The 57,671-nt window shown below is 58.0% G+C and carries 48 protein-coding genes, 1 tRNA gene and 1 other annotated feature (1 of these 50 running past the window's edge); of the genes, 27 read left to right on the top strand and 22 right to left on the bottom strand.

Annotated features, from left to right (window positions below; genetic code table 11):
• Positions 1 to 611, bottom strand: partial view of an RND family transporter gene (locus J3350_RS10450; protein WP_207686564.1) — the 5' portion only. Its footprint begins 1,483 nt before the window's first position; 611 of the gene's 2,094 nt are visible here — the first part of the coding sequence; it begins with the start codon at positions 609 to 611; the stop codon falls past the left edge of the window.
• A 253-nt stretch (positions 612 to 864) separates the two neighbouring features.
• Between J3350_RS10450 and J3350_RS10445 the strand changes: the two genes are divergently transcribed.
• From J3350_RS10445 to J3350_RS10435, 3 genes are all read left to right on the top strand, one after another.
• On the top strand, positions 865 to 1,458 hold the full coding sequence (locus J3350_RS10445) for a TetR/AcrR family transcriptional regulator (protein ID WP_207686563.1): 594 nt from the start codon (positions 865 to 867) through the stop codon (positions 1,456 to 1,458).
• A 76-nt stretch (positions 1,459 to 1,534) separates the two neighbouring features.
• Positions 1,535 to 1,610 (top strand) — tRNA-Val (locus tag J3350_RS10440).
• A 340-nt stretch (positions 1,611 to 1,950) separates the two neighbouring features.
• The gene (locus tag J3350_RS10435; RefSeq protein ID WP_207686562.1) at positions 1,951 to 4,119 is read left to right on the top strand and encodes a TaqI-like C-terminal specificity domain-containing protein; all 2,169 of its coding nucleotides are present in this window, start codon (positions 1,951 to 1,953) and stop codon (positions 4,117 to 4,119) included.
• On the opposite strand, the gene J3350_RS10430 is transcribed toward J3350_RS10435, so the two are convergent.
• Together J3350_RS10430 and J3350_RS10425 are read right to left on the bottom strand one after the other, a co-directional pair.
• A complete protein-coding gene (locus J3350_RS10430) occupies positions 4,106 to 4,846 on the bottom strand; it encodes a restriction endonuclease subunit M (protein ID WP_207686561.1) in 741 nt (246 codons plus the stop codon). The genes J3350_RS10435 and J3350_RS10430 overlap by 14 nt on opposite strands.
• Positions 4,843 to 5,064, bottom strand: a complete 222-nt coding sequence (locus J3350_RS10425) for a helix-turn-helix domain-containing protein (RefSeq protein WP_207686560.1) — start codon at positions 5,062 to 5,064, stop codon at positions 4,843 to 4,845. The genes J3350_RS10430 and J3350_RS10425 overlap by 4 nt, the downstream gene beginning before the upstream one ends.
• An 87-nt stretch (positions 5,065 to 5,151) precedes the next feature.
• Between J3350_RS10425 and J3350_RS10420 the strand changes: the two genes are divergently transcribed.
• From J3350_RS10420 to J3350_RS10390, 6 genes are all read left to right on the top strand, one after another.
• Positions 5,152 to 5,940 (top strand): DUF6414 family protein, encoded by a 789-nt coding sequence (locus J3350_RS10420; protein ID WP_207686559.1) that lies wholly within the window; start codon positions 5,152 to 5,154, stop codon positions 5,938 to 5,940.
• Complete coding sequence (locus tag J3350_RS10415; protein ID WP_207686558.1) at positions 5,930 to 7,066, top strand: AAA family ATPase; 1,137 nt, start codon at positions 5,930 to 5,932, stop codon at positions 7,064 to 7,066. The genes J3350_RS10420 and J3350_RS10415 overlap by 11 nt, the downstream gene beginning before the upstream one ends.
• A 364-nt stretch (positions 7,067 to 7,430) precedes the next feature.
• Positions 7,431 to 8,912, top strand: coding sequence for a recombinase family protein (locus tag J3350_RS10410; RefSeq protein WP_207686557.1), 1,482 nt, complete (start codon positions 7,431 to 7,433; stop codon positions 8,910 to 8,912).
• A gap of 469 nt (positions 8,913 to 9,381) precedes the next feature.
• Positions 9,382 to 9,585 (top strand): hypothetical protein, encoded by a 204-nt coding sequence (locus tag J3350_RS10405; protein WP_207686556.1) that lies wholly within the window; start codon positions 9,382 to 9,384, stop codon positions 9,583 to 9,585.
• Between the two features lie 120 nt (positions 9,586 to 9,705).
• Entirely contained in the window at positions 9,706 to 9,987 is a 282-nt protein-coding gene (locus J3350_RS10400; protein WP_207686555.1) for a type II toxin-antitoxin system prevent-host-death family antitoxin, read from the top strand.
• Entirely contained in the window at positions 9,977 to 10,633 is a 657-nt protein-coding gene (locus J3350_RS10390; RefSeq protein WP_242700252.1) for a cytidine deaminase, read from the top strand. The genes J3350_RS10400 and J3350_RS10390 overlap by 11 nt, the downstream gene beginning before the upstream one ends.
• A gap of 155 nt (positions 10,634 to 10,788) precedes the next feature.
• On the opposite strand, the gene J3350_RS10385 is transcribed toward J3350_RS10390, so the two are convergent.
• Together J3350_RS10385 and J3350_RS10380 are read right to left on the bottom strand one after the other, a co-directional pair.
• Entirely contained in the window at positions 10,789 to 13,224 is a 2,436-nt protein-coding gene (locus J3350_RS10385; protein ID WP_207686554.1) for a homocysteine S-methyltransferase family protein, read from the bottom strand.
• The gene (locus tag J3350_RS10380; protein ID WP_097791408.1) at positions 13,211 to 13,900 is read right to left on the bottom strand and encodes a vitamin B12 dependent-methionine synthase activation domain-containing protein; all 690 of its coding nucleotides are present in this window, start codon (positions 13,898 to 13,900) and stop codon (positions 13,211 to 13,213) included. Before J3350_RS10380 ends, J3350_RS10385 begins: the two co-directional genes overlap by 14 nt.
• A gap of 451 nt (positions 13,901 to 14,351) precedes the next feature.
• On the opposite strand from J3350_RS10380, the gene J3350_RS10375 reads away from it, so the two are divergent.
• The 8 genes from J3350_RS10375 to ilvA all read left to right on the top strand — a co-directional run bounded on the left by J3350_RS10375 (position 14,352) and on the right by ilvA (position 25,261).
• Positions 14,352 to 15,641: an O-acetylhomoserine aminocarboxypropyltransferase/cysteine synthase family protein gene (locus tag J3350_RS10375; protein ID WP_097791409.1), complete on the top strand. Its 1,290-nt coding sequence runs from the start codon at positions 14,352 to 14,354 to the stop codon at positions 15,639 to 15,641.
• A gap of 241 nt (positions 15,642 to 15,882) precedes the next feature.
• Positions 15,883 to 17,703: an ATP-dependent zinc metalloprotease FtsH gene (gene ftsH / locus J3350_RS10370; RefSeq protein WP_207686553.1), complete on the top strand. Its 1,821-nt coding sequence runs from the start codon at positions 15,883 to 15,885 to the stop codon at positions 17,701 to 17,703.
• Positions 17,704 to 17,798: 95 nt separating this feature from the next.
• Positions 17,799 to 18,566, top strand: a complete 768-nt coding sequence (locus J3350_RS10365) for a transcriptional regulator, IclR family protein (protein WP_242700251.1) — start codon at positions 17,799 to 17,801, stop codon at positions 18,564 to 18,566.
• Between the two features lie 137 nt (positions 18,567 to 18,703).
• Positions 18,704 to 18,962, top strand: a binding site (T-box leader).
• Between the two features lie 210 nt (positions 18,963 to 19,172).
• Positions 19,173 to 20,825, top strand: coding sequence for a 2-isopropylmalate synthase (locus tag J3350_RS10360; RefSeq protein ID WP_207686552.1), 1,653 nt, complete (start codon positions 19,173 to 19,175; stop codon positions 20,823 to 20,825).
• Positions 20,826 to 20,901: 76 nt separating this feature from the next.
• A complete protein-coding gene (gene leuC, locus J3350_RS10355; RefSeq protein WP_207686551.1) occupies positions 20,902 to 22,161 on the top strand; it encodes a 3-isopropylmalate dehydratase large subunit in 1,260 nt (419 codons plus the stop codon).
• 15 nt (positions 22,162 to 22,176) lie between these two features.
• Entirely contained in the window at positions 22,177 to 22,662 is a 486-nt protein-coding gene (leuD, locus tag J3350_RS10350; protein ID WP_097791413.1) for a 3-isopropylmalate dehydratase small subunit, read from the top strand.
• A 157-nt stretch (positions 22,663 to 22,819) separates the two neighbouring features.
• Entirely contained in the window at positions 22,820 to 23,893 is a 1,074-nt protein-coding gene (gene leuB / locus J3350_RS10345) for a 3-isopropylmalate dehydrogenase (RefSeq protein ID WP_097791414.1), read from the top strand.
• A 162-nt stretch (positions 23,894 to 24,055) separates the two neighbouring features.
• Positions 24,056 to 25,261 carry a threonine ammonia-lyase gene (gene ilvA / locus J3350_RS10340; RefSeq protein WP_097791415.1) on the top strand — a complete coding sequence of 402 codons (1,206 nt, stop codon included), beginning with the start codon at positions 24,056 to 24,058 and terminating at the stop codon, positions 25,259 to 25,261.
• A 53-nt stretch (positions 25,262 to 25,314) separates the two neighbouring features.
• On the opposite strand, the gene J3350_RS10335 is transcribed toward ilvA, so the two are convergent.
• Complete coding sequence (locus J3350_RS10335; protein WP_097791416.1) at positions 25,315 to 26,532, bottom strand: ATP-binding protein; 1,218 nt, start codon at positions 26,530 to 26,532, stop codon at positions 25,315 to 25,317.
• A 251-nt stretch (positions 26,533 to 26,783) separates the two neighbouring features.
• On the opposite strand from J3350_RS10335, the gene ilvB reads away from it, so the two are divergent.
• From ilvB to ilvD, 4 genes are all read left to right on the top strand, one after another.
• Positions 26,784 to 28,448, top strand: a complete 1,665-nt coding sequence (gene ilvB / locus J3350_RS10330) for a biosynthetic-type acetolactate synthase large subunit (RefSeq protein WP_207686550.1) — start codon at positions 26,784 to 26,786, stop codon at positions 28,446 to 28,448.
• 13 nt (positions 28,449 to 28,461) lie between these two features.
• On the top strand, positions 28,462 to 29,022 hold the full coding sequence (ilvN, locus tag J3350_RS10325) for an acetolactate synthase small subunit (protein ID WP_207686549.1): 561 nt from the start codon (positions 28,462 to 28,464) through the stop codon (positions 29,020 to 29,022).
• 203 nt (positions 29,023 to 29,225) lie between these two features.
• Positions 29,226 to 30,245 (top strand): ketol-acid reductoisomerase, encoded by a 1,020-nt coding sequence (gene ilvC, locus J3350_RS10320; RefSeq protein ID WP_097791419.1) that lies wholly within the window; start codon positions 29,226 to 29,228, stop codon positions 30,243 to 30,245.
• A 282-nt stretch (positions 30,246 to 30,527) separates the two neighbouring features.
• Entirely contained in the window at positions 30,528 to 32,186 is a 1,659-nt protein-coding gene (gene ilvD / locus J3350_RS10315) for a dihydroxy-acid dehydratase (RefSeq protein WP_207686548.1), read from the top strand.
• Positions 32,187 to 32,301: 115 nt separating this feature from the next.
• Here the strand turns inward: ilvD and J3350_RS10310 are convergent, their stop codons facing one another.
• Positions 32,302 to 33,444 carry a glycoside hydrolase family 105 protein gene (locus J3350_RS10310; protein ID WP_207686547.1) on the bottom strand — a complete coding sequence of 381 codons (1,143 nt, stop codon included), beginning with the start codon at positions 33,442 to 33,444 and terminating at the stop codon, positions 32,302 to 32,304.
• 3 nt (positions 33,445 to 33,447) lie between these two features.
• Positions 33,448 to 35,004 carry a glycoside hydrolase family 28 protein gene (locus J3350_RS10305; protein ID WP_207686546.1) on the bottom strand — a complete coding sequence of 519 codons (1,557 nt, stop codon included), beginning with the start codon at positions 35,002 to 35,004 and terminating at the stop codon, positions 33,448 to 33,450.
• Between the two features lie 92 nt (positions 35,005 to 35,096).
• On the opposite strand from J3350_RS10305, the gene J3350_RS10300 reads away from it, so the two are divergent.
• On the top strand, positions 35,097 to 35,912 hold the full coding sequence (locus tag J3350_RS10300; RefSeq protein WP_242700250.1) for an AraC family transcriptional regulator: 816 nt from the start codon (positions 35,097 to 35,099) through the stop codon (positions 35,910 to 35,912).
• Positions 35,913 to 36,013: 101 nt separating this feature from the next.
• Here J3350_RS10300 and J3350_RS10295 read toward each other — a convergent pair whose 3' ends face one another.
• From J3350_RS10295 to J3350_RS10275, 5 genes are all read right to left on the bottom strand, one after another.
• The gene (locus tag J3350_RS10295; RefSeq protein ID WP_097791424.1) at positions 36,014 to 36,871 is read right to left on the bottom strand and encodes a carbohydrate ABC transporter permease; all 858 of its coding nucleotides are present in this window, start codon (positions 36,869 to 36,871) and stop codon (positions 36,014 to 36,016) included.
• Between the two features lie 11 nt (positions 36,872 to 36,882).
• A complete protein-coding gene (locus tag J3350_RS10290) occupies positions 36,883 to 37,809 on the bottom strand; it encodes a carbohydrate ABC transporter permease (RefSeq protein WP_097791425.1) in 927 nt (308 codons plus the stop codon).
• 167 nt (positions 37,810 to 37,976) lie between these two features.
• A complete protein-coding gene (locus tag J3350_RS10285; protein ID WP_207686544.1) occupies positions 37,977 to 39,353 on the bottom strand; it encodes an ABC transporter substrate-binding protein in 1,377 nt (458 codons plus the stop codon).
• A gap of 569 nt (positions 39,354 to 39,922) precedes the next feature.
• On the bottom strand, positions 39,923 to 40,528 hold the full coding sequence (locus J3350_RS10280; RefSeq protein WP_097791428.1) for a thymidine kinase: 606 nt from the start codon (positions 40,526 to 40,528) through the stop codon (positions 39,923 to 39,925).
• 198 nt (positions 40,529 to 40,726) lie between these two features.
• On the bottom strand, positions 40,727 to 41,368 hold the full coding sequence (locus J3350_RS10275) for a redox-sensing transcriptional repressor Rex (RefSeq protein ID WP_097791429.1): 642 nt from the start codon (positions 41,366 to 41,368) through the stop codon (positions 40,727 to 40,729).
• A 246-nt stretch (positions 41,369 to 41,614) separates the two neighbouring features.
• Between J3350_RS10275 and J3350_RS10270 the strand changes: the two genes are divergently transcribed.
• The 4 genes from J3350_RS10270 (at position 41,615) to J3350_RS10255 (ending at position 48,576) form a co-directional block, all read left to right on the top strand.
• Entirely contained in the window at positions 41,615 to 42,301 is a 687-nt protein-coding gene (locus tag J3350_RS10270) for a ClpP family protease (RefSeq protein WP_097791430.1), read from the top strand.
• 87 nt (positions 42,302 to 42,388) lie between these two features.
• Positions 42,389 to 45,313 carry a DNA translocase FtsK gene (locus J3350_RS10265; protein ID WP_207686543.1) on the top strand — a complete coding sequence of 975 codons (2,925 nt, stop codon included), beginning with the start codon at positions 42,389 to 42,391 and terminating at the stop codon, positions 45,311 to 45,313.
• Positions 45,314 to 45,406: 93 nt separating this feature from the next.
• The gene (locus J3350_RS10260; RefSeq protein ID WP_118553367.1) at positions 45,407 to 47,470 is read left to right on the top strand and encodes a YgiQ family radical SAM protein; all 2,064 of its coding nucleotides are present in this window, start codon (positions 45,407 to 45,409) and stop codon (positions 47,468 to 47,470) included.
• The gene (locus tag J3350_RS10255; RefSeq protein WP_207686542.1) at positions 47,443 to 48,576 is read left to right on the top strand and encodes an MBL fold metallo-hydrolase; all 1,134 of its coding nucleotides are present in this window, start codon (positions 47,443 to 47,445) and stop codon (positions 48,574 to 48,576) included. Before J3350_RS10260 ends, J3350_RS10255 begins: the two co-directional genes overlap by 28 nt.
• Before the next feature lie 66 nt (positions 48,577 to 48,642).
• Here J3350_RS10255 and J3350_RS10250 read toward each other — a convergent pair whose 3' ends face one another.
• From J3350_RS10250 to J3350_RS10230, 5 genes are all read right to left on the bottom strand, one after another.
• A complete protein-coding gene (locus tag J3350_RS10250; protein WP_097791436.1) occupies positions 48,643 to 49,356 on the bottom strand; it encodes an ABC transporter ATP-binding protein in 714 nt (237 codons plus the stop codon).
• Positions 49,357 to 49,359: 3 nt separating this feature from the next.
• The gene (locus J3350_RS10245) at positions 49,360 to 50,199 is read right to left on the bottom strand and encodes an ABC transporter ATP-binding protein (RefSeq protein WP_207686541.1); all 840 of its coding nucleotides are present in this window, start codon (positions 50,197 to 50,199) and stop codon (positions 49,360 to 49,362) included.
• Entirely contained in the window at positions 50,192 to 51,217 is a 1,026-nt protein-coding gene (locus J3350_RS10240; RefSeq protein ID WP_207686540.1) for a branched-chain amino acid ABC transporter permease, read from the bottom strand. The genes J3350_RS10245 and J3350_RS10240 overlap by 8 nt, the downstream gene beginning before the upstream one ends.
• A gap of 13 nt (positions 51,218 to 51,230) precedes the next feature.
• Positions 51,231 to 52,109 carry a branched-chain amino acid ABC transporter permease gene (locus J3350_RS10235; RefSeq protein WP_097791439.1) on the bottom strand — a complete coding sequence of 293 codons (879 nt, stop codon included), beginning with the start codon at positions 52,107 to 52,109 and terminating at the stop codon, positions 51,231 to 51,233.
• Between the two features lie 118 nt (positions 52,110 to 52,227).
• Positions 52,228 to 53,451, bottom strand: coding sequence for an ABC transporter substrate-binding protein (locus J3350_RS10230; protein WP_118553373.1), 1,224 nt, complete (start codon positions 53,449 to 53,451; stop codon positions 52,228 to 52,230).
• A 475-nt stretch (positions 53,452 to 53,926) separates the two neighbouring features.
• On the opposite strand from J3350_RS10230, the gene eno reads away from it, so the two are divergent.
• Positions 53,927 to 55,225 carry a phosphopyruvate hydratase gene (gene eno, locus J3350_RS10225; protein WP_097791441.1) on the top strand — a complete coding sequence of 433 codons (1,299 nt, stop codon included), beginning with the start codon at positions 53,927 to 53,929 and terminating at the stop codon, positions 55,223 to 55,225.
• 239 nt (positions 55,226 to 55,464) lie between these two features.
• Here eno and J3350_RS10220 read toward each other — a convergent pair whose 3' ends face one another.
• From J3350_RS10220 to J3350_RS10205, 4 genes are all read right to left on the bottom strand, one after another.
• Positions 55,465 to 55,965 carry a hypothetical protein gene (locus tag J3350_RS10220; RefSeq protein WP_207686539.1) on the bottom strand — a complete coding sequence of 167 codons (501 nt, stop codon included), beginning with the start codon at positions 55,963 to 55,965 and terminating at the stop codon, positions 55,465 to 55,467.
• A gap of 7 nt (positions 55,966 to 55,972) precedes the next feature.
• Positions 55,973 to 56,443: a DUF4430 domain-containing protein gene (locus tag J3350_RS10215; protein ID WP_207686538.1), complete on the bottom strand. Its 471-nt coding sequence runs from the start codon at positions 56,441 to 56,443 to the stop codon at positions 55,973 to 55,975.
• Positions 56,444 to 56,581: 138 nt separating this feature from the next.
• The gene (locus J3350_RS10210) at positions 56,582 to 56,890 is read right to left on the bottom strand and encodes a hypothetical protein (RefSeq protein ID WP_097791444.1); all 309 of its coding nucleotides are present in this window, start codon (positions 56,888 to 56,890) and stop codon (positions 56,582 to 56,584) included.
• A 94-nt stretch (positions 56,891 to 56,984) separates the two neighbouring features.
• On the bottom strand, positions 56,985 to 57,671 hold a 687-nt coding region (locus tag J3350_RS10205), incomplete at its 5' end, for a beta-methylgalactoside transporter (RefSeq protein WP_207686537.1).

Below are 57,671 nucleotides of genomic sequence, written 5' to 3'. Positions count from 1 at the left end.
ATGAACAGCACCGGGGTGATGGTGCTCTCCAGCGATAGGAACAGCACCAGCATACTAGCGCCCACAGCGCACAGGATATACAGCGGCATCTCCTCATTGATCAGGGCCTTGGTGTCCTGCAGGATGACGCTCATGCCGCCAAAGAAGGTATCCTTCCGGAGCACCTTCTTGATCTGCTGGACCGCGTTCATCGTCTCGTCGCTGGCGCTGGGGCCGTCGAACCGGACGATGAGCATGGTGGAATCATTTTTGCCGAACATGAACTGCTGGATGTCCGCCGGGAGCATCTCGGTAGGGATGCTGGGGTCGATCACATCGCTCAGCCAGAAGGTCTGGGTGACACCGGGCACGGCGTCGATGTCCTTCTTCATGGCGATGAGCTCGTTCGTGGGCAGGCCCTCGACCGTGATCATACCGGTGGAGGCCAGATGGAAGTCGTCCTCCAATGCCCGTTCGCCGATCATGGAGTCAAGCTCCTGCGGCAGATAGGTGAGGACGTCGTAGTTGATGCGGGTGGCAACGGCGCCTATCGCGGAAGGGATCAACAGCAGGATGGCTACTGTTAAGATCAGTTTGCGCAGACGCACAATGCCCTGTGCGATCTTTTTCATGAAAACCCTCCATTGAAATGTTGGAACAGAATTGGCGTTCAAAAATGACTCGCAGTCACTTCTGAGCAAGCACTATTATAACCAGCTGGCGGAAAGTGTCAAGACAAAAACTGACCAAACGTCAGTTTTTTTATCATCCACTGAAAATTGTCTAACACCGATCGGCTATTTGGGGCTTGCGCCGGGAGGAAAGCATTGCTAAAATAATGTTTACACGACAGAACATCGCAGAAAAGAGGAATCGACCCAAAGCATGAATACCGTGGAAGGCAAAAAGCAGGAAAAGCGCCGGGCGCTTCTGGATGCAGCATACGAGCTGTTCCTGGAACGGGGCGCATCCAAGACCAGCGTGGAGGATATCACCTCCCGCGCCAAGGTGGGCAAAGGCACCTTCTATCTCTATTTTGCCGATAAAGGTGCTGTGACCCAGGCGCTTCTGGCCCGCGTGAGCTACCAGCTGCTGGACGACGCCGTGACGGCCTGTGAGCGCGCCAGCGCGCCGATGGATTTTCCCGACAAGATGATCTTCGTCATCGACCACATCATCGAGGCCCTGCGGAACGACACCCTGATGCTCCGTTTTCTGGAGCGCAGCTTCGTCTGGCCGGGGCTGGACAAGATCGAAGCCTCCGGCGAGGCCGAGCCGCTGATGCGCAAACTGCTCCACGCCATCATGTCCAGCCCCGAAATGGCCGGCCTGACCGAGCGCGAAGTCTACCAGCGCATCACGGCGCTGGGCAGCATGTGCATGTCGGTGTGCTACTCGTCCATCCTCGAAGGCAAACCTGACCACATCGACGCCATGAAACCTGTGCTCTACAACATCATCCGGAAGGCTCTGCAATGATTTTTGCAGAAATTTGCAAAAAAGGCTTGCAATTTGGCCAAAGATGTGGTATCATAATCGAGTCGATACGACATCTGGACGGTTAGCTCAGCTGGTAGAGCATCTGCTTGACGTGCAGGAGGTCACAGGTTCGAGTCCTGTACCGTCCACCATACAGTTCGTACTCGAACCCGATTCTTTACGAAAAAGGGTTCGGGTACGTTTTTTGTTTATCGGAGGTTTTGCGGAAAGAGTACGCAGAGCGGTAAACGAACAAAGGCAGGGTATCATCGTGGTGATGGTATCCTGCCTTTTGTTTTGCGGGATCAAGTTCGCTTTGTGCGAACTTGGTCGCCCCTATATGGAACGTTTCTGGTCAGCTGTCAAAAACATATAAAAAATATTATATAACGTCATTTAATACAGGATCGTCAAAATCATTAATGTTGACGTTGTTCGTTTCAAGGAGTATAATATAGTCATTCAATTAAGAGAATCAACTTGGAGAAAGTTATGTATATTTCAGTTAATGATGCCGCTGTGAAATTTAATATTTCAAAAAGACGTGTTCAAACTTTGTGTGAGCAGGGCCGTATTAGCGGTGCAGATATGGTTGGAGGCGTATGGCGGATACCTGAAGCCGCTCCCAAACCTATTGATGGTCGAAAAAATTATGCCAATCATACTAAGCCTGATTCTGGCTGTGGCGTTTCGGAAATTTTTAATATTGATGACGTATGTAAAAGATTATCTGTATCAAAGGCTACGGTAAAAAACTGGATTCGCCTTGGGAAAATTGTTCCTGACGTAGACAATCAGTTGTTTAGCCGTGGATATATCGAAAAATTAGTTAAAGAAATTAAAACGTCTTCAAACACACAACTAAAAAGTCGCAGAAACAAAAAGAACTTTACAGGTAGAATGCTCTATAAAGATTATATCCATACTGTGGAGAATCAAAAATTAGTTGCTGAAATTCTAGAGCTTGATATTGTTAAGGATGAAAGCGATATTCTGGTAATTCTTGCAAATTTTGCTGTTCAGCTTTATTATCAGAGCCGAAAAATATGGTATTCAGATAATAATCTTCTTGTGCAATTTTTATCTAATGAGCATTTTGATGAATTTTGCGTTTTGATCAAAGATCTAGTTGGAACATGTACGATTGACTCCGCGTTATTAGAAAGATTACAACCAATTTTAATAAAAAAAATCTTCTTTGTTGAAGGAGAAGATTCATTGGGGTTTATCTATATTTCTTTGAGAGATATTGCTCAAAGAAAACGCTCTGGCGCTTATTATACGCCTGAAAAAGTTGTAAGTCAATTGATAGAGAATCTATATGACAATGACCCGAATTTAAGAGAGAAAACAATTTGTGATCCTTGTTGTGGTACAGGAAATTTCTTGTTACAGCTTGGAATGAAAGGAATGGATTGTTCAAAACTATATGGTCAGGATATTGATTTCACAAGCATCCATATAACTCGAATTAACATCGCTCTTATGACACCTCAAATAACCATTGATGAACTTTATTCAAGGTTTATTGTTGGTAATACATATTTTAAAACCTTTAAAAAAAGTTTCGATATTGTTCTTGGAAATCCACCTTGGGGAAGTGATTTTTCTGAGATGGATAAAGCCTTATGCCGAAAGCTTTTTCGGACTGCGGCAGGGAAAAATATAGAGTCATATGATTTATTTGTGGAGAAAGCGTTAACCATGCTTGCGCATAATGGTATAATGGCATTTGTTTTGCCTGAATCTATCTTAAGCGTAGCTGTACATGAAGCGGTACGAAAACTACTGCTCGAAAATTGTTCTTTCAAATTTGTTTCTTATTTAGGAAATGTCTTTTCTGGTGTCCAGTGCCCCTCTATAATTTTAGGAGTGGCGCTTGATGATTCTAAAACAGTAGTTGGGTGCAAGATCTCCATTGGAAATCACTTCTTTATTATTTCGGAAAATCGTTCTTTTTCGCAAGAGCTTTTTTCTTTCAATGTTTCGGACGAAGAGAACAAGTGTTTGAATTCAATTAGTGAAATAAAAAACGCTGCATTCTTAAAAGGGAATGCCATATTTGCTCTCGGAATCGTTACAGGTAACAACAGAGAATACGTATCCGCATCTAAATATGCCGGCTATGAGCTTGTTCTAAAAGGCAGTGATATACAAAAATATAAAATTGTTCCTTCCGAAAACTACATTCGATTTACTCCAAAGTCTTTCCAACAAGTAGCTCCCATAGAAATTTACAGGGCAAAAGAAAAGCTTTTATACCGATTTGTTTGCGATGTTCCGGTATTTGCGTATGATGATAAGCAAACACTTTCTTTGAATAGTTGCAATATCGTAATTCCCAAGATTGAAGGCCTTGCGATGAAATATGTGCTCGCAATTCTTAATTCCAGCGTGGCGGCTTTTTTCATTTCAAAAAAATTTAATTCTGTTAAATTGCTCCGTTCGCATATCGAGCAAATACCGATACCTGTTGTTTCAGCGGAAATTCAAACTACTATTATAGAAAAAGTAGACCACATAATGAATTCTACCGAAAACCTCTGTGGTCTATATAGTGAGTTGGATAATGTAATTATGGATTTATATCATCTAGAACCAAAAGACAGAGAGATTATAAAAATAGCTTTGTCTGAAAAAAATCTATTTATCGGTTCTTGACTTGACTTTTAGCGTAAACGGCATTGAGTATATTTTTTTCTTTTACAGCAAAAGGAAGAAGCTCATCTTCGGTCATAAATACTTGTCCTTCAAATACCGCATTGTCCGCAGTTCCTGTGTGCTCATTTCTATGTTGTGAACCAAGCTTTCCAGTTTCAAGCAATTCATTGCTGCTCAAAACCCAATAAAGCAATGCGTCTCGGCAAGTGCCAATCCAAATGAACACATCACAGCATGATGGTTTTAACTGCTGATAGTGATACTTGAATCCAGCGCTATGCGCCTCTGTATGCAGGTAAGCTCTACTGGCCAAATTTCCACTACCTTTTGTACTATTTGCCCTGCAAGCCTTGACCTCGATTCTAATGCCATCTATCCAGAGATCAAATTCGCCATCAAAAGCAGGATATACATCAACGAGATTTTCTTTTGTGGCTTTAATGAATTGCGGAAACAGCTTTCGGATATGTTCTTCTCCCCAGGTTTGACCATACGTACGAGGTGCCATATCGAACAGTTCAAGATACTGATTTCTACCGCAATAGTCCCTGTCGAGTCTAACATATTCGTCATATGTGATTTTACCAAGAGACATAAGGTATACCAAAATTCTGCTTTCACAGCTAAATGGATATAACTCTTTTTCTTGCGTTATAAGGGAGATTTCTTCCTTACTGCATTTCGAGCGATTTAATAAAGTCTCGATTTCTTCTCTTAGTTGCTTCATATTTCCTCCTTCGGTGTAAGAAGTAGCTTATAGGGTTCAATGCCAAGTGCATCTGCAATTCTTTGAATATTCTCCAATGAAATGCTCCTACGAAAACACTCAATAGCACTAATATAGGTTCTGTGCATACCGCATTTTTCCGCAAACACCTCTTGTGATAATCCAGCTTGCAATCGGTAATATCTAACATTCGTTCCAAAAACTTTGACTATGTCCATGGTTGTAATCCTCCATAATATATGCTACAATGATGAATACAATAAGTCTACATACAATAAGTAACTGTGCTTTGAGGATGTGATCAGATGGCTAAAAGTATAATAAGTAAAATTGTGTATTTCGATAAAGAAACCATTCGTAATATTCTGCAAGAAAGAGATCATGGCGAGCTTTCAAGGATCACAGATGTTTCTTCAGCTATTCAAAGTCAAATTTCAGCTACTGCGGAGGCCTCAACATCGTTGAAACTAGAAGTTCCGCTGTTTTCAAGAATAGCCTTTTTATTCACTGGTAAAATTGATGCATCTTACGTCATTAAGAAAGATAGTTCAACCACTATATCTTCAACCGAAATCTCTGAATTTGAAAAGCTGAAACCGCTTCTTGTAACTATTCCAAATGTCCAGCTTACGGATATTGAAAATTCCTCAACATCGCTCAGAGTGGCTGGCGGATATCTTAAAATTGTCAAGGGAGGGATCGATGGCGTAGATGCAAAAGAATTCAAAACTGTAATGGATAGCTATGATGGATATGATACTTATAAGGTGGATGCAAAGTGCTATGTCCGATTTAACAATTCGGCGTTTGTAAGCAATTATAAGCGGAACGATTTACTCACAACAACCATGACACTATATTGCATACCTGTAGGAACCTTTGATAAAGAGCGGTTCGATTTTATTCAAGAAATAAGCAAAATGGAACACTTAGTATCGACTGCAAAAAAGCCCCAAACATTAGCAGATTTATACCCAGCGGAGATGGGAATGGCAAAAGCTGATACTCGGAAAGTGGACTCCTGCTCAGAAAATGTAACACTTTATGATGTTTTATATGCCTGTGTTACTGCGGAGGTATCCGATGAAAAATAAACGAAGATATCATATAATTATTGGTTCTAATGCATATTTTGATAAAAATCTTCCAGATTTTTCCGAAAGCGATGATGTAGCAACTTTTCTAGAACTTGTAAAACTTTCAGATGCAACAAGACAAAATCAGCGACTTTTTAATCAACATGCAAGTAAATTGATTGTCAAAAACAATAATTATCACGGAATTGTCGAAGCCGCACATGATCGCTTGGGCCCCCTAATTGAAGATTTGACAACTGATGATGCTGAAATTTATATTCATAATCCGCCTCGTGTTCTTAAAGAATACTTAGAGGATCAATATAAACGTGCCCTTATAGAATTTGATATTATTGCTGAAGAATACTGCATAAAGCGCGACCCCGAAATGTTCGTTAAAAACATCAAAAGTATAGCGTCATGCTTATTTGGACAGGAAAAGGCTATTGAAGAAATAAGCAAAAGTCTATGGTATTTAACGACTGTCAAACGAGAAAAGCCTTACGTAATAATGTTGTATGGCAATAGTAGCTTAGGAAAAACCGAATTGGTAAGGATGATATCCAGAAACTTTTTTGGTGGAAAATGCTTAGAGAAACATCTGTCGATGTTCAAAAATAGCAATTATTCAGAGTATTTTTTCGGAGATTCTCCCAATCGTAAAAGTTTAGGCTTTGATTTACTTGAACGAGAATCCAATTTAATATTTTTTGATGAGCTAGACAAATGTCCTGAATATTTTTTCTCTGCATTTTATACGCTGTTTGATAATACCCTTTTTAAAGATGCAACTTATGATGTCAATGTGTCTGGTATTGTAATAATTTTAACGTCCAATTATCAAACAGAAGATGAAATGAAAAAGCAGCTCGGACTTCCCATATTTTATCGCATTGATAAAATGATTCATTTTGATGATTTTAAATCCGATACAATATATGCAATTGTCAAAAATGAAATCGAATCGAGAAGAAATGAGTACGAAAGTAAATTGACACCAGAAATGATATATGCAACGGTAAGCCCTTTGATATCCGCAACAGGAGAAAATGCAAGAACTATAAAGTATAAAATTCAACAAGTGATTGAAGAATTGTTGTTTCAAGAGGTTTCCGAAAAAATGACAAAGACCAAAAGTGAATAGAGTTTTTGGTTCATAAGCAGGGTTTGGGGCAGGCACGCCCCAACAAGAGCACTTCGGAAACTCGCAAGAGTTGAGGAAGTGAAGTCCCAGATGGGCAAGAAATTTTCAAGAATTGAAAATTTGTGGCCACGGGACGGTTCTTGCTCTCAGCTAATTCGCTCAAAACGACCTTTGTACAATTGTTTCCAAATTGTTAAGACGCATAAGCGGACAAAGAACTTTTTTCTTCTGAAGTGGTGGTGTTCACTGTGGTGAGCACCACCACTTTTCTGTTTTGTTTTTCTTGCAAACAGGTGCGAAATATGGTATATAGGTTATACGAAACATTACGTTGATTCAATGATGTGCAAAGAGAGGTGCAACTATGACCGCCGTAATCTACGCCCGCTATTCATCCGACAGCCAGCGAGAAGCGTCCATTGAAGGACAACTGCGCGACTGCAAGGACTACGCCGAGAAGAACGGCATCACCGTGGTCGGCACCTACATCGACCGTGCCTACTCTGCCAAGACGGATGACCGCCCGGACTTCCAGCGGATGATTAAGGACAGCACAAAGAAAATCTTCGATGTGGTTCTGGTCTGGAAACTCGACCGCTTTGCCCGGAATCGGTTCGATGCCGTGAACTACAAGTACCAGCTGGAAAAGAACGGTGTCCATCTGGTGTCTGCCATGGAACCCATCTCGCAGGGGCCTGAAGGCATTATGGTGGAGAGTATGCTGATTGGCATGGCGGAATACTATTCCGCCGAACTCGCCCTGAAAGTGGCGCGCGGTGAGCGCGAAAACGCCCTCCAGTGCAAGTACAACGGCGGTGTGGTGCCGCTGGGCTTCACCATCGGCAAGGAGGACAGGCTGTACCATATCGACCCGGAGACGGCTCCCATCGTGCAGGAAATCTTCACCCGGTATGCCGACGGCGAACCGGCTGAGAAGATTGCGGCATCCCTGAACGAGCGCGGCCTGCGTACCCGCACCGGAAAGCCGTTCGTGAAGAACAGCTTCTTCCAGATCTTCCGCAACCGCCGCTACATCGGCGAATACCGCTACAAGGACATTGTGACGCCGGGCGGCATTCCGGCTATTGTTGACCAGGATTTGTTCGACCGGGTGCAGCAGCGTTTCGAGCAGAACAGGATCGCCCACGGTCGGCCTGCAAAAGAGGATGTGAGCTATCTGCTGACCACTAAGCTGTTCTGTGGCAAGTGCGGCACCCTGATGGGTGGCGAAAGCGGCACCAGCCACATGGGGAGCACCTACTATTATTACAAGTGCGGCAACGCCAAACGCCACGGCAAGGCGCACTGCGACCTGAAAGCCATCCGCAAGGAGCCGCTGGAACGGTTCGTGGTGGATACCGCCATTAAGGTGATTTTCAGCGATGAAATCATCGAACGGCTGATAGATTTGGTCATGGATGCCCAGCAGAAGGAGAACACACGGCTGCCTGTCCTGAAAGAGCAGCTCCGGGACACGGAGAAGCGGCTGGCAAACCTTCTGGAAGCCATTGAACAGGGCATCCTGACCCCGACCACCAAGCAGCGGCTGGACGAGCTGGAAGCTCGGAAAGAAGCTCTGAACACCAGTATTCTGGAGGAGGAACTGAAAAAGCCCGTCCTGACCCGTGAGTGGATTCGGTTCTGGCTTGAAAAATTCCGCAAGGGTGACGTGGGCAGCACGGAACACCAGCGGCAGATCATTGATACCTTTGTCAACTCGGTCTACGTCTTTGATGACCGGGTCGTACTCAATTTCAACTTCACGGATGATGCCAAAACGGTCACCCGTGAGGAAGTGTTGGGTTCGAGTGCTGTGGACAATGCTCCACCAAACGAAAGCCTCTAACGAAAGTTAGAGGCTTTTTTGTTGCGTCTGCCACTGTCTCACGTCAGAGCAGGACGGTACAGAACTCGAACAGGGCGGCTCTGACGACGCCAGTCGGCAGAGTAAGCAATCAGCCCAGTGCAACGACGACGACTGCTGCCTGCGGCAGAAACAGGGAGGAGTTGTTGGGGCCGCGTTCTGATTTTTCAAAGCCCCGCCAAGGGGCTGTGGAAAAATCAGCAAACGCAACCCGTTGCTGTTGCTTAGCCCGCAGTTCCTGGACCCGTAGGAATGTCTACCAAGGTCGTACGAACCCGATTCTTTACGAAAAAGGGTTCGGGTACGTTTTTTGTTTATCGGAGGTTTTGCGGTGCGTGTACGCACGTACGCAAGAAAACGTCAAAGTTTCACTATATCGGGGTGTTCTTTCATGGGGGAGTGTGGTATACTCGGCTTAGTTCAACAAATCGAAATTCAAGGAGGTTCTGTTATGCACACGGAGAAGAAATCCCACCGGTCTAGGATGGATCCTATTGTTGCTTTAGTTTTGATTTTTGCTGTACTAAAAGTAACAGGATTGATTTCGTGGTCATGGCTATGGGTATTCAGCCCAATTTGGATCACCCTTTTGTTTTTCGCTGCTATTTTTTCTTCCATTTTGGTCGGTGGACGAATCGTTAAAGGAAAGTGGTAACTTCCAGTTTGCCGTACTCGTTCCTAGCAGGGTTTGGGGCAGGCACACCCCAACAAGAAGCATCCGCCTTGCGTCCGTAGTCATTTTGTGATACAATCATCCTGACAGGAGGTGTCCCATATGATGCAGACATTCGTTCGCCCATCCCGCGACCTGCGCAATCATTACGCTGAAATTTCGGAGATGCTCAAAGACCATGACCATGTGATCATCACGAATCATGGTCGTGGAGAATCGGTCCTCATCAACATCGAGGACTACGCCAAGTACGAGGAGTTTATGCACCAGCGGTATGTTGCCGAGGCACTTGCCAAGGCAAAACAGCAGGCGGCTGACCCTGACACGCAGTGGGCAGACCACGAAAGCGTATGGGAGACGCTGGGCAAACAGTATGACGTATAAGATCCAATATCTGCCCCTTGCTGTGCAGGACTTGAACGAGATCGCCCGGTATCTGTCCGGCTTTTACCCGAAAACGGCCAGCCGCGTACTGAAAGAGCTGCGAGATAAAACAGGCAGGGTATCACCAAGCGGTGGTATCCTGCCTTTTGCTATTCTTCACAGAGTATGGTATACTCAGCTCAACAACTCAGAAGTTGGCATGGAGATTTATATGAGAAACTATGAAATCGAAAACGAAATGTACCGCAGGGCGGTAGAACTGATTGAAACACGGTATCCTGTCGGTTGGGGTGGTGCTGGTGTCGTGCATACATCGAATGGAAATTATTACACAAGTGTCAGCATTGAGACTGCTAACGCATCTGCTGTTTTGTGCATTGAGACAGGTGCAATGCTTGAAGCACACAAATTCAATGAAAAGGTAACGCATTGCATGTGTCTTGTCCGTAAAGATGAGAAATCCCCTTATCAGGTATTGTCTCCGTGCGGTATTTGCCAGGAGAGATTAAGATATTGGGGTGAAGATGTGCAGGTAGCAGTTACCACAGAAGAAGAAAAAATCAAGTTCGTACAGCTGAAAGAATTGCAGCCCTATCATTGGACAAAAGCATACCCCGCTGAAGAACTTGAACATTGGAACGAATAAGTTCGCGGCACTTCCTCATCGCAGAAGTGCCGCCGTTTCTCGGTTTGAAGCGCTCCGACCGCAGCAACGATATGCCAGCTTAAAGGTTCGAGCGCTATGAACACTATAAAAAGGGACTGCTGCACTGGCTTTTCGCCTTGTGCAGCAGCCCCTTTTTAGACCCCGAAAAATTCCTTGGCGATATCGGCGCTGCGCTTGGCGTCCTTCGCGTACCAGTCGGCGCCGATCTTTTCGGCGTATTCCGGCGTCAGGACGGCACCGCCGACCATGATCTTGCAGTCCAGTTTGGCTGCATGGAGGGCCGCAATGGTCTCTTCCATGCTCTTGAGGGTGGTCGTCATCAGGGCGGACAGGCCGACCAGATGCACGTTCTTCTCCCGGACGGTGTTCACGACCGTCTCCACCGGCACGTCGCGGCCCAGGTCGATGACCTCAAAGCCGTAGTTTTCGAGGATGACCTTCACGATGTTCTTGCCGATGTCGTGGACGTCCCCCTTGACCGTGGCGATGACGATGCGGCCCTTGCTCTCACTGGTGCCGCCCTTTTTGGCGATGGCCGTCTTGATCTCCTCAAAGGCGCTCTGGGCGGCGCTGGCCGCCTGCAGCAGCTGCGGCAGATAGAGGGTGCCCTTCTCGTACTTGCTGCCCACGATGTCCAGCGCCGGGATGAGGGCTTCGTCCACCAGTTCCAGCGCTTCCTTCGTCTCCAGCAGGGCGCGGGTCTGGGCGGCGGCTTCGCCCTTCAGGCCCTTTTCCACCGCCTTGATGAGGGGCGCATAGGGGCCGGAGATTTCTGCTGCATCGCCGGGCTGCGTGCCCTGCGCTGCCACGGCGTTCTGGTTCGCCTGCGCCAGCGCCGTGGAGGCGGGCACCCGGTTCGCATACCGCTCGATGTACCGGGTACTCTGGGGGTCCCGGTTGGTCAGAACGTTGTAGGCGTAGACCGCTGCCATCATCTCCTCGCTGGACGGGTTCATGATGGCGAGGTCCAGCCCCGCATACATGGCCATCGTGAGGAAGGTCGTGTTCAGGTAAGTGCGGCAGGGCAGACCGAAGCTGATGTTCGACACGCCCAGGATGGTCCGGACGCCAAGTTCCGTCTTGCAGGTGTGCAGGGCCTCCACCGTGGCGAGGACATCCTTCTGCTGGGCGCTGGCCGTCAGGGTCAGGCAGTCGATGTAAATATCCTCCTGCGGGATGCCCGCTGCCAGCGCCGCTTCCTTGATGCGGCGGGCGATGGCCACGCGGTCTTCCGCTCCGGGCTGGATGCCCTTTTTGTCAATGGCCAGGCCGACGACAGCGGCACCGTACTTTTTGCAGAGGGGCAGCACCTTTTCCAGCACTTCCGGCTCGCCATTCACCGAGTTGACGATGGGCTTGCCGTTGTAGACCCGCAGACCGCGTTCCAGTGCATCGGCGTGGGAGGAATCCAGCTGCAGCGGCAGGCTGACCACACTTTGCAGGGCCTTGACCACCTGTTCCATCAGCGCGGGCTCGTCCACACCGGGCGCACCCACATTGACGTCCAGGATCTGCGCCCCGGCCTCGGCCTGGCTGACCGCCTGTTCCAGAATGTAGTTCATATCCTGTTCGCGCAGGGCCTGCTGGAACCGCTTTTTTCCGGTGGGGTTGATCCGCTCTCCCACCACGGTGATGCCGTCCACGTTGACACAGCTGACCGGGGAGCAGATGACCGACTGCATGGGGTGGTCGGGCCGGCCGGGCTGGCAGTCTGCAAACACACCGTTCAGCAGCCGGATGAACTCCGGCGTCGTGCCGCAGCAGCCGCCTGCCGCAAAGAGGTGCAGTTCCCGGTAGGGCTTCATCTGCATGGCGTAGAGCTGCGGGGTGATATCGTAGCCGGAGCCGTCGGCGCGGGGCAGGCCCGCGTTTGGCTTGACGAAAACCGGGAAGCTGCCGGGCACGGCCTCGGCCAGCCGCTTTGCCATCGGGAAGATCTCCCTGGGGCCAAGCGAACAGTTGATGCCGATGGCATCCGCTCCCAGACCACGTGCGGTGGCCGCAAAGCTCTCGACCGTGCAGCCGGTGAAGGTGCGCCCGCCCGCCTCAAAGCTCATGCTGGCGAGGATGGGCAGAGTGCTGTTCTCTTTGGCGGCCAGCAGAGCAGCCTTCAGTTCGTATAGGTCGGTGAAGGTCTCAAAGAAGATGAGGTCAGCCCCGGCGGCAGCACCCGCCCGGACGATGCGGCCAAACTCGGCCACGGCATCTTCAAAGGCCAGTGTGCCGTTGGGCTCCAGCAGTTCGCCCAGCGGGCCGACGTCCAGCGCCGCCAGCGCGCCGTAGGGCGCACAGGCCCGCTTGCAGTTCGCGATGCCCGCCGCGATGACCTCTTCCAGCGTATATGCGCTGCCCGCCAGCTTGTGGGCCGACGCGCCGAAGGTGTTCGCATTGATGATGCGGCTGCCTGCGGCGGCATACTGCGCATGGATGCCCTCGATGAGGGCCGGGTCAGTCAGGTTCAGCTCCTCCGGGCGGGCACCCAGCTTCAGGCCGGCCGCCTGCAGCATGGTGCCCATGCCGCCGTCCAGCAGGATGGTATTCGGTTGGGTAAACAGTTCATTCACTTGCACAGGTGATTCCCCTCTTTCGATATTCGCAGCGGGTGCGCAGCACACAGTGGCCGCACCCTGCCAGATGCCCCCGGACCGGATGGTCGCTGACGCCCAGCAGCGCCGTGACGCTCTTGCGGGGCGTCATCAGGTTGCTGTCCGTCACGCAGAGGCCCGCCCGGCGGGCGGTGTCCAGTGCTGCGGCCACCAGCGGCTGCACCGTGATGGGCCAGTCGCCGTAGCCGGGCGAATAGCGGCCCGTCAGATACCTGCCCTGCCCTGCGGCCCACTGGCGCAGCTCCGCCTCGGCGGCATCTGCCATCTGCTCGGCCAATGCCGAGCCCAGCGCATCCGACGCCACCCCGGCCGCGATGTCCCCCACCCCGGCCCGGCGGATCTGCGCATCCACACCGGGGCCAAGGGTCACGGCCAGCAAAACGGCATGGCTGCAGCCGGTCAGGTGGCGGAAGACATCCTCCCCCAGCAGAAGCCCGGCCTCGGCAAGGCTCTGCACATCCCCTTCCAGCCAGACGGCGCGGGGTGTGGCCGCCGCCAGAATGGGCACGGCACATCGTTCTAATAAAGAAGCCGTCGCTTCATCCGCCGGGCCCCGCTGACCAAAATACCGCGCGGCCTGCTGCAGATCAATGGCGTCCGGCTTTTCCAGCACGAGCGGACGACTTGGCCCGATGGACATCCCGGCTCCCCTCCTTCATAAGACAAAAGAATAGATTCAGTATACAACACGAAGGGCAGACGGTCAACCAAAAATACCGCTCTGCGTCGCTGCAGAAAATTTTGAAGTTTCTTCCATAAACCTATTGACAATCTAGGTAAATGAGGATATAATGCAACCATCCAATCCACCAACTTGGTGGGAAATTCAGAGAAAGGAGGGCACCGCGATGTCGCTGATTTGGAAAAACCTGCTTCATGCAAACTTCCGTTGTGGGCGAATGTACACAGACCGGGCAGAATTCTGGACGAACTGCTGTGCTTTGCCCTCCGCCGGACGAATGTGTCCGTGCCGGTAAAGCCCCGAAACACGTCAGGATCTTCTTGCCCGGTGCGCTGTCTTGAGACCGCAGCGACCGGGATTTTTTGTAGATAAAAATAATACTATTTGTACAAAAAGAGAGGCAATCAACATGTCTAACTATAAATTCGAGACCCTTCAGCTGCACGTTGGCCAGGAGCAGGCCGATCCCGCCACCGATTCCCGCGCCGTGCCCATCTACCAGACCACGTCCTACGTCTTCCGCAACAGCCAGCACGCCGCCGACCGCTTCGGTCTGGCTGACGCAGGCAACATCTATGGCCGCCTGACCAACTCCACCCAGGACGTCTTCGAGAAGCGCATCGCCGCGCTGGAAGGCGGCGTGGCTGCGCTGGCCACCGCTTCCGGTGCTGCCGCCATCAGCTACACCATCGAGGCTCTGGCACAGGCCGGTGACCACATCGTGGCGCAGAAAACCATCTACGGCGGCAGCTACAACCTGCTGGAGCACACCCTGACCCAGTTCGGCATCACCACCACCTTCGTGAACGCCCACGACCTGGCCGAGGTGGAGAACGCCATCCAGCCCAACACCAAGGCTGTCTATCTGGAGACCCTGGGCAACCCCAACAGCGACATTCCCGACATCGACGCCATCGCAGCCATCGCCCACAAGCATGGCCTGCCGCTGGTCATTGATAACACCTTCGGCACCCCGTATCTGATCCGCCCCATCGAGCACGGCGCAGACATCGTGGTCCACTCCGCCACCAAGTTCATCGGCGGCCACGGCACCACGCTGGGCGGCATCATCGTGGACAGCGGCAACTTCGACTGGAAAGCCAGCGGCCGTTATCCCAACATCGCCGCCCCCAACCCCAGCTACCACGGCGTCTCCTTTGCCGATGCCGCCGGCCCCGCCGCCTTCGTCACCTACATCCGCGCCATCCTGCTGCGCGATACCGGTGCCACCATCTCTCCGTTCAACGCATTCCTGCTGCTGCAGGGCACCGAGACTTTGAGCCTGCGCATCGAGCGCCACGTCGAGAACACCAAGAAGGTCGTCGCGTTCCTGGCCAACCATCCCCAGGTCGAGAAGGTCAACCATCCTTCCCTGCCCGACCACCCCGACCACGCGCTGTATCAGAAGTATTTCCCCAACGGCGGCGCCTCCATCTTTACCTTTAATATCAAGGGCGGCCGCGAGGAAGCCTTCAAGTTCATCGACAACCTGAAGATCTTCTCCCTGCTGGCCAACGTGGCCGACGTGAAGAGCCTGGTCATCCACCCGGCTTCCACCACCCACAGCCAGCTGAACGACGCCGAACTGGCCGAGCAGCAGATCTACCAGAACACCATCCGCCTGTCCATCGGCACCGAGCACATCGACGACATCCTCGCCGACCTCGAAGCCGGTTTTGCAGCCGTCCGCGGCGAATAACCCTCCCCTGTTTGCCCGCTCGTGCGATTGAACTCCCCCATTCTCCGAATCAACTCTCCTTTTCTCCTAAAATGTGTGTGTGAACGAAAGGGTTTCTGCTCCCCGTGGGGCGGAGGCCCTTTTGTTCTGCACCTTTTGTGAACAAACCGCGAAGTTTTTGCAAAAAGGCGCTGGAAACGCTGGAACTGAACTTCGATTGTGGTATCATAACAGCAGAGACCCTGAAAAAAGGAGGATCATCATGAAAGAAGTCAAAACGCCGAAAAAGCCGCTGGCCATCTATTACACCGTCGTGCTGCTGGTGCTTCTGCTCCTCAACCTCGTTCTGGTGCCGTGGATGAGCGAGCGCCAGGTCAAAGAGGTGGATTACGGCACCTTTATGAGCATGACCGAGGATAAGAACATCGGCCGTGTGGACATTGAGAGCAACCAGATCATCTTTACCGACAAAGACGAGACCCAGGTCTACCGGACCGGCCTGATGAACGACCCCAGCCTCACCGAGCGCCTGTATGACGCCGGGGCTGCGTTTTCCAGTGAGATCGTGGAGCAGACCTCGCCCATTCTCAGCTTCTTGCTCTGGTTCGTGCTGCCCATCGTCCTCTTCACCGCGCTGGGCAACTTTATGAACAAAAAGCTCATGGAAAAAATGGGCGGCCCCAACTCGATGATGTTCGGCGGCATGGGAAAATCCAATGCCAAGGTCTACGTCCAGTCCACCGAGGGCATCCATTTTGCGGATGTGGCCGGTGAGGACGAAGCCAAGGAGAACCTGCAGGAGGTCGTCAACTACCTGCACGACCCCAGCAAATACAAGGACATCGGTGCCCAGATGCCCAAGGGCATCCTGCTCGTCGGCCCTCCGGGCACCGGCAAGACCATGCTGGCCAAGGCCGTGGCCGGTGAATCCAACGTGCCCTTCTTCTCCATGTCCGGCTCCGAATTCGTGGAAATGTTCGTGGGCATGGGCGCTTCCAAGGTGCGCGACCTGTTCAAACAGGCCAAGGAGAAAGCCCCCTGCATCGTCTTCATTGACGAGATCGACGCCATTGGCCAGAAGCGCAACAGCGGCCAGTACGGCGGCAACGATGAGCGCGAACAGACCCTGAACCAGCTGCTCACCGAGATGGACGGCTTTGAGGGCAACAACGGCGTCATCATTCTGGCAGCCACCAACCGCCCGGAGTCTCTGGACCCGGCTCTGACCCGCCCCGGCCGCTTTGACCGCCGCGTTCCCGTCGAGCTGCCCGACCTGAAGGGCCGCGAAGAGATTTTGAAAGTCCACGCCAAAAAGATCGCGCTGGCTCCCGGCGTTGATTTCAGCGTCGTGGCCCGGATGGCCTCCGGTGCGTCCGGTGCCGAGCTGGCCAACATCGTCAACGAGGCTGCGCTGCGGGCCGTCCGCGCGGGCCGCAAGAGCGTGACCCAGGCTGACCTCGAAGAGAGCATCGAAGTGGTCATTGCAGGCTACCAGAAGAAGAATTCCATCCTCACCGACAAGGAAAAGTGCATCGTGGCCTACCACGAGATCGGCCACGCGCTGGTCGCCGCCAAGCAGACCCACTCCGCGCCGGTGCAGAAGATCACCATCATCCCCCGCACCTCCGGCGCACTGGGCTTTACCATGCAGGTGGAAGAGGGCAACCACTACCTGATGGATAAGACCGAGCTGGAAAACAAGATCGCCACCCTGACCGGCGGCCGCGCTGCCGAGGAGGTCGCGTTCGGTTCCATCACCACCGGTGCTTCCAACGACATCGAGCAGGCCACCAAGCTGGCCCGCGCCATGCTCACCCGCTACGGCATGAGCGACGAGTTCGACATGGTGGCGCTGGAGACCGTGAACAACCAGTATCTGGGCGGCGACACCTCGCTGGCCTGCTCGGCCCAAACCCAGCGCGAGATCGACCAGAAGGTTGTGGAGCTGGTCAGGGCCCAGCACCAGAAGGCCATCCAGATCCTGACCGACAACCGCCAGAAGCTGGACGAGCTGGCCAAGTACCTCTACCAGAAAGAGACCATCACCGGCGATGAATTCATGGAGATCCTGGAGCGGGAATAATATTTTTTCCAGCGATGCTGCAATAATCCATTTCTCCGGTTCGTATACAAGGCAGAACGGGCCGAACGAGCCCCTGAATCAGGAGGATATGATCCATGAAGATTTTGAATACGAAATTTGGCCGTCAGGCCATCGCCGCCGCCCTCATCCTGTCCGCCATGGCGTCCATGAGCCTCGGTGCGTTTGCCGCTGAGCCTTCCGCCGAAACGGCCGCAGACGAAGCCGTCGTGGCAGGCTATCTGCCCCCGCAGGACGAGAGCACCATGACCCAGGGCGACATCGCCCTGCACAGCAGCGATGCACAGCCCTCCGCCGAGCGTGACCCGAACTACGGCGGCTACGCCGCCCCGGTGGAAGACCCCATTCAGGGCAACGTCATGATGATCGCCGAGACCGGCGATGCGCAGACTTCGGAGTCGACGATTGCCTCCAACCCGGCCTATTCGGCCAGATACACCGTCAAGGGCCTGCTGGGCAAGCAGGTGCTCTATACCGCCTCGGTGAAGGATCAGGTTCTGACCCTCTCCGTCCCGGAAGATGTCGCCACCTTCCGCGCCACCGTCGGTGAGATGCGCAAGCTGATGGACAACGGGGTGCGCACCGTGGTCCTGACGACCAACAAGGCCTCCACCACCCTGAACCTGTCCCTGCTGTGCGAGGGCCAGCGCGACACCACCAAGGTCACCCTGCGCCACATCAGCAGTTCTGCCGTCCTCCATGTCGGCCTGCGCTGCCGCCGCGACCTGCTCGTCGGCCGCGACTCGAACTACGGCGGCTACGCCTCCCCGGTGGAAAATCCCATCCAGGGCAACGTCATGATGATCGACGAGACCGGCGACGCACAGACTTCCGCTGGCCGCTGACCGGTTCCGGTGCATCGAAGAATGAAACCTGCCCGGAATTTTCCGTCGAAAGTTGAATTTTCTTCATTCTGCATCTGAGCCAAACTGCTTGACAGAGGCAGACCGGTCTGGTAAAATAAGCTCACTTTGAAACAAGCGCAAATGCGTTGACGGGGAAAAAACGAAGTGTTTTCTGCTTACAGAGAGCCGCCGGGTGGTGCAAGGCGGTGCGGGAAGCTTCGGTTACTGGCCCCTGAGCGGCAGGGCTGAAACCACAGTAGGCCCTGACGGATGCCCACCGTTACCGGGGCAGCGATTCGCCGCCAAAAGCCGATCGTGTGAGTGGCTGGTCTTGCCAGCAAAGAGAGTGGTACCACGGGTGCCCTGTAACAGAACTTACAGGCTCTCGTCTCTCAGAGGATTTCGTCCTTTGAGAGACGGGAGCCTTTTTTCGTTTGAGCAGCAGACTTACCCTCTCAGGCGCTTCGCGCCAGCTCCCCCAAAGGGGGGAGCTTCAAACCTCCCACTTCGGGGGAGGTGGCATTGCGAAGCAATGACGGAGAGGGACAAGACCGCCTGCAAAAAGTGTTGAATGTAAGCTGATAGGAAGCCAGGAGGACAACGAATATGATGGACGCTACCAAGTACGCACCGGGGTATTACCCCGTACCGGCCGGTTACGACAGCTGGGTCAAAAAAGATCACATTGAACAGGCACCTGCATGGTGCAGCGTGGACCTGCGCGACGGCAATCAGGCGCTGATCGTGCCCATGAGCCTGGAAGAGAAGCTGGAGTTCTTCCAGATGCTGGTCCGGATCGGTTTCAAGGAGATCGAGGTCGGCTTCCCTGCCGCCAGCGAGACCGAGTACGAGTTCCTGCGCACCCTCATCGAGAAGGATATGATCCCCGACGATGTCACTGTGCAGGTGCTGACCCAGTGCCGCGACCACATCATCCGCCGCACCTTCGAGGCCGTCAAGGGCGCACCCCGCGCAGTCATCCACTTCTACAACTCCACCTCCGTGGCCCAGCGTGAGCAGGTGTTCCACAAGAGCAAGGAAGAGATCAAGAAGATCGCCACCGACGGTGCCCGGCTGGTCAAGCAGCTCAGCCAGGAGTACGAGGGCAACTTCCTGTTCGAGTACAGCCCGGAGAGCTTCACCGGCACCGAGGTCGATTATGCCGTCGAGGTCTGCAACGCCGTGCTGGACATCATGGAGCCGACGCCCGACCGCCCGATGATCATCAACCTGCCCGTCACCGTTGAGATGAGCATGCCGCACGTCTACGCAAACCAGATCGAGTACTGCGACAAGCACCTCAAGCACCGCGACAGCGTCATCATCTCCACCCACCCCCACAACGACCGCGGCACCGGCGTGGCCTGCGCCGAGCTGGCCGTGCTGGCCGGTGCACAGCGCGTGGAGTGCTGCCTGTTCGGCAACGGCGAGCGCACCGGCAACGTCGATGCCGTCACTCTGGCCATGAACATGTACAGCCACGGCGTGGACCCCAAACTCGATTTCTCCAACATGCCGGACATCTGCGCCACCTATGAGCGTGTAACCCGGATGCACATCTACGAGCGCACCCCCTATGCGGGCCAGCTGGTCTTTGCGGCCTTCTCCGGAAGCCATCAGGACGCCATCGCCAAGGGCATGGCCTACCGCAAGGAGCACGGCGAACACCGCTGGACCTGCCCCTACATCCCCATCGACCCGCACGACATCGGCCGCACCTACGACGCCGACGTCATCCGCATCAACAGCCAGAGCGGCAAGGGCGGCATCGGCTTTGTGCTGGAGCAGAACTACGGCTACAACCTGCCCCCCAAGATGCGCGAAGACCTGGGCTACAAGGTCAAGAATGTCTCCGACCACAGCCACAAGGAGCTGAGCGCTTCCGAAGTGCTCCGCATCTTCGAGGAGAGTTTCCTCAATAAAAACAAGCCGCTCTCGGTCATCGAGGCACACTTCGCTCAGGTGGACGGCATCACTGCGACCGTCACGCTGGAGCTGAACGGCCAGCGCAAGGTCGTCACCTCGGTGGGCAACGGCCGTCTGGACGCCGTGGCCAACGCCATCCAGAGCGCGACCGGGATGGACTTCCACCTCGAAGCCTACTCCGAACACAGCCTGGACGAAGGCTCCACCTCCCGCGCTGCCTCCTATGTCGGCCTGGCTTGGGGCGATGGCAGCATGACCTGGGGTGCCGGCACCGACACCGACATCATCGTCGCCGGCATCAAAGCGCTGGTGAGTGCGATCAATAGCAAGTAAAAGGCCTTGCCCTCTCCGTCTGCTTCGCAGACGGAGAGGGCAAACAGCAGATATCATATAAAAGGAGAGTACCACCATGGGAATGACCCTGACGCAGAAGATTTTAGCCGCACATGCCGGTCTGGCCGAGGTCAAGGCAGGCCAGCTCATCAACGCAAAGCTGGATCTCGTGCTGGGCAACGACATCACCACCCCCGTTGCCATCAACGAGTTCGAAAAAGCAGGCTTTGACGGCGTGTTCGACAAAGAGCACATCGCCATCGTGCTGGACCACTTCGTCCCCAACAAGGATATCAAGAGCGCCACCCAGTCCAAGCAGTGCCGTGAGTTCGCCAACAAATACGACATCCTCAATTTCTACGATGTCGGTCAGATGGGCATTGAACACGCCCTCCTGCCCGAAAAAGGCATCGTGACCGCCGGTGACTGCGTCATCGGTGCCGACAGCCACACCTGCACCTACGGTGCGCTGGGGGCCTTCTCCACCGGCGTTGGCTCCACCGACATGGCCGCGGGCATGGCCACCGGCATGGCATGGTTCAAGGTGCCTGCCGCCATCCAGTTCGTGCTCAAGGGCAAGTTCGGCCCCCGCGTCTCCGGCAAAGACCTCATCCTCCACATCATCGGCCAGATCGGCGTGGACGGTGCGCTGTACAAGTCCATGGAGTTCACCGGCCCCGGCGTGGCTTCCCTGACCATGGACGACCGCCTGTGCGTCTGCAACATGGCCATCGAGGCCGGTGCCAAGAACGGCATCTTCCCCGTGGACGAGACCACCAGAGCCTACCTCAAGGGCCGCAGCCAGCGCGAGCCGGTCTTCTACGAGGCCGACCCGGATGCCGTGTACGAGCAGACCATCGAGATCGACCTTTCCCAGCTCGAACCCACCGTCAGCTACCCCCATCTGCCGGAGAACACCCACCCCGCCGCCGAGGGCAAAACGATCAAAATTGACCAGGTCGTCATCGGCAGCTGCACCAACGGCCGTCTGGAAGACATGGAGGCCGCCTACAACATCCTCAAGGGCCGGCACATCGCCAAGGGGGTGCGCGGCATCATCATCCCCGCCACCATGGCCGTTTACAAGGAGTGCATCCTGCGCGGCTGGACCACTGCCTTCATTGATGCGGGCTGCATCGTCTCCACCCCCACCTGCGGCCCCTGCCTGGGCGGCTACATGGGCATTCTGGCCGAAGGCGAACGCTGCGTCTCCACCACCAACCGCAACTTCGTGGGCCGCATGGGCCATGTGAAGAGCGAGGTCTATCTGGCATCCCCGGCCACCGCCGCCGCCAGCGCCCTCACCGGCTATATCACCGACCCCCGCACGGTCTAAGAGAGGAGAAACACCATGAACAACGCAAACGGCTCCGTTTTCAAATACCCGGACAATGTGGATACCGACGTCATCATCCCGGCCCGCTACCTGAACACCCCCGACGCCAAAGAGCTGGCCGCCCACTGCATGGAGGACATCGACAAGGACTTCGTTCACAATGTCCACGCGGGCGACATCATGGTCGGCGGCTGGAACTTCGGCTGCGGCTCCTCCCGTGAGCACGCCCCGCTGGCCATCAAGACCGCCGGCATCTCGGTGGTCATCGCCAAAAGCTTTGCCCGCATCTTCTACCGCAACAGCATCAACATCGGCCTGCCCATCATGGAGTGCCCCGAAGCCGCCGACGCCATCGCCGCAGGCGACGAGGTCCATGTGGACTTCGACACCGGCGTCATCACCGACAAGACCACCGGCCAGACCTTCCAGGCCGAACCCTTCCCGCCCTTTATCCAGAAGATCATCGCCGACGGCGGCCTGATGAAGTCGCTGACGAAGTGACCCTCTCAGGCACTTCGTGCCAGCTCCCCCGAAGGGGGAGCCTTTGGCAAAACGATGAAGTTTGTGCAATGCCAAGGCCTCTCCTACCAGGAGAGGTGTCACCGAAGGTGACGGAGAGGTTGTACAAAGGCAAGCCTGACAATAGAAGGAGAACCCAATGGAAAAAAACATTGCTGTCATCTGGGGCGACTGCTCCAGCCCGGAGATCGTGAAGCAGACGCTCCGCGTCCTCGATCAAGTGGCCGAGAAGTACGGCCACACCTTCCACTACACCGACGCTGCCATGGGCGGCGAGGCCATCGACAAATACGGCGACCCGCTCCCCCAGCACGAGCTGGACAAGTGCCTGGCTGCGGACAGCGTCCTGCTGGGTGCCGTGGGCGGCCCCAAGTGGGAGGGCCTGCCCGGTGAGCAGCGCCCCGAAAAGGGCCTGCTCCGCCTGCGCGCCGGGATGGGGCTGTACGCCAACAACCGCCCGGCCAAGATCTGGCCCCAGCTGGCCCCGGCCAGCCCCCTGAAGCCGGAGATCGTGGCCCAGGGCATCGACTTTCTCATCGTGCGGGAGCTCATCGGCGGCGTGTACTTCGGCGCGCACGAGACCCACACCCTCGAAAACGGCGAGAAGCAGGCCATCGACTCCATGCCCTACGCAGAGCACGAGATCGAGCGCATCGGCCGCATCGGCTTCGAGACGGCCCGAAAGCGCCGCAAGAAGCTCTGCTGCGTGGACAAGGCCAACGTGCTGGACACCAGCCGCCTCTGGCGCTCGGTCATGCACCGGCTGCAGGCCGAATATCCGGACGTCGCGTACAGTGAGATGTTCGTGGACAACTGCGCCATGCAGATCGTCAAGAACCCCGCGCAGTTCGACGTCATCGTCACCGAGAACATGTTCGGCGACATTCTTTCCGACGAGGCTTCGATGATCACCGGCTCCATCGGCATGATCCCTTCCTCCTCGCTGGGCGACGGCACCCGCGGCCTGTATGAGCCCATCCACGGCTCCGCCCCCGATATTGCCGGCAAGGACATCGTCAACCCCACCGCCTGCATCCTCTCCGCCGCCATGATGCTGCGTTACTCCTTCGGTCTGGCCGAGGAAGCGGACGCCATCGAGAACGCGGTGAGCAAGGTGCTGGACAAGGGCATCCGCACCGCCGACAACATGAGCGACGGCTGCACCTGTGTCGGCTGCTCCGGCATGGGCGACGCCATTCTGGCCGAGATCTGAACCTCTACAAAAAGCGACGCCGCGCGGCGTCGCTTTTTTGCGGTTCCTGGCGCTTCGTCACCCCAGCCGGTCAAATCGTGAAATCCTTTCATTTGACAAAAGACTTTTGGTATCCTATACTTTATTGCATCACATTTATGGAACAAAGGATAGGAACGAACGATGTTGACTCTGGATAAAGTTTACCATGCCGCTTTCGTGCTCAAGGATGTTGCCCGCAAGACCGACCTCATCGAGGCCCCCAAACTCTCCAAGGACTGCCAGCTCTACCTGAAGACCGAGAACCTGCAGGCCACCGGCAGCTTCAAGGTGCGCGGTGCCTATTATAAGATCAGCCAGCTCTCCAAAGAGGAGAGCGAAAAAGGCGTCATCGCCTGCTCGGCAGGCAACCACGCCCAGGGCGTGGCGCTGGCCGCGACCCGCCGGGGCATCAAAAGCATCGTCTGTATGCCGGACGGTGCGCCCATCATGAAGGTGGAGAACACCAAGAGCCTGGGCGCAGAGGTCTGCCTCGTGCCTGGCACCTACGACGACGCCCACGACAAGGCCGTCGAGCTGCAGGCTGAGACCGGCATGACCTTCATCCACCCCTACGACGACGAACAGGTCATCGCGGGTCAGGGCACCATCGGTCTGGAAATTTTGGACCAGCTGCCCGATGTGGATGCGGTCATCGTGCCTGTGGGCGGCGGCGGCCTCATCTCCGGCGTGGCCTTTGCCATCAAGAGCCTCAAACCGGACGTCAAGGTCTACGGCGTTCAGGCCGAGGGTGCTCCCAGCATGTACCGCTCCCTCCACGAGCACAAATACCAGACCCTCTCCGCTGCCTCCACCTTCGCGGACGGCATCCAGGTCAAGACCCCCGGTGAGCTGACTTACCAGCTCTGCGAAGAGTATGTGGACGACATCGTGACCGTGACCGAGGATGAAACGGCAGCCGCCATCCTCTCTCTGATGGAGAACCAGAAGCTCGTCGCCGAGGGAGCCGGTGCAGTGCCCGTGGCGGCCGCCCTCTTCCACAAGCTGCCCATCGAGGGCAAAAAGGTCGTCTGCGTCATCTCCGGCGGCAACATCGACGTGAACATCCTCAACCGCGTCATCACCCGCGGTCTGGTCATGAGCGGCCGCAAAGCCAACCTGACCATCGCACTGGAGGACAAGCCCGGCCAGCTCAAGAAGGTGGCCGAGATCGTCTCCCGCTGCGGCAGCAACGTCGTCTCCGTCCTGCACGACGGCTCCGACCCCAATATGCCCATCTCCAGCTGCTTCCTCAAGCTGGCATTGGAGACCCGCGACCATGCGCAGATCGAGCAGATCCGCACGGAGCTGACCAAAGCCGGTTTCCAGCTCGTCGCCGAGCGCGTTTGATTTTATAGCAAGAAAGGCAGTGCCCGCATGGGCACTGCCTTTCTTGCTTGTTCTTACTTCTGTACGCCGCTCTCACACTGCTCGATGAACTGTTTGGCCACGCGGGGGCTGCGGCCACCGGCGCGGATGGCGAACGCCTCGGCCTTGACGAGGAGCTGATCCATCGGCATCCGGATGTCGTGCTGTCTGGCCAGCTCGGTGAGGATGGCCTCAAAGCGGGCCTTTTCGGGCCGCTGGAAGGTCACGGTGAGGCCGAAGCGGGCCGACAGGCTCATCAGTTCCTGCCGGGTGTCGGCCTCGTGGATGTCATCACCGGTGCGGTCGGTCATGGTCTCCTTGATGAGGTGGCGGCGGTTGGAGGTCGCATAGACCGCAATGTTTCTGGCCCGGCCGCCCACGCTGCCTTCGAGGATGGCCTTGAGGGCTGCGAAGTTGTCGTCGTTGGCGGTGAAGCTCAGGTCGTCGATGAAGAAGATGAACTTGAGCGGGTTCGCCGCCAGCTTATCCATCAGGTCGGGGATCTGATAGAGCTGGTTCTTCTTGACTTCCACCAGACGCAGGCCGTCGGGCGCGAACTCGTTGGCGATGGCCTTGACCGCGCTCGATTTGCCGGTGCCCGCGTCACCGTACAGCAGGACGTTGTTGGCCGGCATCCCGGCCAGCAGAGCTTTGGTGTTGGCGATGACCTTTTCCCGCTCGCCCTCGTAACCGGGCAGTTCGGACAGGCGCTGAGGGTCCGGGTACTTGACCGGCACCAGACGCCCGTTCTCCACCGTGAAGACATGGTGTTTGGCAAACATGCCGTAACCCTTTTTCCCGGCCTCCTGCATCCGCTGGGCGTAAGCCGCTGCCAGGTCGATGTCCTTCGTCTCCCACCGGGGCAGGAAGGCCAGTTCCGGCCGCTGGGCCTGTTCGGAATAAGCCGTCTGGAACAGCTCATCCAGCGTCAGGCGGCAAAGCTCCTGCAAAAAGCTCAGTTCACTGTCCAGTGCCTTTTGCATCACCGGCGCGATGCCGCCCGCCGCAGCCTGCCGCACACAGACCGTCTCGGTCTCCAGCACCGCATTGGCAAGATACTCGCCCAGATTGGTGGTCTGCTCGAACAAAGCCGCCTCAAAGGCCGCCACGGCGTCGCACACCGGGCCCATGCTGCGGGTGCCCGCTTCCATCCGGTCGGTCAGGTCCAATAATTTGGCCACCACCGGGTCTTCCAGCAGGGCGCGGAAGATCACAAGCCCGTGCAGCCGGGCGTTCCATTCACGAAGTTTCATAGCCTTTTCCCTCTTATATTTAACGAATGTACCAAAATTATACCGCTGTTGCAGACTCAGTGCAACCCTGTGTTTAATTATCTTCATCTTTCGGGTGATTCACTTTACAAAACATTGTTTGACATCTGACCGATTTATAGTATAATTGACCCAACGTTCCATCGAGGATGCAGGATACGAAATTTGACGTATCTGAGGGAATTTTGAAAGTGTAGAGTTGGAAGAGAGACAGGAAACAGGAGAGACAAGACATGCAGTTGAATGGTTCGCAGATTTTTGTTGAGGTGCTCTGCGAGCAGGGGGTGGATACCATCTTCGGTTACCCCGGCGGCGCAGTGCTGAACCTTTACGATGAGCTGTACAAGAACGCCGACCGCATCACCCATGTGCTGACCGCCCACGAGCAGGGCGCCTCCCATGCGGCAGACGGTTATGCCCGCGCCACCGGCCGTACCGGCGTGGTGCTGGCCACCAGCGGGCCGGGTGCCACCAACCTCGTCACCGGCATTGCCACGGCCTACATGGACTCGGTGCCCATGGTCGCCTTCACCGGCAACGTCGCCACAGCGAGCCTTGGCACGGACAGCTTTCAGGAAGCCTACATCGAGGGCATCACGATGCCCATCACCAAGCACAATTTCACGGTGCGCAGGGTCGAAGACCTGGCCGACACCATGCGGGCCGCATTCCGCATTGCGCAGAGCGGCCGCAAAGGCCCCGTCCTCGTGGACATTCCCAAGGATGTGACCGCTGCGGTCTGCGAGTTCACTCCCAAGCAGCCGGAAAAGATCCGCACCGTGACCACATATAACGAAGAACAGGTCAAGTGGGCCGCCGACCTCATCAACGCGGCCAAGCGGCCTCTGGTCTACTTTGGCGGCGGTGTGCGGAGCGCAGCCTCCTGCCAGCCCCTGCGGGACCTCATCCACAAAGCGGAGATCCCCGCCACCTACACCCTGATGGCGGCAGGCGTCGTGCCCTACGGCGACCCGATGAACATCGGCATGGTGGGAATGCACGGCTGCTACACCTCCAACCGGGCCGTGGCCGACTGCGATGTCCTCATCGCACTGGGCACCCGCTTCTCGGACCGTGTGGCCCTGAACCCCAAGACCTTTGCGAAAAATGCCACCATCATCCAGATCGACATCGACCCCAGCGAGCTGGGCAAGAACGTGGATGTGGATCTGGCCATTACTGGCGATGCCGCCTACGTGCTGGGCGGGATGCTCCCCCTCATCCAGGAGGCAAAGCACCCGGAGTGGATGGCCATGATCCGCGAGTGGCAGGCGCAGGATTATCATCCCGTGTCCGACGCGTCCCGCCTGATGCCCCATCAGGTCATCGGCGAGGTGTGCAGCCAGTGCGGCCCGGAGGCCGTCTACGTCACCGACGTGGGCCAGCATCAGATGTGGGCGGCACAGTACATCCGCCACACCAAGAGCCGCGGCTTCATCACCAGCGGCGGTCTGGGCACCATGGGCTTCGGCTACGGTGCAGCCATCGGCGCACAGATGGCGCTGGGCCGCGACCAGCGGGTGGTCATGTTCACGGGCGACGGCTCCTTCCACATGAACCTCAACGAGGCCTGCACGGCGGTCAGTTACGAGCTGCCCATCATCACGGTCATCTTCAACAACCAGGTGCTGGGCATGGTCCGCCAGTGGCAGAGCGCGTTCTACGGCAAGCGCTACTCCCAGACCGACCCCCACCGCCACACCGACTTCGTCAAGCTGGCCGAGGGCTTTGGCCTGAAGGGATACCGCTGCCAAAATCTCGCCGAGTTCCAGTCCGCCTTTGCCGAAGCGATGAAGCGCAAAGGCCCCACCTGGATCGAGTGCATCATCGACAAGGACGAAAAGGTCCTGCCCATGATCCCCGGCGGCGGCGACATCAACGATATCATCATGAAGTAAGGAGGAACGCACCATGGAATCCAAACGCAGAGTCATCAGTCTGCTGGTGGACAACCAGAGCGGCGTTCTGGCCCGTGTGTCCAGCCTTTTCTGCCGCCGCGGCTTCAACATCGACAGCCTGACCGTTTCCGCCACCAACGACCCCACCGTCAGCCGCATCACGGTCGCAGTGTCCGGCACCGAAAAGGAGCTGAACCAGCTCATCCTCCAGACCGAGCGGCTGGAAGTCACCCGCCAGGTCTTCGTGCTCAACCACGAGAACGCGCTGGAGCGGGAGCTGCTGCTGCTCAAGGTCGCCGCCGATGTCCACAACCGCGCGGAGCTGCGGGAGGTGGGCAGCATCTACAAGGCCAAGATCATCGACCTGTCCCCGGACAGCATGGTCTTTGAACTGATCGGCAAGCCCGAAAAGATCGACGCCTTCCTGAAGATGTTCGCGGATTACACCATCCTCGAACTGTGCCGCACCGGCGTCACCGCGCTGGAACGCGGCGGGATGCACCAGCACATACAGAAACCCCCGCAGGAAGTGCGCGACGCGCAGCTGCCCCTGCCGGGAACGACGTGCCACTAACACGTTTTTGACCCTCTCCGTCAGCGCTTACGCGCTGCCACCTCTCCCGAAGGGCGAGGTTTTTGCAGGGACGGAAACGTTCGCACCAAAGCTCTCCCTTTGGGAGAGCTGGCGAGCAATGCGAGACTGAGAGAGTTTCACCCAGTTTTCAAATCAACCGAATATAAAATCCAAACAGAAAAAGCAAAAGGAGAACAACTACCATGGCCATCAAGAAATATTACGATTCCGACTGCAACCTCGGTGTGCTGGACGGCAAGACCGTCGCTGTCATCGGCTTCGGCAGCCAGGGCCACGCCCATTCCGAGAACCTGGCCGAGAGCGGCGTCAACGTCGTCGTCGGCCTGCGCAAAGGCTCTGCACACTGGGAGAAGGCTTCCGAGTTCGCCGCCACCCACGACAACTTCAAGGTCATGGAAGTCGAAGAGGCTGCCAAGGCTGGCGACGTCGTCATGATGCTGGTGCCCGATGAGCTGTGCGCCGACATCTACAACAAGCAGGTCGCACCCTACATGACCGAGGGCAAGGCTCTGGCCTTTGCACACGGCTTCAACATCCACTTCAAGACCATCACCGCACCCAAGAATGTGGACGTCATCATGATCGCCCCCAAGGGCCCCGGCCACATCGTCCGCCGCCTGTACACCGAGGGCGAGGGCTGCCCCTCTCTGATCTGCGTGGAGCAGGACTACACCGGCAAGGCCAAGGACATCGCTCTGGCTTACGCTTCCGGCATCGGTGCCGGCCGTGCAGGCATCCTGCAGACCACCTTCAAGGAGGAGACCGAGACCGACCTGTTCGGCGAGCAGGCCGTTCTGTGCGGCGGTGTCTCCGAGCTGATCCACGCCGGTTTCGATACGCTGGTCGAGGCTGGCTACGAGCCGGAGATGGCTTACTTCGAGACCTGCCACGAGATGAAGCTGATCGTTGACCTGATCAACGAGGGCGGCTTCTCCAAGATGCGTTACTCCATCTCCAACACCGCAGAGTATGGCGACTACCGCACCGGCAAGCGCCTGATCACCGCTGAGACCCGCAAGGAGATGAAGAAGGTCCTGACCGAGATCCAGGACGGCACCTTCGCCTCTGAGTTCCTGACCGAGATGAGCCCCAACGGCGGCCGCAAGGTCCACTTCCTGGCAAAGCGCCGCATGGAAGCCGAGCTGCCCATCGAAAAGGTCGGCGCAGAGCTGCGCAGCATGATGAGCTGGCTGAAGAAGTAAACCCTCTCAGGCGCTTCGCGCCAGCTCTCCCGAAGGGCGAGCCGCTGGCGTATCGGCAAAGCTCCTGCTGAACGATTTGAATTTCATTTTCCTATAAAGCGCCGGGCGCTGTTCTCTCACCCAGCAGCATCAAGTCTGCTGTTGTTGATAAGGAGAGCGGGGCCCGGCATTTTGTGATAAACACCCTTGGCTTGCCCGGCGTGCCAATGGCTCCCCCTTCGGGGGAGCTGGCAACGCCGTCAGGCGTTGACTGAGAGGGTTTCAGAAAAGAGAGGACAACATATGAGAAGTGACAACGTGACCAAAGGCTCAGAGCGCGCCCCGAACCGCAGCCTGTTTTACGCCCTGGGCTACACCCCCGAAGAGCTGGAGCGCCCCCTCATCGGCGTGGTCAGCGCCTACAGCGAGATCGTGCCCGGCCACATGAATCTGGATAAGATCGCCGATGCAGTCAAGGCCGGTGTCGAGATGGCAGGCGGTACGCCCATCCTCATCCCGGCCATCGGCGTCTGCGACGGCATCGCCATGGGCCATGTGGGCATGAAGTATTCCCTCGCCTCCCGCGAGCTCATCTGCGACAGCGTCGAGACCATGCTCATGGCCCACCAGCTGGACGGCCTGGTCCTCGTGCCCAACTGTGATAAGATCGTACCCGGCATGGTCATGGCTGCCGTCCGCATGGACGTGCCCGCCGTGGTCTGCTCCGGCGGCCCGATGCTGGCCGGCACTTACGGCGGCGAAGAGGTTAGCCTCTCCAAGATGTTCGAGGCCGTGGGCGCTTACAAGGCCGGTATGATCACCGATGCGCAGCTGGAAGACTGCACCTGCAATTGCTGCCCCAGTTGTGGAAGCTGCTCCGGCATGTACACCGCCAACAGCATGAACTGCCTGTGCGAGGCCATCGGCATCGCCCTGCCCGGCAACGGCACCATCCCGGCGGTCTACTCGAAGCGTCTGCAATTGGCCAAGCACGCCGGTATGGCCATCATGGAGATGGTCAACAAGGGCATCACCGCCCGCCAGATCATCAACGAGCGCTCCATCCGCAACGCGCTCACCTGTGATATGGCGCTGGGCTGCTCCACCAACACCGTGCTGCACCTGCTGGCCATCGCCTACGAGGCCGGGGTCCCCATCGACCTGAAGCTCTTCAACGAGATCAGCGCCAAGACCCCGAACCTCTGCCATCTGGCCCCCGCCGGCCCGACCCACATGCCCGACCTCTACGCCGCAGGCGGCATCCCCGCCGTGCAGGCCGAGCTGGCCAAGAAGGGCCTGCTGGATCTGGATGTCCCCACCGTCACCGGCAAAACGCTGGGCGAGAACATCCAGGGTGCCCGCATCCTGAACGATAAGGCCATCCGCCCCATCGAGAACCCCTACTCCCCCACCGGCGGTCTGCAGATCCTGTGGGGCAACATCGCACCGGACGGTTGCGTGGTCAAGCGCAGCGCCGTCGCCCCGGAGATGCAGGAGCACTCCGGCCCGGCCCGCGTCTTCAACAGCGAGGAGACCGCCATTGCGGCCATCTACGCAGGCCAGATCGTGCCCGGCGATGTGGTGGTCATCCGCTACGAAGGCCCCAAGGGCGGCCCCGGTATGCGTGAGATGCTGAATCCGACTTCCGCACTGGCCGGCATGAAGCTGGACAAGACCGTCGCCCTCATCACCGACGGCCGCTTCTCCGGCGCTTCCCGCGGTGCCGCCATCGGCCATGTCAGCCCCGAAGCTGCTTCCGGCGGCCCCATCGGCCTCATCGAGGAGGGCGATATCATCCACATTGATATCCCCAACGCCAGCATCACGCTGGAGGTCTCCGACGACGTTCTGGCCGAGCGCAAAGCCCGGTATGTCGCACCCGAACCCAACATCAAGACCGGCTGGCTCAGCCGCTATGCCCGCATGGTCACGAGTGCAAACCTCGGTGCGGTGCTCAAGTAAACAGCCTTTTTCCAGAGGAACTGCCCCGTGCAGTTCCTCTTTTTTGCGCCCGGAAAACAGATTGGGGCCGGGAAAAGCTCCCGGCCCCAATCTGTTTTCTATTTGCTTCGTGTGCTCAGCGAGCGATCATTTCGGTGTAGGCCAGCACGAGCGGGCCGACGCCCTTGGCATCGTTGCAGACGACAGGCTCACTGAAATAGTAAGCGAGGGAGCCGTCGCGGTGGTCTTTGCCGCCGAGACCGGCCACCAGGCAGATGCCATCCAGCTGCAGGCTGCCGTCCGGATTCTTGGACAGGTACTTGTCGCAGGTGCCGTAGAAGGCCTTCTCGGCCCAGGCAGCCATCCGCTTGGGCAGCAGGCCCAGACGGACGCCCTTGAGCACCGCGTAGGCGAACAGGGCCGTGCCGCTGGTCTCCAGATAGTTGCCCGCGACGCCGGGGTGGTCCATGACCTGCCAGAACATGCCGGTCTCTTCATCCTGGAACTTGTGCACGTCCTCGATGGTCTGCTTCAGCATGGCCTGGATGCCGCGGTACTCGTTGTACAGCTGCTCGTCCATCCGCTCCAGCACATCCACCATAGCCACCATGAACCAGCCCATGGCCCGCAGCCAGAAGTTGGGGCTGCAGCCGGTCTCCGGGTCGGCCCAGTACATCGCGCGGCTCTCATCGTAGCCGTGGTAGTACAGACCGGTCTTCGGGTCGCGCATGTGCCTGCGGATGTTCATGAACTGCTTGTAGCTGTCGATGCAGCCCTGCATCTTGTTGAAGCGGGTCTCGTACTCCATGTAGAAAGGCTGGGCCATGTAGGTGCCGTCCAGCCAGACCTGCCAGGGGTAGATGTCCTTGTGCCAGAAGTTGCCCTCTTTGGTGCGGGGCTGGGTCTCCAGCTGGCTCCGGATGAGGTCGATGGCCTTGCGGTATTTTTCCTCGCCGTAAAGATCGTACAGAACAAACAGGTTTTTGCCCTGGTTCACGTTGTCGAGGTTGTATTCTTTGGGGTCGTAGGTCTGGATGGAGCCGTCCGGCTGGACGAAATAGTCGATGAACTGCTTGGAGAAGTCCAGATACTTCTTATCGCCGGTGGTGTGGTAGAGGCTCAGGCAGGCCGTGATCATGCAGCCGTCGATGTAGTTCCACTTGTTGGGCTTGCCGCTGCGGACTTTCTCGATGTTCCACATCGGGGCTTCAGCGCTGGAATTGGCGATCAGGTAGTCCACGTAGTCGCCCAGCATGGACAGGATCTCTTCATGGGTCATGGTTCAGTCCTCCTCAAAATGACCGACGTTGGCAAAGTGCAGGCGTTCGCCCTCGTAGCCCTCGATCTTGACATTGTGCAGGTCGATCTCCTTGACGTTTTCGGCGTAGATGGCCAGCTTTTTGACATGGGGGCGGTTGTCGGCCATGGCAGCCTGCCCGGCCTCGGCGTTGGGGTCAAAGGTGATGCTCACGTTCTTCATCGAGACGCGCTCGATGGGCTGCTCTGGCAGGCCGTCGAAGTAGCAGCCCGCAAACTGAGCATCGGTGGCCACGATGTTCTCCATGGTCAGGGTGCCAAGTCTGGGGGTGTACTCATCCACCGGCAGCGCGTCGCGGCACTGGACGTAGGGGCCGTGGCCATCCGGGTCGCAGAAGTAAAACATGTTGATGACGAAGGGTGCCTTGACGCCCCGCATCTCCACATTGCGGAAGACCAACCCGTCGATGACGGCCGTGTTGCCGCGGCCGCGGCGGGTCTTGACGCGGAGGCCGCGGTCGGTGTGGTCCATGAGGCACTGGGTGACCACCATGTCCTTGACGCCGCCGCTCATCTCGCTGCCGATGACGATGCCGCCGTGGCCCTTGTCCAGCAGGCAGTTGCGGATGACGGTGTGCTCGCAGCTCTTCTTCAGCTTCATGCCCAGGAAGACCTTGCTGGCCTTCATGGCGATGCAGTCGTCGCCGACATGGATGTTCACGCCGATGATGCGGGTATACGCGCAGCTTTCGGGGTCAATGCCGTCGGTGTTGGGGGCATTGTAGGGGTTGTTGATGTTGAAGCTCAGCAGATCCAGATGCTTGACGAAGATGGGGTGGATGGTCCAGGAATAGCTGTTCTGCACCGTGATGCCGTGCAGGCAGACGTTGTCGCTGTCCACCATGGCGACCGCACGGGGACGCCATGCGATCCGCTTGACCTTCGGATTGATCCACCAGTCGCCGTTCTGGGCGTCGCAGTCCAGGGTGCCCTCGCCGGTGACGACGACGTCGTGCACCTGGGTGATGTTCAGCAGGCCCGCAAAGCTGCTCAGGGGGTTGCCCTCCCAGCCGGTCAGGTAGTATTCATCCACCTCGTTCTCGCTGGGCAGGACGCCGGGCAGGATGGGGTAATGGGTGCGGTCGTTGTCGCCCAGCAGCACGGCGCCCTTTTCCAGATACAGGGTCGTGCAGCTCTTCAGGAACAGGCTGGAGGTGCGGTAACGGCCGGCCGGAACATAGACGGTGCCGCCCTTGGGGCAGGTGGAAAGGGCCGCCTGCAGCTTGCCGGTGTTGTCGGTCTCGCCGTCAGCCACCAGACCGTAGCGGGACGCATCCACAAAGAAGCTCTCGTCCTGGGTGCGGAAGTTCGCGGTCAGGGTCTCGCCCTCCGACTCAACGGTGACGGTGTAGTCGGTGGCCGGGGTCAGGGAGAAGAGGGAGAACACGTTGGTGTCCTGGGCCTCCCGGACCGGTTCGCCGTTCAGCAGCACCCGGAAAGGGTGGGCCGGACGGAAGCACAGGCCGTTTTCCAGCTCGAAAACGGCGCTGCGGGTCATGGAGCGGATGAGTGACAGTTTCATAAAACAAAACCTCCTTGGGGTTTCGGCTTGCCCGCGCGGGGCGGACGTGATACACTGGAGAAAACGAAAAAAGCGGGGAATCAATGATGCCAATGCGAGCGGAACGCGATAAACTGAATGCAAAGACGCTGGCGCTCCAGCTGCGGATGACCGAGAGCGAGTACCGCCTGCAGGAGGACGAGGAGACCTGCCGCATCCTGGTGGTGACCGGCGGCAGCTGCACGTTCCAGCGGGGAGATGCTTCGCTGCTGGTCACCCCCGGCTGCGTGCTGCTGCTGGGGCCGGGGGGCGGCGTGTTTCAGCAGGCGGGGCATCTGGCCCCGGAGCTGATCGGCTGCCGCTTCCCGGCGGCAGTGCTGACCGAGCTGAAGAGCGTGATGCAGCGGGATTTCAGCCCGCTGTTCGAGCCAGACGACCCGATCCTGCTGTACGGCCCGGTGCAGTGGGCCAGCCGCCTGCGCACCCTGCTGAACCTGATGCGGAGCGCCGCCGGGGAACCGGACTGCCCCGGCATCATCTACCTTTCGCTGCTGCTGCATTATGTGGACCAGGAGTGCAAAGCCGAGCGGCAGACCGCCCGCCCCCGGAACGAGACCGTGGAGCAGATCTGCGCCTACCTCGCCGCGAACTATCAGCAGAAATTCTCCCTCACCGATGTGGCGGCGCGGTTCTATCTGTCGCCCTACTACCTCAGCCGTCTGTTCCGGCGGGTGACAGGGCAGTCCATCGTGGACTACATCAACGGCCGCCGCATCGAGGCCGCACAGCATCTGCTGGAGACCACCGACCTGAACATCAGCGCGGTGGCCGAGCAGACCGGCTTTGCCTCGGCGGCTCACTTCCGCCGGGTCTTCCGGGAGATGATGGGCGTCGGCCCATTGCAATACCGCAAGAGCAGCCGCGGCTGAGCCTGCGCTGAGCCTTGCAAAGAGAAACGACCCCTATGCCGTGTGCACAGGGGTCGTTTTGATTGCTGCGTCAGGATCTCACAGGCCAGAGCGAAGAGCGATCAGCCCTTGACCGCACCGGCGGAGATACCTTCGACGAACTGATCCTGTGCACAGAAGAAGACGATCAGCTGCGGCAGGATGGAGATCAGGGACAGAGCCAGGATGCGGTTCCATGCAAAGCCGGTATCACCGTCCATGGACAGCTTGACGAACAGGGACATCGGGTATTTTGCAGGGGTCTGCACGTAAAGCAGCGGGCCCATGAAGTCGTTGCAGCTCCACATGAACTGGAACAGAGCGCAGGACACCAGAGCGGGCATCAGCATGGGGACGATGACCTTGTACAGCGTCTGGAAGGAGTTGCAGCCGTCGATGGCAGCAGCCTCGTCCAGGTCACGCGGGACATTGCGCATGAACTGCACCAGCTGATAGACGAAGTAGGTCTCAGTCGCAAATGCGCAGTGGACCCAGATGGCCAGATAGAACGGGCTGTTGACCCAGCCGAACTTGGTGTACAGCAGGAACTGCGGAACGTTCAGAACGACCTGGGGCAGGAACAGGGTGGCCAGCATGATACTGAACAGGATCTTCCGGCCGGGGAAGTCGAAACGGCCGAAGCCGTAAGCGGCAACGCAGGAGGAGATAACCGTGCAGATGACCTTGGGCAGAACATAAGAGTAAGTGTTCAGCATGGCCTGCAGGATGTTGATGGAACCGCCGAAGTTGTTCAGCGCGTTCTTATAGCCCTCCAGAGTAGGGTTCTTGATCCACAGGCCGATGCCTGCGAAGATCTCGCTGTTGTCCTTGAAGGTCGCGCTGATCATCCACAGCAGGGGATAGATCATGATCAGGCCGACCAAAATCAGGACAAGGTACTTGAAGAACGTCGCGATGACGTTGGATGCTTTCATTCCCATACTGTCACACCTTACCTTTCATCCGAGTAGTAGACCCACTTCTTCTGGCTGGTGAAGGCAATGATCGTGAGGATGCAGACGATCACGAACATGATCCATGCCAGTGCGGAGGCCATGCCCATCTGGTTGGACTTGAAGGCGTAGTTGTAAACCAGAATGGAGATCAGAGTGGTGGAGTTGCGCGGGCCGCCGTTGGTGATGATGAACGGGCCGTTGAACTCCTGGAATGCCTGGCAGATCTGCGTGACCAGGTTGTAGAAGATGATGGGGGTGATCATCGGAACGGTGATGGAGAAGAACTGCTTCCACTTGCCGGCACCGTCGATGGTGGCCGCCTCATACAGGTCTGCGGGCACGCCCTTCAGAGCGGCCAGGAACAGGACCATGGCGGAACCGAACTGCCAGATGCGCAGGAAGCAGATGATCCACAGCGCATAGTTGGGGTCGCTCAGCCAGGAGGGGCCCTGTGCGTGGCCGAAGGTGATGGCGCGGATGATGGTGTTGACCAGACCGTCATCGCGGAAGACAGCCTTCCACAGAACGGCGATGGCAACGGAGCCGCCCAGGATGGACGGGATGTAGTAGACGGTACGGAACAGGTTCACGCATGCGATCTTGAAGTTCAGGATGTATGCGATGAACAGAGCGAAGATCAGCTTCAGGGGCACGGTGACGAAGGCGTACTTGAAGGTAGTGATCAGGGCCTTGGTGATCTTGGCATCGGAGAAGGCGGTGACGTAGTTCATCACGCCGTACTGATGGATGCCGTTGAAGAAGTTCATATCGGTGAAGCTGTAGTACAGCGACTGACCGAACGGGATCGCCTTGAAGACGACGAAACCGATGATCCAGGGGATCAGATAGATCAGACCCTGCCACTTATCGAAGAACTTCTGGGCCGGGGTACGCCCCAGAGAGGGCGCATTACTTTCTTTCATCCGGGAATCCTCCTTTTGTGGGTGATTTTCCAACGCATGGCATACCGCGCGTCACACTTTGGAAACAGACTTGTCAGAGATTTGTAACCTGTGCCTGAGAAAAAGGGACATCGGCCGAGTGGTCGATGCCCCTCGTATGTAAGAACTCAGGTCAGAGTCTGAAGCGATCAGACAGTGTAACCAACAGCGGACATGCCGTCCAGCAGGGTGTCAACGACATCAGCGCCGGAAGCGTTGTCGTAGTCCACGGTGTCGAAGACTTCCTGATAGATACCGGTGCCGGTTGCCTTCAGGTCGTTTGCCTCGAACAGGGGGTCCAGCTGGAAGCCGACGAAGGCCATGACCTTGCCGTTTGCCTCAGCGACCAGATCCTTGATCTTGCCAGCAGCCTGTGCAGCCTCCAGGCCAGCCTTGGAAGCGGGCAGGCCGCACTCAGAACCCATGATCTCAGCGCCTTCCTTCTCGTTCAGCAGGAAGTTGATCAGCTTAGCAGCCTCAGCGGGATGCTCGCAGGTCTTGGTGATGGCCAGACCCATGGAGACCTTGGAGAAGCCGCCGTTGTAATCGCCGAACTTGATCTCCTCGCCGACGGTGAAGCCGGGCTTGTTCTCCTCGTCCAGAGCATCCTGAAACTTGACAGCGGAGGAATCCCACTCGAAGATACCAGCCATCTTGCCGGTGATCCACTCGTTGGACTGGTGTGCAGCGTTGTCGCCGTTTGCACCGTAGTAGGTGGGCAGCGGCATGATGACGTGGCCATCGACCAGGCTCTTGATGAAGTCGATGCCCTCGGCGATCTCGTCAGCGGTGTAGTTCAGGGTGGAGGTGGTGGGGTCTGCCCAATCCTTGCCGTACTTGGACTCAAGGTAGAAGACCATCAGGATCATACGGTCGTATGCGCCCAGGTGCAGAGGATAGTAGTCATCGCCCAGCTTCTCCTGGAATGCCTTGCCTGCGTTCATCAGGTCGTCCAGAGTCTTGGGAACCTCGGTGATGCCAGCCTTATTAAAGGTGGTCATGTTCCAGTAGAAGATACGGCCGGTCATAGCGACAGGTACGCACTGCTGTGCATTGGCAACGTTGCAGGCTGCCAGCTTGGCGTCATCCCACTGAGACAGGTCCAGATAATCGGTGACGCTGTTCAGGTCGATGAAGGTCTGGCCGTTTGCAGAGTAGTTGTACAGCCAGTTCCAGTTGATCTGGCAGACGTCCTCAGCCACGCCGCCGGCAAACTTGGTGGACATGGTGTCCTCCCAGCCGGACCATGCAGCGAAGGTGGGGTTGACGGTGATGTTGCTGTTTGCTGCGGAGAAAGCCTTCAGGGCCTCCTGGTAAGCGTTGTGACGAGACTCGCCGCCCCACCAGCTCATGGTCAGGGTGACAGGATCACTGCTCAGGCCAGCCACGGAAGCTGCTTCTGCTGCGGAAGAAGCGGTGGAAGCTGCGGTGGAGTTGGAGCTGCCGCCACAGGCAGCCAGCAGGCCAGCTGCGCCCACAGCACCGGTGACCTTCAGGAAATCGCGACGAGAAATTGCCTTGCTCATTGTTCGTTCTCCTCCTAATATATAGAAAACATGTGCTCAGCGGCCTTATCTGCAAAAGGCTCGTTGTATACAATTATGATAACAAAAGATACCACAAAAAGAAAGATGTAAATTGAAGAGAAGCGCGCAAAAAACGAACAAATATTGCGTTCGTGTTTGGCGCGGTTTTGACGTCCTTGCCGAAATGAATAAACTTGAGCGAAAAAACTGTGCAACATGTATACTTCAACAGATTGCATAGAAATCGGAGCAAGGAGTCGGGGAAACCTCCTAAAATTGCAATATTTTTGTAACCAATCGAGAAATTGGCGTGGTTTTGTTGTATGCAATAAGTGAAATCGTTGACGATTCCGACGATTCCAGAGATTTGTCAACTGATATATCAATAGCGCAATAAACGCGCGAAGTTGGATACAACTGATATATCACTCTGTCGGAAACGGTCTGTTCCGGGCAGAAAAAAGCGCCGCCCGGCGAGGCAGCGCTGAAAAAATTTTTCTGTTTTTTTGGGGAACACGGCTGCAAAATGAACGCAGCGCAATGCTTCTTCCGGGAAACGCTCCGCTTTTTTATTTCGCGGCCCGGCGGGCGTAGAAGGCGCGGCGCTCGCGGAAGTAGCATTGGGGGCACATGCTGACGTACTGCACGTCGTTTTCCAGGTCGATGGCGACCTGTTCGCCCTCAAAGACGAACTCACCGTTGACTTTGCGGCAGTTGCAGGTGGCCTTGCGGCCGCAGGTGCAGATGGTCTTCATCTCCTCGATGGTGTGAGCCAGCTCCAGCAGGCGGGTGGAGCCGGGGAACCCCTTGAGCGAGAAGTCCGACCGCAGACCGTAGCAGATGACCGGGATATTCAGGTCTACCGTGACCATGAACAGCTGCTCAGCCTGTGCCGGGGTGAAGAACTGGCTCTCGTCGCAGAGGACGCAGGCCAGCTTCTGGGTCTGGCTGGCGGCGCGGACGGCCTCAAAGACGTCCGCCTCCGGCGGGATGAGCAGGTCGGCCTTGCGCCGCACCCCCAGGCGGCTGACCAGTTCACCGCCGCCCTTGGTGTCCACCTGCGGCTTCAGGATGAGCACCTGCATCCCCTGCTCCTCGTAGTTGTGCGCCACCTGCATCAGGGCCGTGCTCTTGCCGCTGTTCATTGCGCCGTAACGGAAATATAGCTTTGCCATGAAGGTCTCCTCATAAAAAGCAACCCTCTCAGCCATCGCTGCGCGATGCCAGCTCTCCCAAAGGGAGAGCCATTGGCACGCCGGTCAGCTTTCTACGGAATGAGCAAAGCCCAAACGATGGGAAGCGAGCGGGCTTCGCTGTGATGGGAGGGTTGCTTTATCATATTATATTATATAGTCAACGACGAAACCGGAACATCAGTCCTGATTGCGCAGGCGGTAGCCCAAGCTCATCAGGCTGTCGCCCAGGTGGACGTTCTCGACCACGACTTCCGGATACGGGACGGACAGGTCGTAGTGGGAGAAGTTCCAGAAGCCTTTGATGCCCAGGCTGACCAGACGGCCGCTCAGCTCTTCGGCACCGCTGCGGGGCACACAGAGAACCGCCACTTCGGGCTTGTGCTCGGCGCAGAAGCTCTCCAGCTGGTCGATGTGGAGGATCTGGATGCCGTTAATCTCCCTGCCCACTTCGTCCGGCGAGTTGTCGAAGGCGGCAATGAGCTTATAGCCGTTGGTATCGGTGGTGATGAACCGGCTGACGGCCTTGCCCAGACGGCCGCAGCCGATGAGGATGGTGGGCAGGCGGTCGCCGTTGCCGAACAGCAGATTCTCCAGGATGGAGAGCAGGTTTTCGACCGAGTAGCCGATGCCCTGACGGCCGTTCACATCGCCGATGCAGTTGAAGTCCTGCCGGACCTGAGAGGCCGTGGTGCCCATCTGGGCGGCCAGTTCGCGGGAAGAGATGCTGGTGATGCCGTCGTTCTTCAAGGTCCGCAGAAAGCGGTAGTACTTGGGCAGGCGTTTGATCACCGGCAGAGATGCTTTACCAGGGGTGTTCATAGGTGGTTCTCCTTTCATCCATCCGATGCCGGTCCTCTGCGCCTACCGTGGCGCTCCGGCAGATTCAAAGAGTTTTGCACAATAATGATACATCTTTGTCAATCTTATTCATTATCTAAAGTATACAGCGGATATGGAGAATGTCAAATAAAATGGAGCAATTTTTTCAAAAGTTAAGAAATCTTAACCGCCGCATAATCATTTGACCCGCCGGGAACCCTGAAAAAAACAGAGCAGGAGGGGCTTATGGCAGAGCAGAACGAAAAAAACACCCCGGTGGAAGAGCAGCGGCTGGAAAAAGAGCAGATCGAGGATCTGGGCAGCGTCTACCGCACCAAAGGCCCCCACGCCATCCACTGCCTGACCGTGGTGGGGCAGATCGAGGGCCATGTGGAAGCGCCTCAGGGGCAGAAGACCACCAAGTACGAGCATGTCATCCCGCAGCTGGTGGCCGTGCAGGAGGACCCGGCGGTGGAGGGCCTGCTGGTCATCCTGAACACCGTGGGCGGCGATGTGGAAGCCGGGCTGGCGCTGGCGGAGCTGATCGCCAGCATCTCCAAGCCCAGCGCCGCCGTGGTGCTGGGCGGCGGGCACTCCATCGGCATCCCGCTGGCCGTCAGCGCCCGGCGGAGCTTCATCGTGCCCACAGCCACCATGACTGTCCACCCGGTGCGGCACTCCGGGATGATCCTGGGTGTGCCCCAGACGATGCGGTGGTTCGAACAGATGCAGGAGCGGATCACCGGCTTCGTGGCGGCGCACAGCGGCATCTCGGAAAAGCGCTACACCGAGCTGATGCTCCGCACCGGCGAGCTGGTCATGGATGTGGGCACCATGCTGGACGGCCGCCGGGCCGTGCGCGAAAAGCTCATCGACGAGCTGGGCGGCATCTCGGATGCGCTGGCGTGGCTGTATCGGGAGATCGAACGCTGAGCGGGTTTTCGTTGCTATTTTCCATAGGTCGTGATAAAATGAAAGAATCGAATACTATGGGAGAAAGAGACAGGGTTGCAACGAAAGATGGCAAAGAAAAAACGAAAAACGACCGCAAGACGCGCACCTGCGCGGAGAAAGAGCCGGGCACAGGAGCGGATGCCCGCAGGGCTGGGCACCCTGTTTGCGGGCCTGCTGCTCATCGTGCTGGCCTTTGTGGAGGGCAGCTCGGTCTGGAAGGCCCTGCACGAGGTATTGTTCGGCCTGTTCGGCTGCGGCAGCTTCGTGCTGGGCGCAGCGATCTGCTATCTGGCCATCCTCTACACACGGGGCGAAGACCTCATCGGCCAGATGTTCAAGCTGATGCTGGGGCTGGTGTTTGCCAGCGGCACCGTCATCGTCTTTTCCGAGATCCCCGCCGACATCCCGGCGGCCCGCATGGTAGCGGAGTGCTATCAGAACGGCGTCCATGCCTGGCTGGGCGGCGGTGCCATCGGTGCCCTGCTGGGCGGCAATCTGCTGCTGCTCTGCGGGCGTCCGGCGGCAAATCTCGTGATGGTGGTGCTGGCGCTCTGTGCCAGCCTGTACATTTTTGATATCACCCCCGCCGAACTGTGGCAGTGGATATGTGAACTGGGCGGCAGCGCCCACGAAAAGGGCGTGGCCGTCTACGAGCAGAATGCAGCCCGCCGCGCCGAGCGGCAGGCTGCCCGCCAGGCCGAGGAGGAAGCGGCCGCGCTGGAAGCCGGAGACGAGCCGGACCTTTGCAGCGAAGAGGATGAGGAAGGCGGCTTTGCAGCGCCGGGCTGGCTGTCCGGCATTTTCAGCTGGGGCCACAAGGTGACCAAAGAGCTGGAGGGCGAAGCCGTGCCCGAACCGGTGGACGACTCCCTCGGCTACGAAGAACCTGCCCCCTCCCCCGCGCCTGCCCCGGCAGAGCCGCAGGAGGCCCCGGCCTTTACGCCGGTGCAGGTGGGCACGCCCCATCCCCGCGCCTCGTTTGACATCGACCTTGGGCCGGACAGCACCCCCGTGGTCGAGGGCGGCAGTGAGCCCATCGAGCCCTTCATCGTCGGGCCCGGCGGCACCTTCGGGCAGGACCCGCTCCACAAGCCCGCGCCCCGGCCCATCGTGAAGCCGGTGGTGCCCGATGCCATCGAGACAGCAGCCGAAGACTTCTTTGCAAAACCGGAGGCCCCGGCGGCCCCCGAAGCACCGGCCCCGGTGGTAACGCCGGGCATCCCGGCCCAGCCGGTGGACGAAGACCCCGCCGAAGCTCCTGCGTTCGACGGCAGCGGAGCCTTCCAGACACCGACCCTGCCCACCACCGACGAGCCCTCAGTGCCGGTGCGGGTCATGGCCGACAACGTGATGGCCATGCGCTCTGCCCCGGACGAGGACGGCTGGATCAGCATCACCAGCGAGCCGGTGGAGGAAAAAGACATCAACACGCTGGTAGCCGCTGCCATGGAAAAGCCCGCCGTCGGCGAGCAGCAGGCAGCCACCGCCCCGGCCGAGGAGCCGGAGGCTGAGGAGAGCTATCAGTACCAGTACCCCGGCATCGACCTGTTCGAAAAGGCCCCGGAGGAGAGTGACCCCAACGCACAGGACGAGCTGAAGGCCAACGCGCAGAAGCTCGTGGACACGCTGGAAAGTTTTGGCGTCCGCACCCGTGTGCTGGACATCTCCCGCGGCCCGTCGGTCACGCGGTATGAAGTCCAGCCCATGGCGGGCGTCAAGATCAGCCGCATCACCTCGCTGGCAGACGACATCGCACTGAACCTGGCCGTCGCTGACGTCCGCATGGAGGCCCCCATCCCCGGCAAGCCCGCCGTGGGCATCGAGGTGCCCAACCACAAAAAAACACCGGTCTATATCCGCAGTGTCTTCGAAAGCCAGGCCTTCCTGCGGATGACCTCGCCCCTCGGCATCGCGCTGGGCAAGGACATCGCCGGTGTGGCCCAGGTGGCCGACCTGTGCAAGATGCCCCATCTGCTCATTGCAGGCAGCACCGGCAGCGGCAAATCCGTCTGCGTCAACAGCATCATCATGAGCCTGCTGTTCCGGTCCAGCCCGGAGGACGTCAAGCTCATCCTCATCGACCCCAAGGTGGTCGAGCTGGCCGAGTACAACGGCATCCCTCACCTGCTGATGCCGGTCATCACCGAGCCGAAAAAGGCGGCGGGCGCTCTGAGCAGCGCCGTGCAGGAGATGGAGCGCCGGTATCACCTGTTTGCGGAGAACAACGTCCGCGACATCAAGTCCTTCAACAAGCTGGCCGCCACCGACCCCATGCTGGAAAAGATGCCATACATCGCCATCATCATCGATGAGCTGGCCGACCTGATGATGGTCGTGGGCAAGGACGTCGAGGACTCCATCTGCCGCATCGCCCAGAAGGCTCGTGCGGCCGGCATGCACCTCATCGTCGCGACCCAGCGCCCCAGCGTGGACGTCATCACCGGCCTGATCAAGGCCAACATCCCCAGCCGCATCGCGTTCGCGGTCTCCAGCCAGGTGGACAGCCGCACCATCCTGGATGGTGCCGGTGCCGAAAAGCTGCTGGGCATGGGCGATATGCTCTTCATGCCGGTCGGTGCCCCCAAGCCCATCCGCATCCAGGGCACCTTCGTGCGGGATGAGGAGATCAGCCGTGTGCTGGACTTCATCAAGCAGAGCGCGACGGTCCAGTACGACGAGGCCATGATCGAAGCCATGGAAAAACACGCCATCCTGGACGGCAAAAAAGGTGCATCCTCTGCCGATGCCGACGAGGAGACCGGCAGTGACCCGATGCTCAAGCAGGCCGTCGAGGTGGTCATTGATGCCGGTCAGGCATCCACCAGCCTGCTCCAGCGCCGGTGCAAGCTGGGCTATGCCCGCGCTGCCCGCATCATGGACGAGATGGAACAGAAAGGCATCATCGGCCCCTACGAGGGCGCCAAGCCCCGCGCTGTCCTCATCAGCCGCCAGCAGTGGCTGGAAATGCAGATGAACCAGCCGGATGAATGATCCGCGCAGACACTGACGTGTCCGTTCTCCCCGGAGCGGGAAACCGGCGATCCAGAGGCGAGACGGAACGAACGATAAAATAAAAGGAGCATTATGGAAAACTCTTCCCAGATCTACACCGAATTTCTCCCCATCAGCCGCGCGGACATGGAGGCGCGGGGATGGGAGCAGCTGGACTTTGTGGTCGTGGGCGGCGACGCCTATGTGGACCACCCCAGCTTTGGCACTGCCATCATCAGCCGCCTGCTGGAAGCCGAGGGCTACAAGGTGGGCGTACTGGCACAGCCCCGCTATACCGACTGCGAGGACTTCAAGCGGTTCGGGAAGCCGAAGTACGGCTTCTTCATCGGCGGCGGCAATGTGGACAGCATGGTCAGCCACTACTCCGTCGCCAAGATTCCCCGCGCCGAGGACGAATACTCCCCCGGCGGAAAGGGCGGTGCCCGGCCGGACCGCAGCGCCACCGTGTATACCAGGCTGGCCAAGCAGGCCTACCCCGACCTGCCCGTGATCCTGGGTGGTCTGGAGGCCTCGCTGCGGCGGTTCGCCCACTACGATTACTGGCTGGACACCGTCCTGCCCAGCATCGCGGAGGACTCCGGCGCGGACATCATCAGCTTCGGCATGGGCGAACACCAGACCGTCGCCATTGCCAGGCGGCTGGCGGCCGGTGAACCGGTAAGCTCCATCACCGATGTGGACGGCACCTGCTACCTGACCGACTTCGACCACCTGCCCGAAAAATATGTGGAGTGCGCGGGCTTCAAAAAGGTGGCGTCCGATAAGACCGCCTACGCCAAGGCCTGCCGTATCCAGATGGACAATCAGGATGTCGTCAGCGGCCAGATCATCGTCCAGAAGCAGAGCGAGAAGTACCTCGTCCAGAACATCCCGGCAAAGCCGCTGGTGCGCTGGGAGCTGGACCGGGTCTATGCCCTGCCCTACACCCGCCGGTATCACCCCATCTACGAGGCCATGGGCGGTGTGCCCGCCATCCGGGAGGTGCAGTTCTCCATCATCCAGAACCGCGGCTGCTTCGGCGGCTGCAACTTCTGCGCCATCCAGCTGCATCAGGGCCGCCGCGTGACCAGCCGCAGTGCCGACAGCATCGTGGCCGAGGCCGAGCGGATGACCCATGAGCCGGATTTCAAGGGCTACATCCACGACATCGGCGGCCCCACGGCAAACTTCCGCTTCCCGTCCTGCCGCGAACAGATGCTGCGGGGCATGTGCAATGGCGGCAAGCACTGCCTGGCCCCCACGACCTGCTCCCACATGATCGTGGACCACAGCGACTATCTGAAGATCCTGCGTCGCGTCCGGGAGCTGCCGGGCGTCAAGAAGGTATTCATCCGCAGCGGCATCCGGTTCGACTATCTGATGGCAGACCCGGACGATACCTTCTTCAAGGAGCTGGTGGAATACCACGTCTCCGGCCAGCTGAAAGTTGCCCCGGAGCACTGCGCCCCCAATACCCTCGCCTACATGGGCAAGCCACCCATCCAGACCTTCAACAAGTTCAAGGATAAGTTCTACGAGCTGAGCAAAAAGGCGGGCAAAAAGCAGTACCTTGTGCCCTACCTGATGTCCAGCCATCCGGGCAGCACCCTGAGCGACGCGGTCTATCTGGCCGAGTATCTTTACAAAAACCACATGCGCCCGGAGCAGGTGCAGGACTTCTACCCCACGCCCGGCACCGTGAGCACCTGCATGTTCTATACCGGTCTGGACCCCTACACCCTCAAGCCGGTATTCGTGGAGAAGACCGCCGAGGGCAAGGCGCTGCAGCGCGCACTGCTCCAGTATTACGAGCCGCGCAACGCCGAAAAGGTCATCAAGGCGCTCAAAATGACCCACCGCGAGGACCTCATCCCGCTGCTGGTGCCCGCCGAGGGCCGCCGCGCCGTCCAGCGCTCGGCCCGCAGAGCCGAGGCCGCCGAGGTGACCATCCACAACGACGGCACCTACACCGTCCGCCCCAACGGCAAGGGCAAGGGCCGTCCGCAGGGCCATGCCGCCCCGGCGAACCGCAGTGCGGGCGGACGTCAGCCCAGTCCCGGCGCACGGTTCGCGCCTCGCTCTGCCCCCGGCCATAAGCCGAAAAACGATCAACAGAAAGAGAATACGACGTGGAAAAATACAAATCGGAAAAAGTAAGTTTCTGGCGAAAGCCTTTCCGGCGGCTGGCCGCACTGGCGTTGGCCGCTGCGCTGGCCCTGGGCCTTGCGGCCTGTGACGGGGCATCCGTCCTTCCGGACGGCAGCGCCGATGTGATCCCGAACCCGGCATCCAGCGGGGTGCAGACCGCCGACAGCTTCCGGATGCACTTTCTCGACGTGGGGCAGGCGCTCAGCGTCCTGGTGGAGTGCGATGGCCAGTACATGCTGTACGACGGCGGCAACGTGGACGACGGCAGCATGGTGGTCAGCTATTTGCAGAAGCAGGGCGTGGAAGAGCTGCAATACGTCTTCTGCTCCCACGCGCATGAAGACCATGTGGGCGGGCTGGCCGCTGCGCTGGCCTTCTTCCCGGCGAACCATGTGTACAGCCCGGTGACGGAGGCCTCCACCAAGTGCTTTCAGGATTTTGTGAAGTACACCCAGCAGCAGGGCCTGCAGGTCGAGGTGCCCGCCGTGGGCACCGTCTGGCAGCTGGGCGGTGCAACGGTGACGATGCTGGGTCCGGTGGCACAATACAGTGAGACGAATGACACCTCGCTCGTCCTGCGGGTAGATTATGGTGCCACCAGCTTCCTCTTGACCGGCGACATGGAATCGGATGCAGAGCGCGACCTGGTGAACAGCGGGGCCAACCTGAAGGCCGATGTTTTGCAGGTGGGCCACCACGGTTCCAGCACCTCGACGAGCTACCTCTTCCTGAATGCCGTCCTGCCCGAAATGGGCGTCATCTCCTGCGGTGTGAACAACAAATACGGCCACCCGCATGAGGAGACCCTGAGCATCCTGCGGGATGCAGGCGTGGACGTCTACCGCACCGACCTGCTGGGCACAGTTGTCATCGGGTCGGATGGCCAGAACTACACCATCCGCACCGACAAGAACGCCACCGACGCCGAGTTGAACCCCACCGCCCCGGCGGCATCCAGCACGGAACAGCAGACCTACATCGGCAACGTGAACTCCAAAAAGTTCCATCTGCCCACCTGCCCGAACCTCCCGGCAGAGAAGAACCAGATCCTCTTCTCCAGCTACGACGAGGCCATTGCAGCAGGCTATACCCCCTGTTCCACCTGCATCAAGTGAGACACATCAAAAAAGGACTGTCGCGAACGCGACAGTCCTTTTTTGCTTGCTCTATAATACCGTGTCTCAGCCGCCCAGATAGGCGCTGCGGACACGCTCGTTGGTCAGCAGCTCGGCACCGGTGCCATCCATGACAACGCGGCCGGTCTCCAGAACATAGGCCCGGTCGGCCACGGAAAGCGCCATCTGCGCGTTCTGCTCGACCAGCAGGATGGTCATTCCCTCCTCGTGGATGTTCCGGATGATGTCGAAGATCTCCTGCACCAGCAGAGGCGACAGGCCCATGGACGGTTCATCCAGCATCAGCATGGAGGCGTTGCTCATCAGCGCACGGCCCATGGCCAGCATCTGCTGCTCACCGCCGGACATGGTGCCCGCCAGCTGTTTGCGGCGCTCCTTCAGGCGGGGGAACAGTTCAAAGACCTTTTCCTTGTTGGGGCCGATGGTGGAGGCAGGCTGGGTGTAGCCGCCCATTTCCAGATTTTCCTCCACGGTCATGTGCAGGAAGACGTGGCGTCCCTCCGGCACATGGGCCAGACCGGCCTCCACGATCTTGTGGGCACGGACGCCCTTGATGCTCTTGCCCTTGTACAGGACATCGCCCGTCTTCGGGTGGAGCAGGCCGGAAATGGTCTTCAGGGTGGTGGACTTACCGGCACCGTTGGCACCGATCAGGGTCACGATCTCCCCTTCGTGGACCTCAAACGAAACGTCCTTGACGGCGTGGATGTTGCCGTAATAGACGTTGATGTTCTCCACTTTCAGCATAGAATCTGCCATCGGTCAGCCCTCCTTCTTGCCCAGATAGGCCTCAACGACCTGCGGGTTGTTGCGGATCTCATCCGGGGTGCCCTTGGCGATGATGCGGCCAAAGTTCAGCACCGCGATGCCCTCGCAGATGCCCATGACCAGGCTCATGTCGTGCTCGATCAGCAGCACGGCAATGTTGAATTCGTCGCGGATGCGGCGGATGGTCTCGGTCAGTTCAGCGGTCTCGGAGGGGTTCATGCCGGCAGCAGGCTCGTCCAGAAGCAGCAGCTTCGGGCTGGTAGCCAGGGCGCGCATGATCTCCAACCGGCGCTGTGCACCATAGGGCAGGCTGCCCGCCGGGGTGTTGGCCAGGTCGGCCATGTGGAAGATATCCAGCAGCTCCAGTGCCCGCTCGGTGCACTTCTTTTCTTCCTTCCAGTAGTTGGGCAGACGGATCAGGGAGGAGGCCAGGTTGTACTTCATGGACTCATGCAGACCGACCTTGATGTTGTCGATGACCGACAGTTCCTTGAACAGGCGGATGTTCTGGAAGGTGCGGGCCACACCCATCCGGTTGACCTGATAGGTCTTCTTGCCTGCCGTGGGCATCCCGTCGATCAGGATGGAGCCGCGGGTGGGCTGGTACACGTTGGTCAGCAGGTTGAAAACGGTGGTCTTACCGGCACCGTTGGGGCCGATGAGGCCGGTGATCTCGTTGCGGCCGATCATCAGGTTGAAGCCGTCCACTGCGGTCAGACCGCCGAAGTCGATGCCCAGCTCGCGCACGTCGAGGATGGGCTTTTTGTCCTTGTCGCGGTCGGTCAGGAAACCGCCGGAGGGGACGCTGTTCAGTCTCGTCTTGAACTCACTCATGGTCTGCACCCTCCTTGTTCTTCTTGCGGAACAGTTCCCCGTTCAGGACCTTCTCCACGATGCGGCTCACGGAGAAGTCGTAGCTGCCCAGCAGTCCGCCGGGGCGGAAGATCATCATCAGGATCAGCACCAGCGAGTAGATGACCATGCGGTAGCTGTCGAAGCTGCGGGTCGCTTCGGGCAGGATGGTCAGCACCGTTGCCGAGAGGATGGAACCCAGCATGGAGCCCATGCCGCCCAGAACGACCATGACCAGGATCTCGATGGACTTCATGAAACCGAAGATCGAGGGGTTCAGAACACCGATGTAGCAGGCGTACAGACCACCGGCCAGACCGGCGAAGGCCGCAGAGAAGGCAAAGGCCATGACCTTATAGTAGGTGGTCTGGATGCCGCAGCTCTCGGCCGCGATCTCGTTGTCGCGGATGGCGAGGACGGCGCGGCCGTGGCGGCTCTTCATCATGGTGTGGATCAGGAAGCAGGTGATGACCACACACAGGAACACATTGCTGAAATGGGAATACTTGGGGATGTTCTTCAGGCCCTTGGAGCCGTAGAACAGGCTGTACCCCAGCACATCGTCGATGTTGTTCAGCGTGATGCGGATGATCTCGCCGAAGCCCAGCGTCAGGATGGCCAGATAGTCACCGGTCAGGCGCAGAGCGGGGATGCCGATCAGCACACCGAACAGGCCCGCCATGATGCAGGCCAGCACCAGACCAATGGCAAAGGAGATGCCGCTGGGCAGGGGGCTGTACTTGGTGAACAGCGCGCAGGTGTAAGCACCCACGGCCATGAAACCGGCATGGCCCAGCGGCAGCTGGCCCAGGTAACCGGTGGCCACGTTCAAAGACACGGCCAGGATGATGTTGATGCCCACGGTCATCAGCACCTTGTTCTGATAGGTGGAAAGCAGATTCCCGGTCAGGTAGGAAAGCCCCAGGAACAGCAGCGCCACCAGCACCGTATTCATCAGGTAGCGCACGGGCATTTTGAGCGTTTTGCGTTTGGTATTCATCTTCATGCCCTCCTTACACCTTTTCCTGCACCTTGCGGCCAAGGAAGCCGGTGGGCTTGAACAGCAGCACGATGATCAGGATCGCAAACGTAACGGCGTCCTTCCAGGCGGAAAGGCCGATGGCGGAAACGAAGCACTCGCACAGGCCGATGGCGATGCCGCCGATCATCGCGCCCGGAATGGAACCGATGCCGCCCAGAACTGCGGCAACGAAGGCTTTCAGGCCCAGCATGGAACCCATGGTGGGCGTTGCCTGCGGGTAGGAGCAGCAGTACAGCACTGCGCCGATACCGGCCAGCGCAGAACCCACCGCAAAGGTGAAGGAGATGGTGCTGTTGACGTTGATGCCCATCAGGCGGGCCGCATCCATATCCTCGGAGACGGCGCGCATGGCCTTGCCGAGTTTGGTCTTCTGGACCAGGAAGGTCAGCACGAGCATGGACAGCACAGTGACCACCAGCGTGATCACGGAGGTCAGGCCCACCGGCACTTTGCCGAAGTAGAAGGTCCTGGCTTCAAAGTAGGACGGGATGACCTTTGCACCGGAGCCCATCAGCAGCTCCGCCGTATACTCCAGGAAGAAGGACACGCCGATGGCCGTGATCAGCAGCGAGATGCGGGGCGCACTGCGCAGCGGGGTGTAGGCGACCTTTTCGATCACCACGCCCAGCAGGGTGCAGGTAATGACGGTGGCGCAAACAGCCGTCACCGGGCCAAGGCCCAGCTGGTTCATCACGAACCAGGACATGTACGCGCCCACCATAATGACATCGCCGTGGGCAAAGTTCAGCAGCAGGATGATGCCGTACACCATGCTGTAGCCCAGTGCGATCAGTGCATAGATGCTGCCCAGGGAAAGACCGTTGATCAGCTGACTAAAAAACACTGTCATGGATGGATACTTCCTTTCTTTGCGGCGTTTTGCCACGCCTTTTGGGAGACACTTGTTTACCAAAAAAGCGGAGACAACCCGTTTCGGCGGTCTCCGCAAGTAGTTCTGATGCGAGGGGTTAGAACATTTCCTTCAGTTCGGGCTTGCCATCCACATAGGTCAGGATCGCAGTCTCCTTGACGGGGTTGTGGTGCTCGTCGAAGGTGAAGGTGCCGGTGATGCCGTCGATGCTGCCGGAAGCGATGGCGTCAATGACAGCCTGCTTGTACTCGTCGCTGCCTGCTTCCAGACCGGCGTCCTCCGCAGCCTGCAGGCCGTAGACCACGGTCTTGGCAGCGTCGTAGCCCAGAGGTGCGAAGCCGTTGGGGTACTCCTCGCCGTATTCTGCCTTGTAGGCCTCCTCGAACTCCGGAGAAGCGCCCTTTGCGTAGTTGGCGCAGAAGTAGCTGTCCTTCAGCTGGTCAGCGGTCGCATAGCCCTCCAGGCCGTCCCAGCCGTCGCCGCCCAGGAACGGAACGGTCAGGCCGATGCTCTCAGCCTGCGACAGGATCTGGCCCACTTCCTCATAGTAGTTGGGGCAGAAGACCGTCTCCGGTGCCTTGCCCAGGATGCTGGTCAGCTGGGTCTTGAAGTCCACGTCGCCGTCGGAGTAGCTCTCCTGATCGACGATGGTTCCGCCCAGGCTCTCGAACTCGTTGACGAAGTTCTCAGCCAGGCCCTCGTTGTAGTCTGCGCCCTTCTTAAAGATGACAGCAGCCTTGGTGTAGCCCAGCTTCTTGTAAGCGTAATCTGCCATCTTGATGCCCTGGAACGGGTCGGTGAAGGTGGCACGGAAGACGTTGGCGTTCACGGTGTCGGTCTCGGCATCGTAGGTAACGGCCTCTGCGGTCGCAGAAGCAGTGACCATGGGCATGTTGTAGTCGGCGCTCTCAGCAGCCACGGCCAGCGTGGGGGTGGTGGTGACATCGCCGACCAGTGCCGTGATGCCTTCGTCCACCATCTTGGTGAAGCAGTTGACGGCCTGGGTGGCGTCGCCCTGCTCATCCTCGGTCAGGATCTCGATCTGCTTGCCGTTGATGCCGCCATCGGCGTTGACCTGCTTCAGGTACAGGCTCGCACCGTTGACAACGGCCTGGCCGTAAACGGAAACGTTGCCACTCAGGGGGCCCATGACGCCCACCTTGATGGTCTCACCGGAAGCAGCGGAACCGGCTGCGGAACCAGCCGCAGAACCGGAAGCAGCCGTGCTGGAAGAAGAACCGCCGCAGGCGGTCAGGACACCGGCAGCAGCCACGACACCGGCAGCAGCCAGAAAGTTACGACGCGTGATCATCTTTTTCATAATCGTTATCCTCCTGTTTGGAAGTATTTGCAAAATGCAGAAAGCAGAGCCCTTTCCCTCAAAGCGGCTCTGCTCTTGGTAGTTTCATTATAGCCCCCTTCGGGGCCGTTCGCAATTCACAAACCGTCCATACTTTTCCGGGCCTTTTCCGTCAAATCATGTTAAACTACACAAAATTTCCATATCACTTTTGGCTGTTTTTTCAAATTGTTCACCTTGTTTCACTCTGAAATGAACGGTTTTCATGAATGTCAAAAAGGTTACACGGCTGCCGTCCGGTCGGTTCCGGGCAGGTTCGGCGGCCGTCTTCCCACCTCCCGGCATATCCGCCCCCGCCTCCGGGCAGACTGATGATGTTTACAGCCGCAAACATCGCAATCCCCTCTTGCAACCAGGCACAGGACGTGGTAGGATAAAGGCAGTTAGTTAGTATCGACTATCCACTATTTCAAATCATTACCGGGAGGTCTTTCTTATGAATTATCTGGAAATCGAATCCGTTGTCGGCCGCGAGATCTTAGACTCCCGCGGGAACCCCACCGTCGAAGCTGAGATCACGCTCGCCGACGGCACCGTCGCCCGCGGCTGCGCCCCCTCCGGCGCATCCACCGGCGAGTTCGAGGCTCTGGAGCTGCGCGACGGCGACAAGAGCCGTTATCTGGGCAAGGGCGTGACCAAAGCCGTTGAGAACATCAACACCGTCATCGCCGATGCTGTCGTGGGGCTGGATGCCTCCGACATCTATGCAGTCGATGCCGCCATGCGCAAAGCCGACGGCACCAAGGACAAATCTAACCTGGGCGCAAACGCCATTCTGGCCGTGTCCATCGCCGCCTGCCGCGCAGCCGCCGCTTCGCTGGAGATGCCGCTGTACCGTTTTCTGGGCGGCGTGAACGGCAACCGCCTGCCCGTCCCGATGATGAACATCCTGAACGGCGGCGCACACGCCACCAACACCGTGGATACCCAGGAGTTCATGATCATGCCCGTAGGTGCCCCCTCCTTCAAAGAGGCGCTGCGCTGGTGCGCCGAGGTCTTCCACGCTCTGGCTTCCATCCTGAAGGCCAAAGGTCTGGCCACCTCCGTCGGCGACGAGGGCGGGTTTGCGCCCAACCTGTCCAGTGACGAGGAGACCATCGAGACCATTCTGGCTGCCATCGAGAAAGCCGGTTATCAGCCCGGCAAGGACTTCATGCTGGCCATGGATGCCGCTTCCTCCGAGTGGAAGAGCCCCAAGGGCAAGGGCTTCTACAAGCTGCCCAAGGCGGGCACCGAGTACACCTCCAGCGAGCTGATCGCCCACTGGAAGAGTCTGGTGGAGAAGTACCCCATCATTTCCATCGAGGACGGGCTGGACGAAGAGGACTGGGAGGGCTGGCAGGAGATGACCCGCGAGCTGGGCGGCAAGGTCCAGCTGGTGGGCGACGATCTGTTCGTCACCAACACCGAGCGCCTGGCCAAGGGCATCCAGCTGGGTGCCGGAAACGCCATCCTGATCAAGCTGAACCAGATCGGTTCGGTCTCCGAGACGCTGGAGGCCATCAAGATGGCCCACAAGGCCGGTTACACCGCCATCAGCTCGCACCGCTCTGGTGAAACCGAGGACACCACCATCGCCGACCTGGCCGTGGCCCTGAACACCTGCCAGATCAAGACCGGTGCGCCCAGCCGCACCGAGCGCGTGGCCAAGTACAACCAGCTGCTCCGCATCGAGGAGCACCTGGGTGCCAGCGCCGTCTATCCCGGCATGGAAGCGTTCAACGTGAAGCGCTAAAATTTTCCAGCAATCGCGGCCCTTTCTCCTTCGTATTTTTACTGGAGTGCCTGTTGCAATGCGCTCTCAGATCTGAAGGAAGGAGAACCGCTCATGCTTTCCACCTTTTCCCTTTCGTCCTCGATCCTGCTCTGGTTTCTGGAGCAGGCCGGTCTGCCCCGCATTCTGCTCTGGCTGCTGGAAAAGATCTTAGGATAACGAAAAAGACGTGCCGCACACGCTGTGCAGCACGTCTTTTTTCATCCATAGATCTGTTTTTTGGCGGTGCGCAGCGCCGTGCGCAGAGGCCGGTAGAGCAGCAGCATGAGGGCAAAGTTGCCCACGCCGTGCATCGCGTCGTAGGAAAGGCCGCTCAGCCACCAGCTCAGCGCAAAGGCAGGCGTCTTGGCTACAAGATACACCGCTGCGCACAGCCCGCCGAAGCACAGGCCGTACAGCCCGCTGAACACAGCCCAGCCGAGGGCATGGTCCATCCGGCGCAGCAGCCAGGCCAGAAAGGCCAGCAGATACCAGACGTACAGATACATCGCCCACCACAGGCCGAAGCCATACAGCACCCCCTGCAATACCAGAAACACCGTGATGGCCCCCGGCGTCTCGCGGGGCAGTTCCAGCGCGAACAGGATGATGAGGAGCGTCACCGGCTCGATGTTCGGGAGGCCGCTCATAGCCTGTTTGCTCACCACCAGAAGTGCGCCCATCAGCCCGCTGAGGACCAGCCGCAGCACTCTGGTGTGCATGGGTTCCTTATTTCGTGTAAGTAAAGGCATAGCGATCGCCGTCGTGCAGCTCGATGTCCGCCACGCCCACGGTGGTCATCTCACCGGAAGCATCGGTCAGGCACCACCAGGCGCTGTCCTTGTCCCAGTCGGCGGTCTCGCCGTTGACGGTGGTGACAAAGCCTGCAGCGGCCTCGTCTGCGCTGATGATGCCGGCCTCGGCCAGCGCATCGCTCAGCTTCTCACCGTCGGTCACTTCCAGGTCGAAGGTCTGGCTCTCGCCGTCGGCCCCGGTCACCGTGAACTGGGCCTTGACCTTGGCTTCCGAAGCCTCTGCCGATGCAGTCTCCGAGGAAGCGGCCTCCGAAGATGCCGCCACGCTGGACGCAGCGGAAGAAGCCGTGCTGCCTGCGGCAGAGGAAGCGCCGCAGCCTGCCAGCAGACCGGCGGCCAGTGCAGCAGCCGCGACAACAGAGAGGATACGATTCATGATCTTCATCAAAAGATTGCTCCTTGGTTCTAGTTTATATGCACAGAACATGCAGTGCTTATGATACCATCCGCCGGGGGAAATTGCAAGTGCGGCTCGGCCGGGCTACGCAGTCTCCCAAAGAGCGGCTGCTCCCGCTCCACGTTTTCAGCCGCCAAACAGGCCGAAAAAGCTGGTGTGCGTCATACCCAGCACCAGAAACAGAACGATGAGGGCAAACAGCACCCCGATGATGATGTCCATCTGGTGGACGCTCAGCGGGAACTTGTCGTAGAGCTTTTCCTTGGGGTTCACGAAGTTGGGGTCGTTGTTGTTCAGCAGGCTCTTCTTCCCCACTTCGCCCTGCGCCTTGCGCGCTTCCAGTTCGGCCTGTTCTTTTTCCAGCTGGGCCTCGCGCTCGGCCAGCAGTGCTTCGCGGCGGGCGAGTTCGGCTTCTTTTTCATTCCATTCTGCCATGGTCGTTCTCCTTGGTTTTTCTTCTATTATAACAAAGCGGGCCGTCCACTGCAACGAGTGGACGGCCCAGCAGGCGCTCTCTTTTCGGGGGAAATTACTTCTTGGCGAGGTACTTGCGGATATCAATGGCGACAGCCACGATGATGACAAGGCCCTGCACGATGTAGGTGTAGGAGGAGTTGACGTTCATGAACTGCAGAGCGACCTTCATCAGCTCAAAGACCAGAACGCCGACCAGGATGCCAGGCACGGTGCCGACACCGCCGGTGGTGGAAACGCCGCCGATGGTAGAAGCTGCGATGGCGTCCAGCTCATAGCCCTGTGCGGTGTTGACGGATGCGCCGCCGGACTTTGCAGCCAACAGGCAGCCTGCCAGACCGAACATGCAGGAAGCCAGGATGTAGATGCGGATCTTGGTGGCGTTGACGTTGACGCCGGCGACCTCAGCCGCAGCCTCGTTGCCGCCGATGGCATACATGTACTTGCCGTGGCGGGTCTTGTTGTACAGGAACCAGAAGCAGGCAGCCACGATCAGGGCGATCCAGATCAGGACCGGGATGCCGATGATGCTGTTGGAGGCCAGAGAGGTGAAGTTCTTGTTCAGGGAGCCGATGGGGGTGCCGCCGGTGTAGACCAGGCAGATGCCGTAGACGACCTGCTGCATACCCAGGGTAGCGATGAAGGGCTGGACCTTCAGATAGCTGACGACCAGACCGTTGCACAGACCCACGATGGCGCAGATGGCGATGACCAGGATGAAGACCACCGGGGTGGGCAGGGT

Source organism: Faecalibacterium sp. Marseille-Q3530 (genome assembly GCF_017377625.1).
Classification (GTDB): domain Bacteria; phylum Bacillota; class Clostridia; order Oscillospirales; family Ruminococcaceae; genus Faecalibacterium; species Faecalibacterium prausnitzii_E.
Note: the sequence above shows the minus strand (reverse complement) of the source record. Positions and strands in the feature narration are given on the sequence as shown.

Bases quoted from the DNA above. Each gene is read 5' to 3' on its own strand.
- J3350_RS10445 (WP_207686563.1), top strand. From the start codon at position 865: ATGAATACCGTGGAAGGCAAAAAGCAGGAAAAGCGCCGGGCGCTTCTG.
- J3350_RS10435 (WP_207686562.1), top strand. From the start codon at position 1,951: ATGTATATTTCAGTTAATGATGCCGCTGTGAAATTTAATATTTCAAAA.
- J3350_RS10430 (WP_207686561.1), bottom strand. From the start codon at position 4,846: ATGAAGCAACTAAGAGAAGAAATCGAGACTTTATTAAATCGCTCGAAA.
- J3350_RS10425 (WP_207686560.1), bottom strand. From the start codon at position 5,064: ATGGACATAGTCAAAGTTTTTGGAACGAATGTTAGATATTACCGATTG.
- J3350_RS10420 (WP_207686559.1), top strand. From the start codon at position 5,152: ATGGCTAAAAGTATAATAAGTAAAATTGTGTATTTCGATAAAGAAACC.
- J3350_RS10415 (WP_207686558.1), top strand. From the start codon at position 5,930: ATGAAAAATAAACGAAGATATCATATAATTATTGGTTCTAATGCATAT.
- J3350_RS10410 (WP_207686557.1), top strand. From the start codon at position 7,431: ATGACCGCCGTAATCTACGCCCGCTATTCATCCGACAGCCAGCGAGAA.
- J3350_RS10405 (WP_207686556.1), top strand. From the start codon at position 9,382: ATGCACACGGAGAAGAAATCCCACCGGTCTAGGATGGATCCTATTGTT.
- J3350_RS10400 (WP_207686555.1), top strand. From the start codon at position 9,706: ATGATGCAGACATTCGTTCGCCCATCCCGCGACCTGCGCAATCATTAC.
- J3350_RS10390 (WP_242700252.1), top strand. From the start codon at position 9,977: ATGACGTATAAGATCCAATATCTGCCCCTTGCTGTGCAGGACTTGAAC.
- J3350_RS10380 (WP_097791408.1), bottom strand. From the start codon at position 13,900: ATGTCCATCGGGCCAAGTCGTCCGCTCGTGCTGGAAAAGCCGGACGCC.
- J3350_RS10375 (WP_097791409.1), top strand. From the start codon at position 14,352: ATGTCTAACTATAAATTCGAGACCCTTCAGCTGCACGTTGGCCAGGAG.
- ftsH (WP_207686553.1), top strand. From the start codon at position 15,883: ATGAAAGAAGTCAAAACGCCGAAAAAGCCGCTGGCCATCTATTACACC.
- J3350_RS10365 (WP_242700251.1), top strand. From the start codon at position 17,799: ATGAAGATTTTGAATACGAAATTTGGCCGTCAGGCCATCGCCGCCGCC.
- J3350_RS10360 (WP_207686552.1), top strand. From the start codon at position 19,173: ATGATGGACGCTACCAAGTACGCACCGGGGTATTACCCCGTACCGGCC.
- leuC (WP_207686551.1), top strand. From the start codon at position 20,902: ATGGGAATGACCCTGACGCAGAAGATTTTAGCCGCACATGCCGGTCTG.
- leuD (WP_097791413.1), top strand. From the start codon at position 22,177: ATGAACAACGCAAACGGCTCCGTTTTCAAATACCCGGACAATGTGGAT.
- leuB (WP_097791414.1), top strand. From the start codon at position 22,820: ATGGAAAAAAACATTGCTGTCATCTGGGGCGACTGCTCCAGCCCGGAG.
- ilvA (WP_097791415.1), top strand. From the start codon at position 24,056: ATGTTGACTCTGGATAAAGTTTACCATGCCGCTTTCGTGCTCAAGGAT.
- J3350_RS10335 (WP_097791416.1), bottom strand. From the start codon at position 26,532: ATGAAACTTCGTGAATGGAACGCCCGGCTGCACGGGCTTGTGATCTTC.
- ilvB (WP_207686550.1), top strand. From the start codon at position 26,784: ATGCAGTTGAATGGTTCGCAGATTTTTGTTGAGGTGCTCTGCGAGCAG.
- ilvN (WP_207686549.1), top strand. From the start codon at position 28,462: ATGGAATCCAAACGCAGAGTCATCAGTCTGCTGGTGGACAACCAGAGC.
- ilvC (WP_097791419.1), top strand. From the start codon at position 29,226: ATGGCCATCAAGAAATATTACGATTCCGACTGCAACCTCGGTGTGCTG.
- ilvD (WP_207686548.1), top strand. From the start codon at position 30,528: ATGAGAAGTGACAACGTGACCAAAGGCTCAGAGCGCGCCCCGAACCGC.
- J3350_RS10310 (WP_207686547.1), bottom strand. From the start codon at position 33,444: ATGACCCATGAAGAGATCCTGTCCATGCTGGGCGACTACGTGGACTAC.
- J3350_RS10305 (WP_207686546.1), bottom strand. From the start codon at position 35,004: ATGAAACTGTCACTCATCCGCTCCATGACCCGCAGCGCCGTTTTCGAG.
- J3350_RS10300 (WP_242700250.1), top strand. From the start codon at position 35,097: ATGCGAGCGGAACGCGATAAACTGAATGCAAAGACGCTGGCGCTCCAG.
- J3350_RS10295 (WP_097791424.1), bottom strand. From the start codon at position 36,871: ATGGGAATGAAAGCATCCAACGTCATCGCGACGTTCTTCAAGTACCTT.
- J3350_RS10290 (WP_097791425.1), bottom strand. From the start codon at position 37,809: ATGAAAGAAAGTAATGCGCCCTCTCTGGGGCGTACCCCGGCCCAGAAG.
- J3350_RS10285 (WP_207686544.1), bottom strand. From the start codon at position 39,353: ATGAGCAAGGCAATTTCTCGTCGCGATTTCCTGAAGGTCACCGGTGCT.
- J3350_RS10280 (WP_097791428.1), bottom strand. From the start codon at position 40,528: ATGGCAAAGCTATATTTCCGTTACGGCGCAATGAACAGCGGCAAGAGC.
- J3350_RS10275 (WP_097791429.1), bottom strand. From the start codon at position 41,368: ATGAACACCCCTGGTAAAGCATCTCTGCCGGTGATCAAACGCCTGCCC.
- J3350_RS10270 (WP_097791430.1), top strand. From the start codon at position 41,615: ATGGCAGAGCAGAACGAAAAAAACACCCCGGTGGAAGAGCAGCGGCTG.
- J3350_RS10265 (WP_207686543.1), top strand. From the start codon at position 42,389: ATGGCAAAGAAAAAACGAAAAACGACCGCAAGACGCGCACCTGCGCGG.
- J3350_RS10260 (WP_118553367.1), top strand. From the start codon at position 45,407: ATGGAAAACTCTTCCCAGATCTACACCGAATTTCTCCCCATCAGCCGC.
- J3350_RS10250 (WP_097791436.1), bottom strand. From the start codon at position 49,356: ATGGCAGATTCTATGCTGAAAGTGGAGAACATCAACGTCTATTACGGC.
- J3350_RS10245 (WP_207686541.1), bottom strand. From the start codon at position 50,199: ATGAGTGAGTTCAAGACGAGACTGAACAGCGTCCCCTCCGGCGGTTTC.
- J3350_RS10240 (WP_207686540.1), bottom strand. From the start codon at position 51,217: ATGAATACCAAACGCAAAACGCTCAAAATGCCCGTGCGCTACCTGATG.
- J3350_RS10235 (WP_097791439.1), bottom strand. From the start codon at position 52,109: ATGACAGTGTTTTTTAGTCAGCTGATCAACGGTCTTTCCCTGGGCAGC.
- J3350_RS10230 (WP_118553373.1), bottom strand. From the start codon at position 53,451: ATGAAAAAGATGATCACGCGTCGTAACTTTCTGGCTGCTGCCGGTGTC.
- eno (WP_097791441.1), top strand. From the start codon at position 53,927: ATGAATTATCTGGAAATCGAATCCGTTGTCGGCCGCGAGATCTTAGAC.
- J3350_RS10220 (WP_207686539.1), bottom strand. From the start codon at position 55,965: ATGCACACCAGAGTGCTGCGGCTGGTCCTCAGCGGGCTGATGGGCGCA.
- J3350_RS10215 (WP_207686538.1), bottom strand. From the start codon at position 56,443: ATGAAGATCATGAATCGTATCCTCTCTGTTGTCGCGGCTGCTGCACTG.
- J3350_RS10210 (WP_097791444.1), bottom strand. From the start codon at position 56,890: ATGGCAGAATGGAATGAAAAAGAAGCCGAACTCGCCCGCCGCGAAGCA.